This window comes from Lentzea sp. NPDC042327 (assembly GCF_040647275.1).
Lineage (GTDB): Bacteria > Actinomycetota > Actinomycetes > Mycobacteriales > Pseudonocardiaceae > Lentzea.
In genome coordinates, this window is the sequence record NZ_JBEZBX010000010.1 from 113990 (window position 1) to 171660 (window position 57671).

Here is a 57671-nt window from a genome sequence, read left to right on the forward strand (position 1 = left end):
CCGTTCGAGGGCTTCTCGTTCGACGACCGGTTCATCATCGCCGACGTGCGCGTCGACCTGGACTTCCCGGCACCGGAACGCCGCTTCTACTTCGACCCGCCGTGGAACCCAGGCCGCCAGGTGTTGCTGCACCCGCAACCGGACGGCGTGTGGCGGATCGACTGGCAGGTCGCCGAGTACGTCGAGCTCACCGACGACCACCTCCGCGCGATCGTCGGCGACAAGCCGTACGAGGTCGTCTGGCAGTCCACGTACCGCTTCCACCAGCGGCGAGCGGCGACGTTCCGCGTCGGCCGGGTCCTGCTCGCGGGCGACGCGGCGCACGTCATGAGCCCGTTCGGCGCGCGCGGCCTGAACTCGGGGATCTGCGACGCGGACAACGCGGCGTGGAAGATCGCCGCCGACCGCAACGGCGAGGCCGGGCCGGGTCTGTTGCGGTCCTACGACGTCGAGCGCGGTGCCGCCGCCGACGAGAACCTGCGCATCACCGGCGCCACCATGCGCTTCCTGGTGCCGGGCAACGACGACGAGCGCGCGCAACGGCAGCGTGCGCTGGAGTCCGGTGAGGGCATCGACTCGGGCAAGCTGTTCACCCCGTTCGCCTACACCGACTCCCCGCTGACCACGGATGGCGGCGAGCTGATCGCGGGATCTCGCGTGGCCGGGCCGGGGTTCCTGGTGCGGGACGGCCGCCTGATCAGGCCGGACGGTCACGTCGCCGGCACCGCGGCGAGCGATGAGGTGACGCGTCGCGCGCTGGGCTGGTGAACTGGACCACATGGGGATGAGCAGAAGGACTTTCTTACGGGGAACCGGGTTATCGGTCGCGGGCATGGGGATCGGTGGCACCGCCGCGGCGGACACGGACTGGGGGAGGCTGCGGCGCAGGCTGGGCGAGCGGCTCGTCCTGCCGCAGGACACCGGCTACGACGCGCTGCGGCTGCCGTTCAACACGGTCTACGCCCACCGCAGGCCGGCCGCCATCGCCCGGTGCGTGCGGACCGAGGACGTGCAGGCGTGCCTGGACTTCGCCTCGCACCAGGGCATCCCGGTCGCCGCCCGCAGCGGCAGGCACAGCTACGCGGGCTACTCGGTGCCGGAGAACGGCCTCGTCGTCGACGTGAGCGCGTTGAACGACGTGCGCTTCCGCGGCACCGACGTGCGGGTCGGCAGCGGCATCCGGCTCGGCGACCTCTACGAGACCATCGGCGCACGCGGCCGCGCGGTGCCGGGTGGCACCTGCAAGTCCGTCGGCATCAGCGGTCTCACGCTCGGCGGCGGCATCGGCGTGATCGGCCGCAAGTACGGTTTGACCTGTGACAACCTGCTCAGCGCGCGGATCGTCACGCCGGACGGCTGCGTGCGCACGGCGTCCGCGGACTCCGAGCCCGGCCTGTTCTGGGCGCTGCGCGGCGGTGGCGGCGGCAACTTCGGCATCGTCACGTCGTTCACGTTCCGCAGCGTGCCCGCGCCGGACATCACCCGCTTCCTGCTGCTGTACCCGGACGGCGCGACCGCCGACGTGGTCGACGCGTGGCAGGAGTGGTTCGCCGACGCCCCGGACGAGCTGTGGGCGATCTGCGAGACGCTCTCCGGCACGCCCACCAGCACCGCGGTCGGCGGCACCTACCTCGGTCCCGCGAAGGACCTGCACCCGTTGCTCGACCGGATGCCGAAGGGCACTCAGCGGGTCGTCGAGGAGCTGACCTACCTGGAGGCCATGCGGTTCTACGCGGGCGGCGACGAGACCGGTGCCGCGTTCGTGGCGTCGTCGCGGATGGCCTATGAGCACGTGCCCGGCTCCCGCGTCGACGAGCTGCTGCGGGGCGGCAGCCGGTACCGCATCCAGTTCGACTCGTTCGGCGGCGCGCTCGGCCGGGTCGCACCGGACGCGACCGCGTTCCCGCACCGGCGGGCCAAGGCCAGTGCCCAGTGCTACGTCAACGTCGTGGACGGCCGCACCGAGGCGGAGGGCCGGCGGATCCTGGCGTCGTTGCGCGACGGGCTCGGCACCGGCACCACCGGGTACGTCAACTACGTGGACCCGGAGATGCCGGACTGGGCGAGGGCCTACTACGGCCGCAACCTCCCGCGGTTGCGGGAGGTGCGCCGCCGCTACGACCCCGACCGGGTGCTCGCGTTCGCCCAGGGGCTGTAGCGCGATCCCGTGCCTAGATCTGAACTCCGGTCAGGACGGTCACCCGTTCCTCGGTGAAGTCCTCCATCGCCGACCGGACGCCCTCGCGCCCGGTGCCCGAGCCCTTCACGCCGCCGTAGGGCATCTGGTCGGCGCGGTAGGACGGCACGTCACCGATGATCACGCCGCCGACCTCCAGCTCGGCCGCCGCCTCGAACGCGACCTGCACGTCACGGGTGAACACCCCGGCCTGCAACCCGTACTTCGAGTCGTTGACCTGCGCGAACGCCTCCTCGACGCCGTCGACCACGGACACCACGAGCACCGGCCCGAAGACCTCTTCGCGCCACACCTTCGCGTCCATCGGCACGTCGGTCAGCACGGTCGGCTCGACCGTCGCGCCGGTGCGCTTGCCGCCGGTGAGCACCTTGGCGCCCGCGTCGGCGGCCATCAGCACCCACTCCTCGACGCGGCGCGCGTTGTCCTCGTCGATCAGCGGCCCGACCTCGACCTCGGGGTCGTGCGGGTCGCCGGTCCGCAGCGCGGCGACCTTCTCGACGAGCTTCGGCACGAACTCCCCGGCCACCGACCGGTCCACGACCACCCGCTGCACCGCGATGCACGACTGCCCGGCCTGGTAGTTGCCGAACGTCGCGATCCGCTGCGCCGCGAAGTCCAGGTCCGTCCAATCAGGACAGACGACGGCGGCGGCGTTGCTGCCCAGCTCCATCACGACGTGCTTGCGCGGCGCGGAGTCCATCAGCGACCAGCCGACCTTCGTCGACCCGGTGAAGGAGATGACGGGCAGCCGTTCGTCGGTGACGAGCTTCTCCATGTCCTTGCCCCGCACCGGGAGCACGGAGAACGCGCCCTCCGGCAGGTCGGTCTGGGCGAGGACCTCGCCCAGCAGCAACGCGCTCAGCGGCGTGGCCGAGGCGGGTTTCACAACCACCGGCGCACCCACCGCGAGCGCCGGCGCGACCTTGTGCGCCACCAGGTTGAGCGGGAAGTTGAACGGTGCCACCGCCAGCACGGGACCGCGCGGCACGTGGCGCACGATCGCCATCCGGCCCTCGCCGCCCGCGTCGGTGTCCAGCCGCTGCACCTCGCCGCTGAACCGGCGGGCCTCCTCGGCGGCGAACCGGAACGTGTTCACCGCGCGCTGGACCTCGACCTCGGCCCACTTGAGCGGTTTGCCGTTCTCGGCGGTGATCGTCTCGGCGATCTCCTCCGCGCGGTCGGTCAGGGCCTGCGCGACCTGCTGCAACGCGGTCGCGCGCACGTGCGCCGGTGTTCTGCGGAACTCGCGGGCCACGGCGTGGGCAGCGGCGACGGCACGTTCCACCTGGTCAGGGCTCGGCACGGCGACCGAGGCCACCTCGGTGCCGTCGAACGGGTGGAACACACCCAGCGCCTGCTCGCCCTGTTCGGGACGGCCGGCGATCCAGCACGGCCTCGGTTGTGGCGTGAACGCGTCCATGGGCTCACGGTAGGCCCTGACCGCCGGTTGGCACCCGCTGAGCGCGCGACTGCCTTCGGGGTCCGCCCGCGTGGCCAACCTCACCGGGGACCGCAACCCGTTCCCACGTCTGGTGGTCCGGTCTCGAACACCTGGTCAACCCGGCCACCGGTAGGCGCCCGACCTGCGGCGCATGACATCCTTAGGCCGTGTCCGACACCAGCAACCGCCCTGTTCTCGTCGTCGACTTCGGCGCCCAGTACGCGCAGCTGATCGCCCGCCGCGTCCGCGAGGCCCAGGTCTACTCCGAGGTGGTCCCGCACACCGCGACGGTGAGCGAGATCCTCGACAAGAACCCGTTGGCCATCGTGCTGTCCGGTGGCCCGTCGAGCGTCTACGAAGAGGGCGCGCCGCAGGTCGACGCCAAGCTGTTCGAGACCGGTGTCCCGGTCTTCGGCATCTGCTACGGCTTCCAGGCGATGGCCCGCGCCCTCGGCGGCGAGGTCGCGCACACCGGCACCCGCGAGTACGGCCGCACCGACCTCGGCGTCACCGCGGAGGCGGGCGCGCTGCACACGGAGCTGCCCGCGAGCCACCCGGTGTGGATGAGCCACGGCGACGCCGTCACCAAGGCCCCCGAGGGCTTCACGGTCACCGCGACCAGCGAGGGCGCCCCGGTCGCCGCGTTCGAGGACACCGAACGCCGGTTCGCCGGTGTGCAGTACCACCCGGAGGTGCACCACTCGCCGCACGGCCAGGAGGTGCTGCGCCGGTTCCTGCACGACATCGCCGGCCTGCGCCCGCAGTGGACCACCTCGTCCATCGTGGACGAGCAGGTCGCCCGCATCCGCGAGCAGATCGGTGACGGCAAGGCCATCTGCGGCCTGTCCGGCGGCGTCGACTCCGCCGTGGCCGCCGCCCTGGTCCAGCGCGCCATCGGCGACCGCCTCACCTGCGTCTTCGTCGACCACGGCCTGCTGCGCTCCGGCGAGCGCGCCCAGGTCGAGCGCGACTACGTGGCCGCGACGGGCATCAACCTGGTGACCGTCGACGCCCGCGAGCGGTTCCTGACCGCCCTGGCCGGCGTCACGGACCCGGAGGAGAAGCGCAAGATCATCGGCCGCGAGTTCATCCGCGTGTTCGAACAGGCCGAGCGCGACCTCAAGGCCGAGGGCGACTACCGCTTCCTCGTCCAGGGCACCCTCTACCCCGACGTCGTCGAGTCCGGCGGCGGCGCGGGCACCGCGAACATCAAGTCGCACCACAACGTCGGCGGCCTGCCGGACGACCTGCAGTTCGAGCTGGTCGAACCGCTGCGCGCGCTGTTCAAGGACGAGGTCCGCCGCGTCGGCACCGAGCTCGGCCTGCCCGAGACCATCGTGCAGCGCCAGCCGTTCCCCGGCCCCGGCCTCGGCATCCGCATCATCGGCGAGGTCACCCAGGACCGCCTCGACACCCTGCGCCAGGCCGACGCCATCGCCCGCGAGGAACTCACCGCGGCAGGCCTCGACCGGCAGATCTGGCAGTGCCCGGTCGTGCTGCTCGCGGACGTCCGCAGCGTCGGCGTCCAGGGCGACGGCCGCACCTACGGCCACCCGGTCGTGCTGCGCCCGGTGTCGTCCGAGGACGCCATGACCGCCGACTGGACCCGCCTGCCCTACGAGGTGCTGGAGCGGATCTCGACCCGGATCACCAACGAGGTGGCGGAGGTCAACCGCGTGGTGCTCGACGTGACGTCGAAGCCGCCGGGCACCATCGAGTGGGAGTGACCACGTGACGAGGCCCCCGGCAGGACGCCGGGGGCCTCGTCCGTTCGATCAGCGCTGCCGGTGCCGGAGAAAACTGGAGTCGACCGCGACCGGTCCGGTCAACCGCCACGCGCCGCGCTCGAAAGCGAGGTTGCCGGTCACCGTGAACGGCAGTCCGTTGGTGTGGGTGAAGATCGCCCAGCCGTAGTCGTCCCCGCTCAACGGGATGTGGATCTTTCGTGTGCGCCCCCGGACCTCGGCGCTCAGCACGATCGTCGTTTCCTCCTGGTCGTCGCCGCTCGACTCCTCCCTCGTCAGCGAGCGGACCTGGCCGACGAGTGTCTCGGTGCTCGGCGGTTCCTCACGGCGCACCAGATGTTCCCGAACACGCGGCAGCCCCGCGATCGCATCGCGGTTGATCACGATGCGGGAGGAGGGGACCTCCGGCGGCGGCGCGCTCGCCGCCCAGTCGAACGAGAGGTCCAGTTCGCGCAGGGTGTCCGACTCCGTCAGATCTTGGAGCGACTCCACGAGGTTGGCGCTGAGTCCCTGTTCCGCGGCACGTTCGACCGCACCGGGGTTCCAGCTCAGCGAGAGGTCCCTGGCCGCGTGCAGACCCGTGGCGAGCGTTTCCATCACGCGGCGCTGGAAGGGGCCCTCCGGGCCGTCCTCGTGATCGGGCAGCGGATCTCCGAGCCGGGTGACGACCGTGAAGACGAAACTGCCGCGCTTGGTGTGCCCGAGCCGGATGTCGTCGTCCAGGAAGTCGTTCACCGTGCTGGAGCGGCGGCCTCGGTGGGAATGCGTCGGATCGTCGGCCGAGGTGGCAGCGGCCTTCATCATCTTGAACAGGCCGTCAAGGGTTCTCTCCGCCTGTTTGAACGGCAGCGTTCCGTCGATCATGATCTGGTCGAACCGGACGAAGAACAGGTCGGCACGGGTCACCGTGATCCGCTCGGCCAGCCGCTGCGGATCCCAGTCGTACACGGTGGCCAACGACCGGAGGGTGTCGCGGAAGCGCTGGGCGAAGTCGACGAAGTCCGTTGCCAGGGGGAGCATCACCCGTGCTCGGTCGTGGAGGCGCCAGATCTGCCGGACGTCGGGAACCTGTGCTTCGAGTTGCCAGTCGTTGGCAGCGAGGTACTGCTGCACCGCCAGCGGGTGGAGGCTTTCGGCGAGTTCGCGGTAGTCGTCGAGTGACGGGCTGCTCACCAGGTCGTCCATGTGGAGTGTGTGTCGCGAAGCCGGTCGTGCTGCGTGGTGCACTTGAGCTGGAGCTCGAACTCCGGGCAGTAGTACTTCACGTACTCGGTCGACGACGAGATGGTGATGTCGACGCCGTCGTAGTCGGTTGCGTGCCACTTGATCGAACAGTCGGCCGCAGCAGCGATCATCTTCACGAAAGCGAGACCGAACTGCTCCTGACGAGCTGTGAACGGCAAGCCTTCGTCAAGTGGTGCTTCCGCGCTGCCGCTTCCGTCGGCCATGGGCTCCCTCCTCGTGGCGGCGAACTGGCAGCACCATAGGGAGCGGCCGGTCCGACGCAGGGAGGAATCGATCTTCGTCACCCGGAAGCGTGACGAGGCCCCCGGCAGGACGCCGGGGGCCTCGTCCGTTCGGTCAGCGCTGCCGCCGGCGCAGTGAGTTGGTCAGCAGGACCACACCCACCAGGATCGCCGTCCCTCCCAGCGCCCACCGGAAGTCGAACCAGAACCGCCCGTCGCTCAGCACGTAGGCCGCTGTCAGCAGCCCGCCGATGCCGAACACCAGGCCCACCACGTCGATCCGGCGGCGCACGGCCTGTCCGGAAGTCTGCTCAGCCACGGAGCACCCTCACCTCTCCGACGCTCGTGCGAACGTCCAGGTCGATCTTCAAGCCGCCTTCGCCGTCGTCGCCGAGGTCCTTGCCCTCGACCTGCACGGCGCCGCCCTCCGCCTTGCGGTCGAGGCAGTCGAGCTCGCCGATGGACGTGGCGTCGCAGGTGAACGTGACGTCGGCGGTCTTCGGCACGTGCACGACGACCTCGCCCAGGTCGGCGTTCACGGCGGTCTGCACCGAACCGGAGTCCGGCAGTTCGCGCAGGTCCAGCAGCACGCTGCCGACGCCGATCGAGTACTTCGCCTGCACCTCGTCGAGCGTCTTGGGCGTGGGGGAGATGCTGCTGACCGTGGTGGGGCCGTCGAAGTCGACGGCGGTCACGCCGAAGCCGACCACCGCCAGCGGGACCAGCAGCCACACCAGGCCGCGACCGCCGCCGGTGAAGGCACCGACCAGCAGGCCGGCCGCCAGCACGGCGATCGCCAGGCCGATGACGTGCGGCGCGGTGAACCACGGCACGACCGGGGCCGCGATGGCGGAGCCGGCGACCACCAGCATCATCACGCCCAGGGTCGCCAGGCCGATCCGCGGCTTGCGCGGGCGCGGTGCGGGGGGCGGGGCCGGGGCGGGTGCTGGTTCGGGCAGGTCCCACGCGAACGGGGCGGCGCCCAGCGGGTCCCAGGCCGGTGCCCCCGGCACCGGTGGCACCGGCGGTGGTTCGGCCAGCGTCGTCGCCGGCTGCAGGTGTCCCCGGTTCTTCTGCAGCAGGTACACGCCACCGACCGCCGCCGCCAGCGTCACGACGACCTGGAAGCCGCCGCTGCCGAACGTGAAGGCGAGCGCCGGGAACATGAGGATGCCGAGGAACAGCGTCTTGGCCGGCGGCATCTCGCTCTGTCCCTTGTGGACCAGCGCCTCCAGCGGCGACACCGCGTCGCCCTCCTCCGGCAGCACCAGCCAGCCCGCGAGGTACAGCGGCAGGCCGACGCCGCCCGACAACGCGAGCGCGACGAAGGCGATCCGCACGATCACCGGGTCGATCTGGTAGCGCAGGGCGATGCCGGTGGCGACGCCGCCGAGCTTCCGCCCTGCACGGGGCCGCACCGGCCGGTGGGCCCAGAACTCCCTGAGCGTGTCCGCCACGCCCTGCATTGCCTTCTCAGTCCCGCTCACGACGACAAGGTTGCGCTGCCGGAGCGCGAACCACATCAGGGAGCAGCCCTGATTCCGCGAACCGGGGTCATCCCTGATGAACAACCCGCCGGGACGTGTGACGATCAGGTGGTGAGTGCAGGGATCGAGCCGATGCGCCGCCGCCGCACCGGCCGGGTGATCGCGGGCGTCGCGAGCGGGCTGGCGAACCACCTGGGCGCACCCGTCTTCTGGGTGCGCCTGGTGTTCGCCGTCTTCGCCGCGTTCAGCGGTGTGGGGATCATCGCCTACGCGCTGCTGTGGATGTTCGTCCCGCAGTCGCCGGTGGCGGAGCCCGAGACCGAGCAGGACCGCAAGGAGTGGCAGCAGGCAGTGGGGCTCGCGGCCGTCGGCATCGGCGTCGCGGTCTTCACCGGCCTGATCAACGGCGGTGCGAGCGGCTGGAGCGGCTGGATCACCGGCCCGATCGCCGTGGCGCTCGTGGGGGCCGCCGTCGTGTGGCGGGAGGCCGACGAGGCCCAGCGGCGCCGGTGGCGTGACGGGGCGATGGCCCAGGGGAAGACGGGGATCGTGCGGACGCTGGCGGGTGGTGCCCTGGTCGTGGCGGGGGTCGCCGCGTTCCTGGTCGCCAACGACTCCCTCCAGAACCTCTCCACGGTCGTGCTCTCCGTGCTCGCGACCCTGATCGGCGTCGCCGTGCTCACCGTGCCGCTGTGGATGCGGCTGGTGCGCGACCTGGACTCCGAGCGCCGGGCCCGCATCCGCACCGAGGAACGCGCCGAGATCGCCGCCCACCTGCACGACTCCGTGCTGCAAACGCTTGCGCTCATCCAGAAGCAGGCCGAGTCGTCACGCGAGGTCAAGCGCCTGGCCCGCAGCCAGGAACGGGAGCTGCGCAGCTGGCTCTACGGCCGTGAGGTGGGCGAACAGCCGCAGACGGTCAGCGTGGCCATCGCCCAGGCCTGCGCCGAGGTGGAGGACGACTTCGCCATCGCCGTGCAGCAGGTCGTGGTCGGCGACTGCGAGCTGGAGGACGGGCTGATCCCGCTGGTGCAGGCGGCGCGGGAGGCGATCGTCAACGCGGCCAAGCACGCGGGCGTGGCCGAGGTCAGCGTGTACGCGGAGGTGGAACCCGAAAAGGTGACGGTGTTCGTGCGCGACCGGGGCAAGGGCTTCGACCCCGACACCGTGCCGGAGGACCGGCATGGCCTCGCCGGCAGCATCCGGGGGAGGATGAGCAGGCACGGTGGCGAGGCGCGGCTGCGGACCGCGCCCGGTGAGGGGACCGAGGTGCAGCTCGAGATGCCGAGGAAGACGGAGGCCAGGACATGAGCGTCAGGGTGTTCCTGGTGGACGACCACGCGTTGTTCCGCGCGGGGGTGCGTGCCGAGCTCGACACGATCACCGACGAGGTCGAGGTGGTCGGCGAGGCGGGCGGCGTCGGCGAGGCGGTCGCGGGCATCGCCCACCTCAAGCCGGACGTCGTGCTGCTCGACGTGCACATGCCCGACGGCGGCGGCGCCGAGGTGCTGCGGCAGATCCGGACCAAGATCCCCGAGGTCACGTTCCTCGCGCTGTCGGTCTCGGACGCCGCCGAGGACGTCATCAACGTCATCCGCGCCGGTGCGCGCGGGTACGTGACCAAGACGATCTCCAGCCAGGAGCTGGTCAAGGCGGTCGTGCGGGTCAGCGAGGGCGACGCGGTGTTCTCCCCGCGCCTCGCCGGGTTCGTCCTGGACGCGTTCGCCGACCGGCCGGGTGCCGCGCCGATCAGCGACCCCGAGCTCGACCTGCTGACCCCCAGGGAACGCGACGTCCTGCGGCTGCTGGCCCGTGGCTACGCTTACAAGGAAATCGCGTCCGAGCTGTTCATCAGCGTGAAGACGGTGGAGACGCACGTGTCGAGCGTCCTGCGGAAGACCCAGCTCTCCAACCGGTACGAGCTCTCCCGCTGGGCCACCGACCGCCGACTGGTCTGAAGGGTTCCCGGGGGCTTTGGTCACGAAGGTCGCCCGCGCTGCCACCGAGGTGCTGGCGCCGTGGGTCTGGATCGTCCTGCTGCCGTTCATCGTCGCCGCGGCCTCCGACGGGCTGTGGAAGACGGTGCTGTGGGGTCTCGTCGTCGCCGTGACGGCGTCCGTCATCCCCATGGCCGTCATCGTGCGCGGCGCGCGCAAGGGCAAGTGGGACGGCCACCACGTCACGAACCGCGAGGGCCGGCTGGTCCCGCTGCTCACGGCGGGTGCGTCGCTCGCGGCCGGCACCGTGGTCATGCTGCTGGGCGACGCCCCGGCCAGCATGCTCGCGCTGGCCGGGAGCATGTTCGCCTCGCTGCTCGTCAGCATGGCGATCACGTTCGGGCTGAAGTGGAAGATCTCGCTGCACGCCGGCGTGGCGTGGGCCGCCGTCGTGACGCTGGCGATCGTCTACGGCCCGTGGCCGCTGCTGATCGCACTGCCCGCCGCGCTGGTGTCGTGGTCGCGCGTCCAGCTCGGCGACCACACGCTCGGGCAGGTGCTCGGCGGCACGGCGATGGGCCTGGTCGTGGGCGGCGGCACGTTCTGGCTGCTGCTCACCTCGTTTGGATGATGCTGACGATCTTCATCTCGTTGTTGACCGCGGCGACCACGACCTCGTAGGTGCCAGCCTGCAGCTGGCCGCCGGTGGTCTGGAGGTTCAGGTCGACCGTGACCACCCAGTTCGGCCCGTCCGAGCGGATGGGCGTGCTGGAGGGGTTGCACTTGACCGACCGGTAGCCCGACCAGCGCGACAGGTACACGTCCACGGGCTCGCTGGCCTTGCCGTGCAGGTTGCGCCACGCCACCTCGGCCCTGGCCGGGAGCTCGGCGTAGTGGTTCTGCACGAAGGACTCCGCCTCCGCGGCGGAGAAGTAGCGGGCGCCGGTGTCCCTGGGGAAGCTGCTCTGGTTGACCGGGGTGTCGTTGCCCGTGCCGTTCCAGTAGGCGGCCGCCGCACCACCGCCGATCGCCAGCAGCCCGATGAGCGACAGCACGGTCAGGATCCGCCGGTTCGGCGGCTTGCGCCGGGGCAGCTCGGGCGGCAGCACCAGCGGCTGCGACGGCTGCGGTGAGGCGGCCAGCAGGTCGGCGGCCTCCTGCGCGGTCGGCCGGTCCTTCGGGTCGGCGGCGAGCAGCCGGTTCAGCAACGGCGTGAGCTCACCCGCGTTCTTGGCGTCCCGCAGCTGCCCGCTCGCGGCCCGGTAGATGAGGCCGAAGCTGTTGTCGCTGGGCCCGTAGACGGACTCGCCCTCGATCGCCGTGTAGATCGTGGCGCCGAGCGAGAACACGTCGGAGGCCTCGTCGGGGTGCTCACCGCGCGCCACCTCGGGTGCGAGGTAGGCGGGGGTGCCCGAGATCATGCCGGTGTCGGTCAGCGTGCCGTCACCGCTGGACTTGGAGATGCCGAAGTCGGTGATCTTGACCGTGCCGTCGTGGCCGATCAGGACGTTGCCCGGCTTGATGTCGCGGTGCACCAGCCCCGCGGTGTGCGCCGCGGACAGCGCCGAGGCGATGAACCCGCCGATCCGCGCGGCCTGGGCCGGCTTGAGCGGCCCCTTGTCGGCGAGCAACGCCGAGAGGCTCTGCGACGGCAGGTACTCCATGACGATCCACGGCTGCTCCTCGTCGTCCCCGACGACGTCGAACACCGCGATCGCGTGCGGGTGGTGCAGTCTCGCCGCGTTGCGCGCTTCCCGCATGGCGCGCTGGTGGTCGCCGGTGACGAGCTGCTTGACAGCGACCTCGCGCGCCAGAACCTGGTCCCGCGCCCGCCAGACCACCCCCATCGCTCCGCTGCCGACGCGCTCCAGCAGCGTGTAGCGGCCCCCGACGGTTGTCACACCGCCAGAGTAGTCAAGGTCGGGTCCGCGCTTTGCGGGGTTCCCGTCGAAGCCGTTCGCGTGGTGCCGCGGTGGGGACCGTGCCTGGTGCGTCGTCGCTGCCCACGACGTCGGGCACCATGCCGTCGGTGGTCTCGGGTGACGAGCTGGTTGGCCACCTCGTCCCGCGCCCCTGCCACCGTCCGACCGGCACGCGCAGGCGCACTAGTCGAGCGTCGAGACCAGCTTCTGCAGCTCCCGGTCGAAGTCGATCCACAGGTCCTCTTCGCCCGGCTGGACGACGTCGTAGGAGCTGTCGAGGAACGTCGCCACGTCTTCGGCGACGGCGCTCAGGATCGCGAACCCGGTCGGCGCGTTCAGCTCGACCAGCACCCGCTCCGGGTCGTCGGAGGCCGGGCGGACCAGGATGTCGCCCTCGCCGCACGGCGTCAGCAGGCCGTCGGCCAGCAGGTCGCGGGCGAACATCCACTCGACCCGGCCGGAGCCCGTGTGGAACACGATGGCGACGGCGTAGGGGTCTTCTGGGTCGTAGACCAGCTCCGCCTCCACCGGTGCGGGGGCCGCGCCGGGGGCGAGGAGGTGAAAAGTGGTGCGGGTGACGACCTTCAGGTTTTCGTTGTTCATGTCGATGTCCTTCTCAGGCGGTTGTCCATCTCCTTCAACAATGAGGAGACGGCTCAGCAGCTCGATAAGGACGCGATTCGTCTCGGAACCATCCTATTGGGGGAGACGCACGTCTCACACCTCAGCGTTTGACCAGGTCGTGCGTCTCGTTTGGTGAGACGCCCTGACCTGCCGAGACGGGCTTCCGGCGGGTCAGCGCGACGCCCATCAGGACCACCAGCATCCCGATCACGACCCTTGCGTTCAGTTGCTCCCCGAGGAAGACCGCTCCGAGGAGTACCGACACGACCGGGAGCAGGTAACCGACCGTAGTCGCCGTGGTGGCGCCCTCGTCGGCGATGACGCGGTAGTTGAGGATGAACGCGACACCGGTGCCGGCGACGCCGAGGACGATGACGGCGACCACGCCGATCCAGTGCAGGTGCAGCGGCTGCAGGCCGCCGAACGGCAGCGCCAGCAGCAGCATGCCCATCGCGGTGGTCAGCTGCATCGCCGCCAGCTGCGTCGAGGTGGCGCCCGTGTTGACCAGGTAGCGGCCCGCGTACGAGTAACCGATGGCGTAGCTCGCGGCGCCGGCCAGGCACAGGACCGCGCCCCAGCTCGCGATGCTGTTGGCCTGCTGCCACGGCGCGAAGATCAGCAGGACGCCCGCGAAGCCCAGCCCCAGCCCGAGCATGCGAACCAGGTCGCTGATCTTCTCCGTGCCCAGCACGAGCCCGATGGCCAGCGCGAACAGCGGCGTCGTGGAGTTGAGCACCCCGGACACGCCGGAGTCGACGGTCTGGCCGCCGATGGCGAAGAGCGTGAACGGGACCGCGCTGCCGAAGAACGCGACGAACGTCATGTGCGCCCAGATCCGCCGGTTCCGCGGCAGGGTCATCCGCGCGGTGGCGAGCACCACGAACAGCACGAGCGCCCCGAAGAACGTCCGCACGATCGAGATCTGCAGGGGCGACAGGCTCCCCAGCGCGAGCTTCATCCACAGGAAGCTGGATCCCCACAGCAGGGCGAGCACGCCCATCCTGATCAACGTTCCGCGTTGGTTCACGCGGACAACGATGCGCCGCACAACCCGTAAAGACAATTTAATTGTTGTGTATAACCTTTAAGCACCGCTGTATGGTCGGGGCATGCTCGACGTGCGCCGCATGCAGGTCCTCAGGGCCGTCGTGACCACGGGTTCCATCACCGCGGCCGCCACGAACCTCGGCTACACCCCGTCCGCGATCTCCCAGCAGGTGGCGGGCCTGGAGAAGCAGGCGGGCCTCCCGCTGCTGGAACGCGTGGGCCGCGGCGTCCGCCCCACCGCCGCCGGCCGCCTGCTCACCGAGCACGCAGCCCGCCTCACCGAACAGCTGGCCGAGGCCGAGAGCGCCCTCACCGCGTTGCGCAACGGCTGCGCGGGCACCCTGCGCGTCCGCTACTTCGCCACCGCCGGCGCCGCCCTCGTGCCACCCGCCGTGGCCCAGTTCCGCGCCGAACGCTCCGGTGTCGAGCTCGACCTGAAGCTCACCGAGCCGGCCGACCCCTTCGAGGAGCTCGCCGCCGGCCGCGCGGACGTCGCCATCACGGTCATGGAACCCGACGAGCCCGCCCCTGCCGGCATGGTCGCCCGCCACCTGCTCACCGACCCGTTCTACGCCGTCTTGCCCCGCGGCCACGCCCTGGCCCGCAAACGCGTCCTGGACCTCGGCGAGCTGGCCGACGAGTCGTGGATCTACGCCGACTGCGGCGCCTCCGGACCGTGCAAGGACCTCGTGCCGAACGCGTGCGCGGGCGCCGGCTTCGCACCGCAGGTCGTGGTGGAGAGCGACGACTACGCGACCGCGCAGGGCTTCGTGGCGGCCGGGCTCGGCGTCACGATCATCCCGCGGCTCGGGCTGGGCTACGCGCATCCGGGCGTGGTGCTGCGCAAGGTGCGCAACCCCGAACCGGTGCGGCACATCCACGTCGTCTACCGCGAGGAGGCCGCGTGGAACCCCGCGGTGCTCGCGCTGGCCGAGGCGCTGGAGAAAGCCGCGCGGGCCTCCTGACTACGCCCCGCCGAACGGCTTGTCGTAGCTCAGCAAGAAGTTGCTGTTGCGCCACCACAGCGAGATCTGCCGCTGCATGGTCGCCTTCGTGCCGTCCTTCTTCGTGACCTCGACGTCCACGACGTAGTAGAACTCCTGCCGCTGGTCGGCGTTCACCAGCTTGGCCTGCTTGTAGGGCGACCAGAAGGTCTTGAAGCCGGCCATGCCACCGGGGTAGTTGGCCTGGAAGTCGGCGTTGCCCATCTTCCACGCCTCTTCCGGTGAACTGGTGGCCAGCTGCAGGTAGGCCTCCAGCAGCGCCTGCCGCTCTTCCACCGAAGGGCTGGCGCTCCACGCGCCTGCCTTTTCGAGGATCTTCGGCTTCTCCGTGTTCGTCGGGTCCGCGTTGTTGCCCGTCGTCTGCTGCGTGGAGGTGTTGCCGCCGGCGTTGTTGTTGCCGTTGCCGTTGTTCCCGCCGCCACCGTTCGAGATCATGCTCGCGAACATGATGCCGACGACCGCGGCCGCCACGATCGCGATCGCGGTGTAGACGGTCGACTTCTTGCTCTTCGACGACGACGACGGCGCCGGGCGGGAGGGCTTGGGGCGCTGCGAGTACTGCGGTGCCGCAGCCGGGCGGTGGTGCTGCTGCTGTGACTGGTGCTGCTGGGGCTGGTGCTGCTGCGCCGGCATCGCGCGGGGCGGCGTGTGCGGCGCGTGCGAGTGCATGTCGACCCGCGTCGCGTTGGGTGGCGGCGGGGGCGGGAGCGCGCGGGTCGCGGCCGACTGGGGCTGCTGGACCGGGGCACCGCGCCACGACGGCGGGTGCGTCGGGGCGACCACGGAGGGCGTGAAGGCGGGGGTGGCCTGGCCGTTGGCGACCGCGGCGAGCGCGTCGCGGGCCTCGACCATCGTCGGGCGCTCCTCCGGCTCCGACCGGAGCAGGCGCATGAGCAGCGCGGTCAGCGGGCCGGCGTTGCGCGGCGGGTTGACCTTGCCGGAGGCGACCTTGTGCAGCAGGGCGATGGTGTTCTCGCTCAGGCCGAACGGCGGCTCGCCCTCGATCGCGGCGTACAGCGTGGAGCCGAGGGAGAACACGTCGGACGGGCTGCCGGGGTCGTAGCCCTTGGCGACCTCGGGGGCGAGGTAGGCGGGGGTGCCGGCGAGCATGCCCGTGGCGGTGACGGTGACGTCGCCGGTCGCGCGGGAGATGCCGAAGTCGGTGATCTTCACGGTGCCGTCGTCGCCGAGCAGCACGTTGCCGGGCTTGATGTCGCGGTGCACGATGCCCGCGTTGTGCGCGGCGGCCAGCGCGGAGGCGACCTGCATGCCGATCGAGGCCACGTCGCGCGGCGGGAGCGTGCCGCGTTCGGACAGGACGCCGGACAGGCTCTTCGACGGCAGGTACTCCATCACGAGCCACGGCTGGCCGTCGTCCTCGGCCACGTCGTACACGGCGACGGCGTGCGGGTGCTGCAGGCGCGCGGCGATGCGGCCCTCGCGCATGGCACGTCTCTTCGCCTCGTCCACGTCGCCGTCGGCGAGCCCTGGCTGCAGGAGCAGCTGCTTGACCGCGACGGTCCGGTGCAGGCGCTCGTCGTGTGCTGTCCAGACGACGCCCATGGCACCACTACCGATGCGCTGGCTCAATCGGTAGCGACCAGCGACCAATCGGCCATCGTCGGTCACAGTTGCTCCCCGCTGTGCGGTCACTTGCTCTCTGTTCAACGGCTCATCACACGTCTGAGTTCACATCACCCATCGGTGCGGTTACCCACCTTACGAGATAACTACGGCCGAACCGTGCCTAACCCTGTTGGGCGTTCGTCGTGGTCGTCGTGACAGGCGGCACCGTCGTGGTGGTCTGCACGACCGAAGAAGGCTTCGACGGCGGAGGCGGCGTCGTGGTCGTAGTCGTCGTCGTGGTGGTCGTAGTTGTGGTCGTCGTAGTGCTGGGCGCTGTTTCGCGCGTCGTCGTTGCCTCGGGCGTGGTGGTCGTCACCTCGGGCACCGTCGTGGTCGTCGGCACCACGGAGGACGAGCTCGCCGGCGGCGCGGACGGCGTCTGCTGCTCCTTGGTGAACACGCCCAGCGCGACCAGGAGACCACCGATGACCAGCAACAACGCCAGCACGACCGCCGCGATCACCAGCGGGCGGTTGTCCTGCGGCCTGGCCGCGGGCGCCATCGGTGGAGCGGTCCGCGGCGGCGACGTGCGCGGAGCCGCCCGGACGATGCGCGTCCGCTCGGGTTCCACGATCGCCGTGGGGTCGGGTCCGGCCACCGCAGCGAGGCCCGTGAACGACGGCGCACGGCCGTTCGCGACCGCCGCCAGCAGCTCCCGCGCCTGCGACATCGTCGGCCGGTCGTCGGCCTCGAAGTTCAGCAGGTACAGCAGCGTGTCGGCGAGCGGGTGGTCGACCGTCGGCGGGTTGATCCGGCCGGCCGCGACGGCGTGCAGAACACCGAGCGTGTTCTCGCTCACCCCGTAGGGCGGTTCGCCCTCCATCGCGGCGAACAGCGTCGAGCCGAGCGAGTAGACGTCGGAGGCCGGCGTCGGGTCCTGGCCCCGCGCGATCTCCGGTGCCAGGTAGGCGGGCGTGCCGGCGATCAGGCCGGTCTTGGTGACCGTGATGTCGTCGCTGGCCCGCGAGATGCCGAAGTCGGTGATCTTGACGATGCCGTTCTCGGCGATCAGCACGTTGCCGGGCTTCACGTCCCGGTGCACGATGCCGGCCGCGTGCGCCGCCGCCAGAGCCGCCGCGCACTGGGCGCCGATGCTGGCGACCTCGACCGGGTCCATCGGCCCGCCCTCGGCCAGCGCGTCGGCGAGGCTGTAGGACGGCAGGTACTCCATGACCAGGCACGGGACGCCGTCCTCCTCGACCACGTCGTACACCGCGATGGCGTTCGGGTGGTGGAGCTTGGCGGCGATGCGGCCCTCGCGCATGGCGCGCTGGATCGCCTCGTCCTGCTCGGCCTCGTCCAGGCCGGGTGCGAGGAGCAGCTGCTTGATCGCGACCTCGCGGCCGAGGCGTTCGTCGTGGGCGCGCCAGACGATGCCCATCGCGCCGGAGCCGATCCGGTCGAGGAAGCGGTAGCGGTCGGCGACCAGCCGCCCGTCAGTGGCGTCGGACGTCGTCACGTGACCACCCCGGCGCGCAGCGAAGGGGAGACCGCGGTGGCAGCAGGTCCCACGCTCGTGCTCCTCGTGCGGTAGTCAGCGGTCGTCCGGAGTGCCCGCACAGGGTACCCCTGTCGTGTACGACCGGTGTGCTACCGGGTTGATGCGTTACTCAGCCGGTGCGAAGAAGTCGAAGACGCCGACGGTCTGCTCGGCCGTGCCGCCGACGGTGTTGAGCACCGGGTCGAGCACGCCGAGGTCGACGCTCACGTCCACCGGGTTCGACGGCGTGGGCAGCGGGGTCTGCGACGAGCTGGGCGGCGGGGGCGTGGTGCTGCTGCTCGGCGGGGTCGTGCTGGACGAGCTCGGCGGCGGAGGAGGCGTCTCGCTCGACGGCGGCGTGCTCGGTGTGGTGGGGGTGGTCTGCGTCTCCGACGACGGCGTGCTCGCGGTCGGGGGCTGCGCGGGCTGCTGCTGCGTCGGCTGCTGGACCTGCGGCTGCTGCGCCGGGCGCTGCTGGGTCGGCTGCTGCGTGTACGGCGCGACCCGCACCTGCTCGGTGGTCGGGTCGGCGGCGGCTGTCTCGGTCTGGTCGGCCTGCTGCGTCTTGTTCGACGGCAGCTTCACGACGCCCTCGGTGCCGGCGCTCGCGCCACGGGCCTGGGCCCGCTCGTCGAACCGCACCTGGGCGAGCGGGCGCTCGTCGGGGGAGGACAGCCAGGAGGAGGCGGCGAACGCGACGGTGCCGCACAGCACGACGCCACCACTGGCGGCCGCGGCCAGCTTGCCGACGGTGAAGCCGCTGCTCTGCGCGTCGTCACCGCGGCCTTCGCGGCGCAGCAGCTCGGTGATGTGCAGCTCCTTGGCGGGCTGCTTGCGCGGCTTGCTGCCGGGGTGCTTGGCGTCCGGGGTCCGCACCGACCTGAACTTGATCGTCGGCTCGAACGCTTCGGGGGTGATGTCGTCGGTGATCACCGGGATCGGCATGGTCTCCGCCTCGCGGCGGGCGATCAGCTCGGCAACCGACAGCTGTCCGGTCGACTCGGCAGAGCCGGTCAACCGCCGACGATGGTCCTCAATCGACACCGCTCGTTCACCCTTCCAGGCTTGCTTTGCGCACTGGCGGAAACATGGATACCGAATCGTGACCCGAGATGTAACCCCTTTGGGGGAATTTTCACGATCGAACCTCATCTTCGCGACGAGCGGTCACCGTTCGACTGCGAACGGCGAATGGGGTTGAGCGCGGCCCGACTCGGCGGGCTAGCTCCGTTGCGCCGAAAGGACCTCGGTGCCGATGATCCGCGGCTGAGTGGTGTCGGTGAGCCAGAAGAGCTGCTCGATGCGCAGCCAGCTCCCGTTCCACTCCTGCATCGAGACGACGGCGAGCACGCTGCCGTTCGGGCGCAGCGAGGTCTGGTCGACGTTGACCGTGCGGATCGTGCCCCACGACTCGACGAACTCCCGCGGGTTCGTGCCCACCAGGTCGGGCGAGAGCAGCTTGGCCGCGGCACCCGGCTTGGTCGTGAGCAGCTCGTAGAACCGCTTCACCACGTCCACCTGCGGCTGCGGGCCGGTCGACACCAGCGGCGTGGCGGGCTCTCCCGACGGCTCCGCCGACGGCCCGGCCGACGGGTCCGCCGACCGCGTGGGCGAGGTCAGCAGCAGCGCGGACGGTTGCGGCATGGGGACCTCGGGAGCGGTCCGCGGCGGTGTGTACTCGCTCGGCAGCTGGGCGGACAGCAGGTCAGGGCGCAGCGCCTGCGCACCGGACAGCGCGACGGGGCGCTCGGTGAACGGGACGCCGGAGTTCGGCGGGCGGCTGCCCGCGAGGATCGCCGCGCCCGCGATCGACGAGACGAGGACGATCGCGCCGGTGAGCACGCCCGCGACCTGGGCGGCGCGGCTGTCGCCCGCACGGCGCCGGCGGCCGGGTCCGGCCGGTGGCGCGGGCTCGGTGGGGCCGAGCAACGACGTGACGAGCGCGTCGGTCGCGGCTTCCTCGGCGGACGGGATGCGCATCGGGCCCGGCTGCTGCCTGATCAGCTCGGCCACGCTGATCGACCCGGCACGGGTGTGACGTCGTCCGGTCGTCGCGGGACGCTGCACTGTCCTGGTCCTCCGTACTGTCCGTGGTCACCTGAAGACGTACCGTGGCCTCACGCGGCAACGCCAGTTTCTCGACGGACTTCAGCCGTTTGTGGCGTCCAGCGGAGCCGTGGATTCGCTCGAAGGTGTTACCTACTACGGTCGGTAGCTCGGGGCCGGACCTTGAGTGCCGGTCACCCGCCGGCTTTCAACCGTTCACCGCTGATCAGCGGCAGCTCGCCGAGCGTGAAGCTGAGCTCGCGCTTCTCCTGGCTGACCGAGCCGTCCTTCTTGGTGAGCCGCAGCAGGCTCACGGTGAGGCCCTTGCCGGGGTCGACCACGATCTCCTCCACCTCTATCAGCGAGATGTCGGCGAGCCGGCCCTCCAGCAGCGAACCGGCGTTCGCGCGCACGGTGTCGGTGGTCAGGGCGAGCGCGGTGTCCGCGTTCGCCGTCATCTCCCGGTAGAAGTCCTCGGTCCGCTGGGCGATCTCGGTGCCGTCGACCGCCGGCGCCTGCGAGAGCGGCACGGTGGTGATGACGGGCGCTGCGGTGCCGGGCGGCTTGGTGCCGCTGCCGGTCGGGGCGCCCTGGCCGCTGCTGCGGGGCGCCGCGGAGCCGGGTGTGGCGCCGCCCGTGCCGGGGACGGGGTTGCCGCGGCCGGTGTTCGCAGGGGACGTCCGCGTGCCGGCGGTGGTCGCGGACGTCGGGCTGACCGCCGTCGGCAGGGCCGAGATCAGCGGCACGTCCGACGGGTAGCCGGGCAGGCCGATCCGCTCGACCTGGCCGCCGCCGCTGACCAGCTTGGCCGCGGCGACGCTCAGGCCGACCAGCACGAGCACCGAGGACACGACGGCGAACCACGCCGCCCGCTTCCAGGTGCGCGGGGGCGTGACCGACGCGGGAACCATGCCGATGTTGAACTTGCGCAGCCCGTCGGTGTCCGCGATCGGGTCGATCGGGCGGCTGCGGGGCAGTGGGATGCGGTCGCCCCCGACGACGGGTCGTTCGTGTGCGACCCAGTCGTCGAGACGATGTTTGCCCGGTTGTTCGTCCATCCCGACACCCCTCTGCGACGCAACCAGGGTAGGGCCGTTCGGACGTGCGGAAGCGACCTGAAGGGGTAATTCAGGACGAGTGACACCCGGAGGTGTGAACTTCTACCGCGGAGGCAGCTGAGCTTGGCCGCTCTTCAACTGCTTCTGCGTGCGCTGCACGCCGTTCAGGGCCGCGAGACCGCTGCCGCCGGCGATCAGCGCACCGATGACGTCGGCGCCCAGGGTGTCACCGCCGGTGATCAACAAGCCGATCACGGCACCCGCGGTGGTGATGATCGCCGCCTTCCAGCGGCTGCGGACGAACTGCGCGACAGGTGCTCCGGCCGCGCCCTTCTTGCCGGCGGCAGAGCCAAGCATGCCCAGGTATGCGTCGTGCGCCAAGGCGGCGAGCAGGCCGGCGATGGCGATCAGTGCGGCGATGAGGCCCATGCCTCCAGTGTGCCCCCGGATTTTTCCGGTGGACCATCCGTGATCGCCCTGATATCCGATTCGGGTGGACATGTTCTGGCACGACGACTGCCTTGAGCACGACGCCGGCGAGGGGCTGTGGGAGCTGCCGGGCTCCTGGCCGTGGCTGGACGTGCCGGAGCCGCACCCGGAGAACGCGGCGCGGCTGCGGACGTTCCGGCACGCGCTGATGCACGGCCCGGTGGCCGGGCACCTCCGGTGGCACGAGGGGCGCCATGCGTCCGTGGACGAGCTTCTGCGCGTGCACTCGGCTTCGTACCTGGACTCGTTGCGGGTGTCCGAGCGTGTGCCGCTGGAGGTGAACACGGTCGTCGGACCCGAGACGTGGAACGCGGTCCGTGCGGCGGCGGGCACCTCACTGGCCGCGCTGGAGTCCGGCGCACCCCTGGCCTACGCGCTCGTGCGACCGCCCGGCCACCACGCGCAGCCGGCGGTGGCGGACGGCTACTGCTTCGTGAACAACGCCGCGCTGGTGGCGGAGACCGCGCGGCGCCAGGGCCTGCGGGTCGCGGTGCTGGACTGGGACGTGCACCACGGCAACGGCACCCAGGAGGTGTTCTACGACCGGTCCGACGTGCTGACCGTCTCCGTGCACATGCGGCACGGGGCGTGGGGCGCGAACCACCCGCAGACGGGCGCCCCCTCAGAGGTGGGCGCGCAGGGGCGGAACGTGAACATCGAGCTGTCCCTGGGTGCGGGCGACACGGCGTACCTGCGCGCGTTGGACGAGATCGCGTTCCCGTTGCTGCGGTCGTTCGAACCGGACCTGCTGGTGTGCGCGTCGGGGTTCGACGGGTCGGCGTTCGACCCGAACGGCCGGCACAACCTGACCGCCGCCGGGTACCGCGAGATCGGGCGGCGGGTGGCGGCGTTCGGCACGCGCGTCGTGCTCACGCAGGAGGGCGGCTACCTGCGCGGGTACGGCGCGTTGTGCCTGCACGCGCTGGTGGAGGGCCTGCTGCGGCTGCCGGAGCCGTTGCTGGAGGACCCGCTGGCCTACGTGCCGGACGACGACCAGCTCGTGGACGCGGACTTCGAACGGGTGCTCGCGGCGCTGCGGCCTTTTTGGCCCGGCGTCCTGTGACGCCGGGCCGGTGGGCGACTACCTGCCGAGCGGGCCGCGACCCATCTTGAGCAGGACCAGTGCGAGGTCCTTGCCCTCGGGGCCCAGCGGCTTGTAGCGGTTGAGCACGTCGATCTCGCGGTTGTGCACGATCTTCGTGCCGCCCGCCGCCATCCGCGCGGCGCCGATGATCTTGGAGATCTCGACCCTGCGCTGGACCAGCCGCAGTATCTCGGCGTCCAGGTGGTCGATCTCCTCGCGCAGTTCGGTGATGTCGGACGCGGCGGTGGTGGTGGATTCCATCGTGGTGACCTTTCGACTCTTCTTGAGTCCCGGCCCGGAAGCGACGAAGCCCCGGGGTCCGAGGACTCCGGGGCTTCGTGGTGGCTTCGTCAGCGCTGGACGACCACGGGAGCCGGAGTCCGGGTCCCGTAGAAAAACTCGAAGAACGTCGCGCGCATGGACGTAGTGTGCCACATGTCGCGCCGTTCACGCTTCGGCGTCTCACACAGTGACCTGGGGGTCTTCATGAAGTACGTGCTCGGGGTGGCTGCTGCCCTCGTGCTGTCCGCCTTCACCGTTCCCGCCGCTCAGGCGGAGACCGGCTTCGCGTCGGTCGCGCTCACGCCCACCTCCGGCTGGCTGGTCGGGCCGGACGGCACCTGGAAGGTCAGGGGCGGGTACGCGGGCGGCTTCGCGATCGACATCACGAACCGGTCGGCGGTCGACGTCGACGACCTGTACGTCCGCGTCTCGTTCCCGACTGACGAGCTGGAGGTCACCGGCTACGAGGGTGACCACTGGACGTGCTGGGACGTCGCGGGTGGTCCCGGCGTCGAGGGCGTCCACTGCCAGGCCGACTTCCTCGCGGTGCCGGACGAGGCGTTCCCGACGCTGACGCTGGGCACCAAGGGGCTCCAGCACCACACGGACAGCATCGACGTCTACGCCGAGAGCGCGGGCCACGACGACGTCCATGCCGGGGTCGCCTACGAGGTCGACACGAGCACCTGATCGAACCTGCTCGTCGAACACATGGTCGGGCGGTACCGGATTTGTCGGTGCCGCCCGGTACCGTGGATGGACGATGAGCGCCTTGTTCGACTTGCCCTCAAGTCCCCCCGTTTCCCGCGCTGGCCACCTGCTCGACGACCTGAACCCCGCGCAGCGCCGTGCCGTGGAGCACGCCGGCACGCCCCTGCTCGTGGTGGCGGGCGCCGGCTCCGGCAAGACGCGCGTCCTCACCCGGCGGATCGCGTACCTGCTGGCGGAGCGCGACGTGCACCCCGGCGAGATCATGGCCATCACGTTCACGAACAAGGCCGCCGCGGAGATGAAGGAGCGCGTCGCCGACATGGTGGGCGCGCGCGCCCGTTCGATGTGGGTGTCGACGTTCCACTCGATGTGCGTGCGGGTCATGCGCCGCGAGGCGAAGACGCTGGGCATGTCGTCGAACTTCTCGATCTACGACAGCGACGACACGCGCCGGCTCATCACGCTCGTCGCCCGCGACCTGGACCTCGACCCGAAGAAGTACGCGGCGCGCACGCTGGCCGTGCACGTCTCGAACCTCAAGAACGAGCTGGTCGACCCGGAGACGGCGACCGCGCAGGCGACGAACGACCTGGAGCGCCGCGTCGCCGAGGTCTACACCGTCTACCAGCGGCGGCTGACCGAGTCGAACTCGCTCGACTTCGACGACCTGATCATGAAGACGGTCGAGCTGCTGCAGACGTTCCCGGACGTGGCCGAGCACTACCGCCGCCGCTTCCGGCACGTGCTGGTCGACGAGTACCAGGACACGAACCACGCGCAGTACACGCTGGTGCGCGAGCTCGTCGGCAAGGCGGGCGGCGAGCTCCCGCCGGCCGAGCTGTGCGTGGTGGGCGACGCCGACCAGTCGATCTACGCGTTCCGCGGCGCGACGATCCGCAACATCGTGGAGTTCGAGCGGGACTACCCGGACGCCACGACGATCCTGCTCGAGCAGAACTACCGCTCCACGCAGAACATCCTGACCGCGGCGAACGCGGTGATCTCGCGCAACGCGAACCGCCGCGACAAGACGTTGTGGAGCGACCTCGGCGAGGGCGAGAAGATCGTCGGCTACGTCGCGGACAACGAGCACGACGAGGCCGCGTTCGTGGCCAACGAGATCGACCGGCTGGTCGACGGCGGCGAGGTCAACAACTCCGAGATCGCCGTCTTCTACCGCACGAACAACCAGTCGCGCGTGTTCGAGGAGATCTTCATCCGCCTCGGCCTGCCGTACCGGGTCGTCGGCGGTGTCCGCTTCTACGAGCGGCGCGAGGTCCGCGACGCGCTGGCCTACCTGCGCACGCTGGCCAACCCCGAGGACACGGTGTCGTTGCGCCGCATCCTCAACGTGCCCAAGCGCGGCATCGGCGACCGGGCGGAGGCCTGCGTCTCCGCCTACGCCGAACGCGAGCGGATCAGCTTCGCCGCGGCCCTGCGCGAGGCCGTCCACGACCGCGTCCCGATGCTGAACCCGCGCTCCCGCAACGCGATCGCCGGTTTCGTCGAGATGATGGACGCGCTCGGTGAGATGGTCGCCCGCGAGGACGACGTGGCCGACATCCTCGAAGCGGTGCTGGAGCAGACCGGCTACCGCACCGAGCTGGAGGCCAGCGAGGACCCGCAGGACCACACCCGCGTGGAGAACCTGAACGAGCTCGTCACGGTGGCCCGCGAGTTCACCGAGCTGGAGCTCCCCGAGGGTGCGGAGCCGGTGCCGTCGCTGCCCGCGTTCCTGGAGCGCGTGTCGCTGGTCGCGGACGCCGACTCGATCCCCGACGCCGAGTCCGACGGCGTGGTCACCCTGATGACCATCCACACCGCCAAGGGCCTGGAGTACCCGGTCGTCTTCTCGACGGGCTGGGAGGACGGCGTCTTCCCGCACATGCGCGCCCTGGGCGACCCGGCCGAGCTGGCCGAGGAACGCCGCCTCGCCTACGTGGGCATCACCCGCGCCCAGCGCCGCCTGTACCTCTCCCGCGCACTGGTCCGCTCCGCCTGGGGCCAGCCCTCGGCGAACCCGGCCTCCCGCTTCCTCGGCGAGATCCCCCAGGACCTCATCGACTGGCGCCGCGTGGAACCCTCCCGCTCCGCCCCCGCCGCGGCCACGACCTGGGGCCGTTCGGCGGCCTCCAGCGGCGGCATCGCCTCCCGCGGCCTCACCCGCCCCGCCCCCGGCAAGGCGGGCTGGAAGGACGCCCCGGCGATGAAGCTGGAGGTGGGGGACCGCGTCACCCACGACAAGTACGGCCTGGGCCGCGTCGTGGCCGTCGACGGCGCGGGTCTGCGCGCCACCGCCACGATCGACTTCGGCGGCTCGGGCACGGTCCGCCTGATGCTCATCGGCAGCGTGCCGATGACGAAGCTCTGACCGCACGAGCCAGCACACCCGCGCCGCCAACGCCGTCGTTGGCGGCGCGTGCTGTTTCGGCGCCGTGCACCCGCGCGCTCGGCGGGGCGTTCCGCTGACTTCACCTGTCCGGGTGACAGCCGGGACACCGGTCGCACCCCGTCTGACCTGCGACTTGAGTTGCGCTTGACCAAATTCACAGCAATTCGGAAAACCTGCGCAACGACCCGCAACCCCGTGCGTCTATGTGGGTGTCGCAAGCAGCACGGCCATCGGAACGTTCGGGGCGGTCCGGGGCAAGCAGGAGCAGCTCGCGCACGAAGGGGAGCGAAGGGACGGCGGGGGCCCAACTTCGCGGCGAAGGTGCGGCCGGACCGAACGGGAGAGCGGTCCGGCCGCATCGTTTTCGCAGGTGGGGCGCGGTGCGCCGAAATTGTCAGACCCCCTGAGCACAATCGACCGCATGAGGAACTCGACTCGGCGGGAGTGCTCGCGGTGGATCACGTACTTGCTCAGGTTCTGCGCGAACGTGTGTTCGGCGATCTCGCGCGGCTCGAAGCCGGCGCGAGTGGGAACCCAGAGCACGCGGTCATGCTCGTGGAGGCCTGGCGGGCGCTCCTGCGCCTCCACGAGACGACGGAGAGCGGGGCCTGCCGGGGGTGCGGGCGGCGGTGGCGCAGGCGGATGTGCTCGGTCTGGCGGGTGGCGGTCGCTCACTTCGTCCGGCACGAGCGCGGCTGCGGTGGCGCTTGAGGCTCCTGAGGCCCCAGGGACGCCTGGAGCGACCCGTACCACCACAGCACCTGGCTCAAACCCGGAAAGCCCCTCAGGAGGCCGCTGGGCCGTAGTTCACCGCCGGACGAACCTGCGGAACCGGTCAGACCGTGACGCCGCGCTGGTTCAGCCAGGTCAGCGGGTTGATCTTCTGACCGCCCGGCTCCCAGACCTCGAAGTGCAGGTGGGGCCCGGTGGAGAAGCCGCGGTTGCCCATGCGGGCGATCTGCTGGCCCGCCTTGACGCGCTGGCCCTCGCTCACGTTGTAGTCGTTCACGTGGCCGTAGACGGTGATGGTGCCGTCGGCGTGCTGCACGCGGACCCAGAGGCCGAAGCCGGAGGCGGGACCCGCCTCGATCACGACACCGTCGGCGGCGGAGAGGATCGGGGTGCCGATCGGGCCGGCGATGTCGATGCCGAGGTGCATGGTGCCCCAGCGGCCGCCGTAGCCGGAGGTGAACTCGCCGGCGGCGGGGCGGACGAACTTCGGGCGCTTCTTCTCGGCCTCAGCGGCTTCGCGCTGGACGGTGAGCTGCTGGCTGCGCAGGAGCTTCGCGGCTTCCGCGGAGCCTTCCGACGTCGTCTTGGAGACCGCGAGGATCTGCGGCGCGGAGGCGGTGTCACCGCCCATGCCGTCGAAGGTGGCGGCGCCGCCGGTGTGGTTGGCGAGCTGGACGTCCTTGCCCTCGTCCGCGGCTGCCTGGCCGATCTGGCCGGCGCCGGCTGCGGCGAAGGCGCCCACTGCGACGGCGGCGACGACGATGCGTCCGCGCAGCGCCGACGGCGGCGGGGGGAGCCGGTGCGAGCTGACGGTGCGCGTGGAAGCGCGGTCGACTGCCTCTTCAAGCGCAGTGCGTTCAAAGCCGCCGGGGGAGCGGTGGTGACTCAAAGCTTGCCCTTCCGCCTTCGGGGAGCCTGGTCGGGTGGACTGCCGGGCGGGGGATTCCCGGTGAGTCAGATTTCGGGGTTCTGACTCGGTGTCCTTCTGTGACCAGACCGTGACAACGGACCGGGGGACAGTAACGGCGGCGAGCGCCGGAGGGCAAACCCCAGTTCGTTATGTCGACCGAATGGGCGGCGACCAGCAAGTTTCAACTGTCAACTGTGACGGTCGGTCAGCCCGGGCGCGTGACACGCCTCCCCACCGGCGGCGATGGGGTGAGTTGACGAGTCATCCATACGGGTGATGGCGGTAACAACGACGTGAAGCGTTCTCGTGTCAACCGGGAGGGAAAGGTGACCTGAATCACGTATCTGGTGCTCTTCGACGAGCAACGACGGGTGCTCCAGTCGGGCGTTGCGCTGCGGGACGATGACCTGGTCCATCTCCGACCAGACCACGACGAACCGGGTGCGGCACGGCCGGCAGGGCTCGGCGAGCTCGGAGAGGAGCTCCGAACCGGGGCGCAGCTGCCTGGTCAGCGAGGTCGGCATCAGATAGGCGGTGAGAGTGCCGTTGTGCGGAGTCCCCAAGGTCACGAGCGTGCGCACTCGTGAGTCGCCGTGCAGCCGTTGTACGTAATACCTGGCGATGAGACCGCCGAGTGAATGGCCGACGACGTGCACCTGGTCGGAACCGGTCTGCTCGCAGATCCGCTCGATCTGCTCCCCGAGCAGGGCGGCCGACCGCCGGACGTCGCCGGTCAGCGCGGTCAGCACGCTGTAGTTGACGGCGTGCACCACCCCGAAGCCCCGCCTCCGCAGCGCCCCCGACAGCACCGCGAAGGCGGAGCGGTTGTCCCCGATGCCGTGCACCAACACGATCGGGGTGCCCGCCGCGTCCATCGCCGAAACCACCAGCCCCCGCTGGCGGGGCGGCAGGCCGTCGGTGCGGTAGTGCCGGAAGTGGCCGTCCGGGCGCAGCTGCTCGGTGACGGCACCCCAGGGGTAGAGCACGGCGTGGGCGGTCAGCCAGACCGCCTCCATCGCCGCCCCGCGCACGCCGCCGGGCGTGGCCAGCGCACGCAGCGCGACCTTGGCTTCTTCGGTGATGTCGCGGGCCGTGTGCACACCTCGGCCGGCGCGATCGAGAACGGCGTCGGCGAGACGCCCCGTCCACGACCGGCCGTTGTCGCTCATGGGGGCGACGGTAAGTGATGATCTCACCGGAAAGGAGTACCCAGCGGCCCTTTTCCACAAGCGAACGCGTCCCGTCTCAACGGGCTTCGTTCACCTGCGTGAACAGGTGCGTCCGTTCGTCCGCCCACCTGGGGGACCACCGCCTTCCGCCAGGGCGTCGGCGTGGCGGCGGGGTGTGGTCTTGCTAGGTTCGCCCGCGATGACTCGAACCGAGCTCGAGAACCAGACACCGGCGGTCACCCGGCTGCGCGTCGCGTGGGGCCTCGCCGCGGCAGGAGCCCTCCTCGCGACGATCGGGCCGTTGCTCGGCGTCGTGGACGGCAGTGCGCCGGCGTACACGTCATGGCCGCTGCTGGCCGTGCTCGCGCTGCTGCCTCCCGCGCTCGCGGGGGCGTTGTGGCTGCGCGGCCGCCCGTTCGTCGCGGCCGCGGTGCTCGCGGCGGTCGGTGCGTTCGCGCCCGGACGGCTGCTCGGCGACCTGCAGATCATCGGTCACACGATGACGGTGAGCAGGCCTGAGCTGTTCCGGCCGTCGGGGCTCGTGGCGCCGCCGACCGGTGCCGGGCTCTGGGTCCTCGTCCTCGGTCACGCGCTGGTGCTCGCCGGCGGTCTGCTCGCGGCGGGCCGGCTCGGCGTGCCCGCCGACGAGGAGGAAGACGCGCCGCGCCAGCTCGCGGTCCTGCTGCCGGTCACCGCGCTCGCCGCCATCGCGCTGCTGGGCGAGCCGTTCAGCTCCTCCGACGTCTACCTGCTGCCGCGCAGCCCGTGGGACCTACCGGTGCTCGGGCTGGTCGGCGGGCTGCTGCTGGCCGTGGCCGCACCGCTGGTCGCCGCGCTCACCGGCAGCTCGTCCGACCCCGACACGCGCCGCGGCGGCATGCTCGGCGTGGCGCTCGGCCTGGCCGCGGTGGCCGTGCCGTCGCTGGCCGCCGGCCTGTTCGCGGACGGCCTCGGCGTCACCTGGGGCCCGGTCGTGGCGGTGCTGGTCGCCGTCGTGCTGGTGCTCCTGTCGTTCCGCGGTGCGCGCGCGGACAGGAGTGAGAAGGACGGGGCGGCGGAGCAGGTCGCCCTGCCCGCCCTGCACCGGCTGCACGCGGCCACGGGCGTGTTCGCCCTCCTGGCCGCCGTCGCCGCCGTCGTGGGCGCCCTCTCCCCGCTGATCGTGGTCGACGGCGAGGCACCGGTGGCCTACGCGGCCCGGCTGCTGTGGCCGACCGGCCTGGTGCTCGCGGTGCTGGGGCTGCTGATGTTCGTGCGCGCCGCCGCCGGCCGGGTCCGCCCGGCACTGGTCTTCACGGTCTACGCGACCCTGCTCGCGTCCGTGTTCTCCGTGCAGACGGTGAGCCTGGCCAGCCAGTCCGGCCTGGCCGAGCCGGCGCCGGGCTTCTGGCTCATGTCCGCGGTCTACCCGTTCGGGTTGATCGCGCTGGTGTGCGCGGCCGTCGCGGGCGGTGCCGAACGCGAGAGCGCCGAGCAGCACAAGGCCGAGCAGGTGCCGGTCGCAGAGCTGGGTGCGGTGCTGCTGGCCGGGCTGTTCGCCGTGGGCGCGTTCGCGTTGCCGACGATGAAGGCCGCCGGCTACACCCCGCCGGACCTGCTCGGCAACTACGACCCGATCGTCTCCACGACGCTCGTCGCCGCGTTGCTGCTGGTCGTCACCGGCCTGGTCCTCGCGCTGCGGTCCCGCCCGGAACGCGGTGCGGCGGTGCTGGCCGGTGCGGCCGTGCTCGTCGGCGTCCGCGCGCTGGAGCTGCCGCTGACCGGTGACCGGGTCGAGGGGGTGACCGCGGCACCGGGCACGTGGCTGGCGCTCGCGTCCGTGGTCGCGCTCCTGGTCGCGGCGGGCTCGATGGCGGCTCGCGCGAGCAGGTGAGAAGGCTCGCACCCGGCTTCCGCAGGGGCGCTGGAACGCACGTACGCATGCACGCGTGATCGACCTCACCGCCGTTGAGACCGACCTCACCGGGAGTGGCGTGCGAGCAGTAGGCGCAGGTCGATAGTGTCTGGGCCCAGCCGCGTCAAGTGGGTTCTGACGGCCCCTTGAGGACCACCCAGGCGCGGTGTTCCGACACCGACGTCGCAGGAGACCCGAGTGGACCTGTACGAGTACCAGGCGAAGGACCTCTTCGCCGCCCACGGCGTCCCGGTACTGCCGGGCGATGTGGCCACCAACCCCGCCGACGCCAAGGCCATCGCCGCGAAGTTCGGCCAGCCCGTCGTCGTCAAGGCCCAGGTCAAGACCGGTGGCCGCGGCAAGGCCGGCGGCGTGAAGCTGGCCAAGGACGCCGACGAGACCGAGGAGAAGGCGACCGCCATCCTCGGCCTCGACATCAAGGGGCACATCGTTCACCGCGTGCTGGTGACGCCCGCCTCCGACATCGCGGAGGAGTACTACTTCTCCTTCCTGCTCGACCGCGCCAACCGCACCTTCCTCGCCATGGCGAGCGTCGAGGGCGGCATGGACATCGAGGAGGTCGCGGCCACCAAGCCCGAGGCCCTCGCGAAGATCCACATCGACGCCATCCAGGGTGTCGACCAGGCCAAGGCGACCGAGATCGCCGACGCGGCGAACTTCCCGGCCGAGGTCAAGGACCAGGTCGTGGACGTCATCGTCAAGCTGTGGGAGACCTTCGTCGCGGAGGACGCCACGCTCGTCGAGGTCAACCCGCTGGTCCGCGACCCCGAGGGCAAGGTCATCGCCCTCGACGGCAAGGTCACGCTGGACGAGAACGCCGGCTTCCGCCACCCGGCCCACGCCGAGCTGGTCGACAAGCAGGCGGAGAACCCCCTCGAGGCCAAGGCCAAGGAGAAGGGGCTCAACTACGTCAAGCTCGACGGCGAGGTCGGCATCATCGGCAACGGTGCCGGTCTCGTGATGTCCACCCTGGACGTCGTCGCGTACGCCGGTGAGCAGTACGGCGTGAAGCCCGCGAACTTCCTCGACATCGGCGGCGGCGCGTCCGCCGAGGTCATGGCGAACGGCCTGGACGTCATCCTCGGCGACGAGGCCGTCCGCTCGGTCTTCGTGAACGTCTTCGGCGGCATCACCGCGTGCGACGCCGTGGCCAACGGCATCGTGAAGGCGCTGGAGATCCTCGGCGACTCGGCCACCAAGCCGCTCGTCGTCCGCCTGGACGGCAACAACGTGGAGGAGGGCCGCGCGATCCTCGCCGAGGCCAACCACCCGCTGGTGACCGTTGTCGACACGATGGACAACGCGGCCGCCAAGGCCGCCGAGCTCGCGGCTGCGGGGGTCTGAGTCAGATGGCTATCTTCCTCAACGAGAACAGCAAGGTCATCGTCCAGGGCATGACCGGTGCCGAGGGCACCAAGCACACCAAGCGCATGCTCGCGTCCGGCACGAACATCGTCGGTGGCGTGAACCCGCGCAAGGCGGGCGAGAAGGTCGACTTCGACGGCACCGTCCTCCCGGTCTTCGGCACCGTCAAGGAGGCCATGGAGGCCACCGGCGCGAACGTGACCGTGATCTTCGTCCCGCCGGCCTTCTCGAAGGCCGCCGTGGTCGAGGCGATCGACGCCGAGATCGAGCTGGCCGTCGTCATCACCGAGGGCATCCCGGTGCACGACACCGCCTACTTCTGGGCGCACGCCGTCGCGACGGGCAACAAGACCCGCATCATCGGCCCGAACTGCCCCGGCATCATCAGCCCCGGCAAGTCGAACGCCGGCATCATCCCCGCGAACATCGCGGGCAGCGGCAAGATCGGCCTCGTGTCGAAGTCGGGCACGCTGACCTACCAGATGATGCACGAGCTGCGGGACTTCGGTTTCTCCACCGCGATCGGCATCGGTGGCGACCCGATCATCGGCACCACGCACATCGACGCCTTGGAGGCCTTCGAGGCCGACGAGGAGACCGTCGCGATCGTGATGATCGGTGAGATCGGTGGTGACGCCGAGGAGCGCGCCGCGGCGTACATCAAGGAGAACGTGACCAAGCCGGTCGTCGGCTACGTCGCGGGCTTCACCGCTCCGGAGGGCAAGACCATGGGCCACGCCGGCGCCATCGTCTCGGGCTCCGCGGGCACCGCGCAGGCGAAGAAGGAGGCCCTCGAGGCCGCCGGCGTCAAGGTCGGCAAGACGCCGTCCGAGACCGCCGCCCTCATGCGCGAGATCATGAACGCCCTCTGACCCGAGCCGGTCTGAGCTGAACCGCACGCGGGGACCTTTCGTACCGTCATTGAGTACGAAAGGTCCCCGCGTGCGTTTGCGGCAGGGGTAATTTCGGGTCGGACGGGTTCGTGTGGCGGAACCGGCGTGATCCGGTCATCGTCTGAGCACACGCATCGACTAGCGTTTGGGATTCACCCAGCTGGAGGAGGAGACCTCGACATGTCCGTGCCTTACGGCGCACCCCAACAGCAGCCGCCGGGTCCGGCACCGCAGCAGCCCAGCGCCGCTCCCGGCGCGAGCAACCTCAACCTGGGCATGATCCTCCCGATGGTGGGCGCCGGTCTCGGCCTGGTCGCCTACCTGCTCGCCTTCTCCGACAGCGTCGGCGGCGTGACGTGGATCCTGGCGGCCGCCGCGCTCGCCGCTCTCACGCTCCTGCCGAACGCCCCGAGGTTCCTGCCGGTCGCCGCCGCGCTCGCCGCGGTGCAGACGCTGGAACTGCTCCAGGGCATCATCAAGGCCTCGTCGGTCGACGGCCTCGCGATCGTGCTGCTGATCGTCTCGCTGCTGCAGACCGCCGCGCTCGTGCTGGCGTTGCTGCTCGGCGAGGGCATCGTGAAGTTCGACCCGAAGCCGGCGAACCCGTACGCGGGCCAGCCCGGTGGCTGGAACCCGCAGTCGGGCGCGTTCCCGCAGCAGGGCCACCAGCACCAGCAGCAGCACGCCGCTCCGCAGCAGCAGTTCGGCCAGCAGCCGCAGCAGCAGGCACCGCAGCAGCAACAGCAGTTCGGTCAGCAGCCGCAGCAGCCCCAGCAGCCGGGTCAGCCGCCGCAGCAGACGAGCTTCATGCCGCAGCCGGGCCAGTTCGGTTCGCCGGGCACGCCGCCCGGTGGCTTCGGCGGCCCGCAGCAGTAAGCAGTTGGGGCGTCTGCAAGTACCACCGACTTCGTGTTGGTAGTACTTGCAGACGCCGCACGCAGGAGGGGCGGTACCGGACCACGGTGCCGCCCCTCCTGCGTGCGGCGAGCCTCATCCGGATGGACCAGCCGGCCTGACACAGTGGGGAAATGCCCGTGCTGCAACGCGACGTGACCCGCGAGGTGACGGCGGTGCGCCCGCCGGAGTTCTCGCGTGCCGAACGCATGCGCGTCCTCGCCGCGGCCGCCGTCGGTTCGGTGGTGGTCGGCTACGCCGCCGTCGCCGCTCTGCTCGCGCTGATCACGGCCACCGCCACGTACGCCGACTTCGACACCGCCGGCGTGCTCACGGGCGCCGCGCCCGCCTGGCTCGCCGCGCACCACGTGCCGCTGCGCTTCGAGGCGGGCCAGCTCGGCGTGCTGCCGCTGCTGCCGACGGCGCTGCTGATGCTGCTGGTCGGCAGGACCGCCGCGGGCACCGCCGACCGGCTCGGCCTCTACGAACCGCTGCAGGCCCGTTCCGTGGTCCTGAGCATCTCCGGCGCCCACGCGGTGGTGGGCGGCATGATCGCGCTGCTGATGGGCGACGACGGGCTCGTGCGCGCGACGCCGGCCGTCGCGTTCTTCGGCTGCGCCGCGGTCTCCGGTGTCGCTGCCACGGTCGGCGTGGCCCGCCGCTGCGGCCTGGTGGAGCTGGTGTTCGACAAGCTCGACCCGGTGGCGTTCCAGGGGCTGCGGTCCGGCTTCATGGCGTTGTTCGCGCTCTTCAGCGCCGGTGCGCTGGCGGTGGCGGCCGGGCTCGCGATCTCGTGGCCCAAGACCGCGGAGCTGTTCGCCGACGCGGGTCCGTCGGTCGGTGTCGGGCTCGGCGTGTGGCTGCTGTGCCTGGGCTACCTGCCGAACGCCGTCGTCGCCGGCCTGTCCTACGTCGCGGGCTCCGGTTTCTCGATGGGCCTGGTCGAGGTCACGCCGCTGACGTTCACCGGTGGTCAGGTGCCCGGTGTGCCGCTGCTCGCGGCGATGCCGGAGGGTGAGCACCTGCTCAGCCCGGCCGTGCTCGTCGTGCCCCCGCTGATCGGCGCGTTCGTCGGGTGGACCTGCCGCAAGGTGTCCGACCGGCCCACGTCGCGGCTGCGGGCGGTGCTGGTCGCCGCGATCACCGCGGCCGTCGGCAGCCTGGTGCTCGCCGCGACGGCGGGCGGGCGGCTCGCCGGTGGTGCGTTCGACCCGGTCACCATCCCCGCCGGCCTGCTCGGGCTGCTCGTGGCGCTGTGGGTGCTGGTGCCGGGAGCGCTCGTCGCGTGGCTCGCCGGGGCGCGGGTGAAGCCGGTCGTGGCCGCGGACGCCGAGTTCGTCGAGCCGGACTTCGTCGAGGACGCCGAGGCCGTGGACGAGGAGGTCGTCTTCGAGGACGACGAGCTCACCGACCAGCTCCAAGTCGTGGCGGCCGACGAGTTCGAGGTCGAGGAGGACCTCGACGACGACTACTACGACGACGACGAGGCCGAGTACGACGAAGCCGAGTACGACGACGACGCTGACGCCGAGTACGACGAGGACGACGAGGCCGTCGCCGACGAAGCTGTCGCCGACGAGGACGAGGACGAGTACGAGGACGACGTCGCCGAGGACGAGCCCGTCGACGAGGACAAGAGCTCCGAACCCGAAGTGGTGGAAGAGGAAGACTTCGACGCGGAGTTCGACGAGATGCTCGGCATGGGTCCGGAGGAGGACCTGGACGACAAGCCGCGGCGGTGACGACCTAAACTGCCCCTGAGCTGCTGCAACACCGCTGCAAGACCAGGAGTAGACGCTGAGCACCGAACTTCGGCTTCCCACACCGGCGCGCGTCGTCGTGCTCGTCTCCGGTTCCGGAACCCTCATGCAGGCGTTGCTGGACGCCACCGACCTCCCGATCGAGGTGGTCGCCGTCGGCGCGGACCGCGAGGACATCGAGGGCCTCAAGCGCGCCGAACGGGCGGGCGTCCCGCACTTCGCCGTCAAGCTGCGCGACCACGCCGACCGGGCCGCGTGGGACGTCGCGCTGACCGAGGCGGTCGCCGCGCACGAGCCAGACCTGGTCGTGTCCGCCGGCTTCATGAAGATCATCGGGCCGGAGTTCCTGGCCCGCTTCGGCGGCCGGATGATCAACACCCACCCCGCGCTGCTGCCGGCGTTCCCCGGCGCGCACGGCGTCCGCGACGCGCTGGACTACGGCGTGCGCGTGACCGGGTCGACCGTGCACCTCGTCGACGCGGGCGTGGACACCGGGCCGATCCTGGCGCAGGAGGCCGTTGTCGTCGAACCCGGCGACACCGAGGAGACCCTGCACGAACGCATCAAGGTCGTCGAACGCCGGCTGCTCGTCGAGACGGTCGGCAGGCTGGCCCGCGAGGGCTGCACCGTGAACGGACGAAAGGTGAGCATTCCGTGAGCACTCCCGCCGAGAGGCGACCGGTCCGTCGGGCACTGGTCGGTGTCTCCGACAAGGCCGGCCTGCTGGAACTGGCCACCGGCCTGCACGCGGCCGGAGTCGAGATCGTGTCGACCGGCGGCACCGCGAAGGTGCTGGCCGCCGCCGGTGTGCCGGTCACGCCGGTCGAGGAGGTCACCGGGTTCCCCGAGTGCCTCGACGGCCGCGTGAAGACGCTGCACCCGCGCGTGCACGCCGGTCTGCTCGCGGACCTGCGCAAGGAGACGCACGCGCAGCAGTTGCGCGACATGGACATCGCGCCGTTCGACCTGCTGGTCGTGAACCTGTACCCGTTCACCCAGACCGTGGCGTCCGGTGCTTCGCCGGACGAGTGCGTCGAGCAGATCGACATCGGCGGCCCGGCGATGGTGCGCGCGTCGGCGAAGAACCACGCGAACGTGGCCGTGGTCGTCGACCCCGCGCGCTACGACTGGGTGCTGGAGAACGTGCGCGAGGGCGGCTTCACCCTGGCCGACCGCCAGCGCCTGGCCGCGGACGCGTTCCGGCACACCGCGACCTACGACGTGGCCGTGGCGTCCTGGATGGGCAACGCCCTGGCGCCCGACGACGAGGGTTCGGGCTTCCCCGGCTGGGTCGGCGCGACCTGGAACCGCTCGAACGTGCTGCGCTACGGCGAGAACCCGCACCAGCACGCCGCGATCTACGCGCAGGGTGACGGCCGTGTGGGTCTCGCGTCGGCGAAGCAGTTGCACGGCAAGGAGATGTCGTACAACAACTACCTCGACGGCGATGCCGCGTGGCGCGCCGCGTGGGACCACGAGCGCCCCTGCGTCGCGATCATCAAGCACGCCAACCCGTGCGGCATCGCGGTGTCCGACGTGAGCATCGCGGACGCGCACCGCAAGGCGCACGAGTGCGACCCGGTCAGCGCGTTCGGCGGCATCATCGCGGCCAACCGCGAGGTCACCGTGGAGATGGCCGAGTTCGTCTCGGAGATCTTCACCGAGGTGGTCATCGCTCCGTCCTATGCGGACGGTGCGGTGGAGGTGTTGCAGCGCAAGAAGAACGTGCGCATCCTGGTCGCCGAGGCACCCGCCCGCGGTGGTGCGGAGATGCGCCCGGTGTCCGGCGGCCTGCTGCTGCAGCAGCGCGACGCCATCGACGCCGACGGCGACTCGCCCGCCAACTGGACGCTGGCGTGCGGCAAGCCCGCCGACGAGCAGACGCTGGCGGACCTGGAGTTCGCGTGGCGCGCGATCCGCGCGGTCAAGTCGAACGCGATCCTGCTGGCGGACAACGGTGCCACGGTCGGCGTCGGCATGGGCCAGGTCAACCGGGTCGACTCGTCGCACCTCGCGGTGAAGCGCGCGGGTGAGCGGGCCAAGGGCGCGGTGGCGGCCTCGGACGCGTTCTTCCCGTTCCCGGACGGCCTCGAGGTGCTGCTGAACGCGGGTGTGCGCGCGGTCGTGCAGCCCGGCGGTTCGGTCCGCGACCCCGAGGTGATCGCGAAGGCCGAGGCGGCGGGCGTGACGCTGTACCTGACCGGAACGCGCCACTTCGCGCACTGATCGGTGCTGTGAGGAGGGGCCGCTTCCCTTGGGGAGCGGCCCCTTCGCGTTTCAGAGCTTGGCGAGCATCTCCTCGGCGATGCCCTTGGCCGCGGCCTCGAACTCGGCGGTGTCCCCGCGCTTCGGGCTGAACAGCCCGACGTCCCAGCCGGTGTGGTCGACCTCGACCACGTGGTCGCCCTTGCGCGCGATGATCGAGATGTCGGTGAACGCCGACGTGCCGTCCATCAGCACGGCGGTGGCCTCGTCACCGAGACCGTCGATCGGCTTCTGCCGCGGCGTGCCCCGGGTGTTGGCCATGGCCATCTGCACGGCCTCCTGGTAGGCCCTGTCCTCTTCCTTCGCGTCCTGCGTGACGTACACGTCGGTGTTGCGCAGGCCTTCGCCGTCGACACCCTCGGTCTGGTTCCACGAGCAGATCGTGCGCTTGCCCCTGCCCAGGTCGGTCTCCGACGAGCCGAGCCTGTTCGGGTTGGTCGTGCGCGCCTTCTTCAACGCCGCCTCGGAGACGTTCGAACAAGCCGCGGGCAGTTGGTCGGCACGCTTGGGAGAGCCGCCGTCCTCGTGGGCGCCGAGGTACAGGACCGCGGCGGTGATGCCGCCGCCGAGGACCAGCAGCGCGACGATCGACAGGGCGATGATGACCGGCGCCTTGCTCTTACCGGGTGGTTGCGGCGGACCCCAGCCGGGCTGCTGCGGGTGACCCCGGTACTGCTGCTGCGGTGGTTGCCGGTGCCAGCCGTGCGGAGGTGGTTGGTTCACTGTTTCCCCAGATAGCGGTGCTGTTCGAGCCACCGTAGAGGACCGTCCGGACCCGTGTGCGCATGTCCACCGAAAGGGTGACACCCCAGCATTGACACAGGGGTGCTTGGACGCGCTACGATCATGACGTTCGTTCGAACAAGAGTTCGAATAAGCAAGTCGCCGAACTTCCCGCGGCGATCGTGCACAGGGGTGCGCACGATCAGGACGGGAGGTGGGTGGAGTGTCGAGGTCGGCAACGGCGTCGTTGGCCGCGCTCGGGGTGAACCCGGCCAGCGAGCTGACCCGCTCTTCCACCGACCAGACCACGGGGCGGGTGCTGCCGGTTCGCGGGGAACTGGCGGACCTGCTGCCGTGGGGCGGCTTGCGGCGTGGCAGCACGGTGTCGGTGGGCGGATCGACATCGTTGCTGCTCGCCCTGCTGGCGGGTGCGACCGCGGACGGCTGTTGGGCCGCCGTGGTCGGCCTGCCGCAGGTGGGGGTGCTGGCCGCGGCCGAGCTCGGGGTCTCGGTGCAGCGGCTGGCACTCGTCCCACACCCCGGCACCGATCCCGGCCCGGTGATCGCCGCCCTGCTGGACGGCCTCGACCTCGTCGCCGTCGGCTGCCCCCTGCCCCCTTCGCTGGCCCGCCGCCTCACCGCCCGCGCCCGGCAACGCCGCGCCGTGCTGATCGCGTTCGGCACCTGGCCCTCTCCCGACGTGGAGCTGACGGCGGAGTCCGTGCGCTGGAACCGGCTCGACGACGGCGCCGGCACCCTGCGCCGCCAGCAGATCGACGTCCGCAGCGGCGGCCGCGGCTCCGCAGGCCGCCCGCGCACCGCGGTGCTGACGTTCGGCGAGGAAGAAATCGAGCTCCCGCTGGTGACCGGTGACCCGGTCCGGCCCGACGAGCCGGCTGATGCCGGTCCGGGCCGGTCTGACGAGCCGGTCACCAGGCGGGTGAACGCGTTGGGGGACAAGCGCTCTGCCGCCGAACGCGCGGCCGCGGTCGTGGCCAGGTGGGCGGCGGCCGAGAGGGATGAGCTGGCTGCGCGGCGGGGGCGGCAGGGGGAGCGGGTGCGGCGGGCGGAAGGGACGCGGCAGGGGGAGCAGGAGCTGCGGGCCCAGCGGGCGCGGCAGGCGGAGGGGGCTGAGCGGGCGTGGGAGGCGGAGCGGGCCCAGCAGGCGGAGCGGGTTGAGCGGGCGTCGCCGGCGGAGCGGGCGCCGCGGACCCAGCGGACGCGGCAGGTGGAGCGGGCTGAGGAGACGCGGCAGGCACAGCGGATCCAACCGGCGGAACGGACGCAGCAGGTGGGGCGGGCCCGGCGGGCGGAGCAGGCGCCGCGGGCTCAGCGGACCCAGCGGGCGGAGCGAACCCAGCACGCAGAGCGAACGCGCACGCTCGCGCAGGGGTCCCCTTCGGCCTGGGATCCCCCACATTCCATTCTCCCAGGCATCACCGACAGTTCCGGCGCAGCGGAGCCGCGGTGAAGGACACCCGGCTGCTCGTCGTCTGGTGCCCCGACTGGCCCGTGATCGCCGCCTGCGCCGCCACGGGCACCAGTCCGCACGTCCCGGTGGTCGTGGTCGACGGCAACGAGGTCGTGGCCACCTCGGCCGTGGCGCGGGCCGAGGGGATCCGCAGGACCATGCGCCGGCGGATGGCCGAGGCGATGTGTCCCGAGCTCGTCACGTTCGAGCACGAGCCGCAGCGGGATGCGCGGTTCTTCGAGCCGGTCGCGGAGGCGGTCGAGGAGCTCGCTCCCGGTGTCGAGGTGGTGGAGCCGGGGGTGGTGGCGGTGCAGGCGCGGGGGCCGATCACGTACTTCGGCGGTGCCGAGCGGGCGGCTGAGCGGCTGGTCGACCACGTCGCGGCCAGGACCGGCACGGAGGCGCAGGTCGGGGTGGCCGACAGCCTGTTCGCCGCCACGAAGGCCGCGCACCGCAACGTGATCGTGCCGCCACACCGGACCGCGGAGTTCCTCCGGCCGCTCGGTGTGCACGAGCTGGCGGAGCCGGGGCTCGTTGACCTGCTCAGGAGGCTCGGGTTGAAGACGCTCGGCGCGTTCGCGGACGTGCCGGAGAACGCGGTGGCGTCCCGGTTCGGCGGCTCGGCCACGAGGCAGCACCGGTTGGCGCGCGGGTTGTCGGAGCGGCCGCTCGACAAGCGCAGGCCGGCGCCGGAGCTGGCGGTCGCGGAGACGTTCGACGAACCGGTCGACCGGGTCGACTCGGCCGCGTTCGCCGCGCGGACGCTGGCGGCGAGGCTGCACGCCAACCTCGCTGACCGCGGGCTCGCGTGCACCCGGCTCGGCATCCACGCCCGCACCGAGCGCGACGAGGAGCTGCACCGGGTGTGGCGGGCCGCGGAACCGTTGACACCGCGGGGGATCGCGGACCGGGTGCGGTGGCAGCTGGACGGCTGGCTCACCCGCGAACAGCTCACGTCGGGCATCCGGACGCTCACCCTCGAACCCGCCGAGGTCGTCGACGGCACCGCGTTGCAGCTCGGGTTGTGGGGGCAGGACGACGAACGCGCGGTCAGGGCGTTGCTGCACGTGCAGGGGTTGCTGGGGCCGGACGCGGTGCTGGTGCCGGTGCTCGACGGCGGACGCGGGCCGCGGGAGCGGGTCAGGCTCGTGCCGTGGGGGGACGAGCGGACGCCGGCGCTCAACCCGGACCACCCGTGGCCCGGCCGCCTCACCCGCGCTCCCGCCACGCTCAGGGACGAACCCGCCGCGCTGAGGGACGCGAACGGCGGCGAGGTCGGTGTGACCGGACGGCTTGAGCTCACGGCACGGCCGCGGCAGGTCACCGCGAACGGCAGAACGCGGGACGTGGTCGCGTGGGCGGGCCCGTGGCCGGTGGACGAGCGGTGGTGGGCACCGGACGCGCACCGGGCGGCACGGGTGCAGGTGCAGACCGAGGACCAGGCGTTCCTGTTGATCCGCAGGGACCAGAGGTGGTTTCTGGAAGGGGTGTACGACTGATGTTCGACGACTACGACTACGAGGTCCCCGAGGGCCTGGAGCAGCTGATCCCGTCGCCGCGCAGGGCACCGGATGGGCTGGAATGACCCGCCGGTCCGCTGGAAGGACCTGGAACGCGCGCTCTCCGGCAAGCCGCACGAGCAGAAGCCCGACGGCGGTGACGGTCCCGCCTGGTCACGGCGGCGCGACCGGTACTCGGCGCCGCCGGGGTTCCAGCTGCGCGCCGACGAGCGGGTCACCCGCATGCGCGTGCCGTACGCGGAGCTGCACTGCCACTCGAACTTCAGCTGGCTCGACGGCGCGAGCCACCCGGAGGAGCTCGTCGAGGCCGCGCAGCGGCTGGAGCTCGACGCGCTCGCGCTGACCGACCACGACGGCATGTACGGAGTGGTGCGGTTCGCCGAGGCGGCGAAGGAACTGGGCGTGCACACGGTGTTCGGCGCGGAGCTGAGCGTCGGCCTGAGCAGGCCCGCCGGCGGCGAACCGGACCCCGAGGGCGACCACCTGCTGTTGCTGGCGTGCCGGCAGGAGGGCTACCACCGGCTGTGCCGCACGCTCACCACCGGCCACCTCCACGACGACGCGGAGAAGGGAAAACCCGTCTACGACCTCGATCAGCTGCTGGCCGACACCAGGGGCGAGGTCGTGGCGTTGACGGGCTGCCGCAAGGGAACCGTGCGCCGCGCGCTCACCAGGGAGGGTCCGGAGGCGGCGTTCCGCGAACTGGTCCGGCTCACCGACCTCTTCGGTGCGGAACGCGTCTACGTCGAGCTCACCGACCACGGCCTGCCGGAGGACAGCCGCCGCAACGACCTGCTGCACGCGATGGCCAAGCACCTCAAACTCCCGGTCGTGGCAACGAACGCCGTGCACTACGCGACACCGGACCGCGGCCGGCTGGCCGCCGCGATGGCCGCGGTCAGGGCGCGCAGCAGCCTCGACGAGATGGCCGGCTGGCTGCCGCCGTCACCCGCGGCGTTCCTGCGCAGCGGCGAGGAGATGATGCACCGGTTCCGCCGTTTCCCCGGCGCCGTGCACAACGCGGCGCTGCTCGGCATGCAGCTCGCGTTCGACCTGAGGCTGGTCGCGCCGCGGCTGCCGCCGTTCGACGTGCCTGCCGGTCACGACGAGATCAGCTGGCTGCGCCGGCTCACCCACGAGGGCGCGCACCGCCGGTACGCCGACTCCGAGCACCGGGAACGGGCGTTCGCGCAGATCGAGCACGAGCTGAAGGTCATCGAGCAGCTCGGCTTCCCCGGCTACTTCCTCGTCGTGCACGACATCGTGAGCTTCTGCAGGGAGAACGACATCCTCTGCCAGGGCCGGGGCAGCGCCGCGAACTCCGCGGTGTGCTTCGCGCTCGGCATCACCAACGTCGACGCGGTCCGCTTCGACCTGCTCTTCGAACGCTTCCTCGCCCCCGCCCGCGACGGCCCTCCCGACATCGACGTCGACATCGAGTCCGACCGCAGGGAAGAGGTCATCCAGCACGTCTACCGCAAGTACGGCCGCCGGCACGCCGCGCAGGTCGCCAACGTCATCACCTACCGGGCCCGTTCCGCCGTGCGCGACATGGCCCGCGCGCTCGGCCACTCACCCGGCCAGCAGGACGCGTGGAGCAAGCAGATAGAGCGCTGGGGCCCGCTGCGGACCACCACCGACGACTGCGACATCCCCGTCCCGGTGCTGGAGCTCTCCGCGCAGCTGGAGAACTTCCCGCGCCACCTGGGCATCCACTCCGGCGGCATGGTGATCTGCGACCGCGCGGTCAGCGAGGTGTGCCCGGTGGAGAAGGCGCGCATGGCCGGCCGCACGGTGCTGCAGTGGGACAAGGACGACTGCGCGTCCATCGGCCTGGTGAAGTTCGACCTGCTCGGCCTGGGCATGCTCTCCGCGCTGCACCACGCGATCGACCTCGTGCGCGACCACGAGGGCGTCGAGGTCGACATCGGCCACCTGGACCTGGATGACCAGCGCGTCTACGAAATGTTGCAGAAAGCCGACTCCGTGGGCGTCTTCCAGGTGGAGAGCCGCGCGCAGATGGCGACGCTGCCGCGCCTGAAACCGCGCGAGTTCTACGACCTGGTCGTCGAGGTGGCGCTGATCCGGCCGGGCCCGATCCAGGGCGGCTCGGTGCACCCGTACATCCGGCGCCGCAACGGGCAGGAGAAGTGGGACTTCGACCACCCGTTGCTGGAGAACGCACTCCGCAAGACCTACGGCGTGCCGTTGTTCCAGGAACAGCTCATGCAGATCGCCGTGGACGCCGCCGGTTTCACCGCCGCGGAGGCCGACGAGCTGCGCCGCGCGATGGGTGCCAAGCGCTCGACAGCGCGGATGGAACGCCTGCGCGACCGCTTCCACGAGGGCTGCGCGGCGAACGGCATCGGGGAGGAGTTGGCGGGCCGCATCTACGCGAAGCTGCTGGCGTTCGCCAACTTCGGCTTCCCCGAGTCGCACGCGCTGTCCTTCGCGCACCTGGTGTTCGTGAGCGCGTGGTTCAAGCTCTACTACCCGGCCGCCTTCTGCGCCGCACTGCTGCGCGCTCAGCCGATGGGCTTCTACTCACCGCAGTCGCTGGTGGTCGACGCCCGCCGGCACGGCGTGACCGTGCACGGCCCGTGCGTCAACGCCTCCCTGCCGCACGCGACGCTGGAACCCTTCGAGGGCGGCGTGAACGCCGTCCGCACCGGTCTGGCCTCGGTCCGCGGCGTCGGCCAGTCGGACGCCGAACGCATCGTCGCCGCACAACCGTTCCGCGACATGGAGGACTTCGGCTCCCGCGTGCAGCTCACCACCGCCCAGGTGGAGGCCCTCGCCACCGCGGGCGCGTTCGCGTGCTTCGGCCTGGAACGCCGCGAGGCCCTGTGGGCAGCCGGAGCGGTGGCCGCGATCCGCCCCGACCGCCTGCCGGGAACCACGACCGGTGTCGACGCACCCGCGTTGCCCGGCATGGACGAGGTGGAGCTGGCCGTGGCCGACGTCTGGGCCACCGGCCTGTCCCCGGACAGCTTCCCGACCCAGTTCGTCCGGTCCACCCTGGACGCGATGGGCGCCCTGCCCACCGCCGCGCTCGCCGGCGTCGAGTCCGGCACCCGCGTCCTGATCGGCGGCGCGGTCACCCACCGCCAACGCCCCGCGACCGCGGGCGGCGTCACGTTCCTCAACATCGAGGACGAGACCGGCATGGTGAACGTGGTGTGCTCGCCGGGCCTGTGGGCCCGCTACCGCCGGATCGCGCGCAGCAGCGGGGCGATGCTGGTGCGGGGGACCGTCGAGTCGGCGGAGGGGGTGGTCAGCCTGCTGGCCGACCGGCTCCAGCACCTCGACCTGCGCATCCCCTCGCGGTCGCGGGACTTCCGCTGATCAGGCCTGGCCGGCGCGCCGCTGTTCCCAGCGCTCGACGATCTGATCGGCGGTGGCCTTGTCGATGGGGTCCAGCCGCCCGTCCCGGCGTCCCCGGTCCAGCTCCTCGCGAACGCGGCTGCGCATCCAGCCGGACTCGGTGATGTACCGCTCCTCCAGGTCGTAACCCTGCGGGCTCGTCCAGGTCCGGATGACCGCGTCGGGCTCGGCGGACGAAGACCCCCAGTCCACCCAGGCGAGGTAGGAGTACTGCCCGTCCTCAGGTTCCATGTCGCACAGCTCGTTTCGTCAGAGGGAACGCGCCCCTCGCGGGTGCGAGGGGCGCGTCGTCATCACCTCAGCAGTTTGAAGTTCGGGATGATGAGCGCACTCGGTGGGATGTCGACCTCGTTGAAGATCGCATCGGACTTGACCTTCTCGGCCGCGGTGTCCGCCTCAAGCTCGTTGATCTTCAGCTTCTCCTTTTCCGTGAGGGGGCGCTTCTCCGCCGCCGCCCTGCCCTGGATCGCCGCGACCTGGGCGTCGTTGGTCCGGCGCTTCTCGTAGTGCGTGGTCTCGTCGCTCTTCGCCTTGAAGCTCTTGTCCGTGTGGAACTGGAGCTCGAACAGCTGACCGTCCGCGGACCTGAAGGTCGTGTTGATGCCGGGGTAGCCGTTCATCTTCGCCCAGAAGTTCTTGACCTCCACGAGGGTGTAGCCCTTGGCCTCGAACGCGACGAGGGCCTCGTAGAACTTGTTGGTGTACGTCGCGTCCGGGAACACGTAGGTGTACCGGACCGCGTCGTTCATCTTGTGCTGGATGTCCCGCGGATCGCGCTTGACACCACCGTCGTTCATCTCGTCGAAGAGCTTGCGGAGGTACGACTCCGCGCTCTTGAGCTCGGTCCGCTTCTTGCCGGGCTCCACGATCCGGTACTTGCGGTCGGCCCCGATCGCGTCCGCGATGCCGTCGACGTCCGGGGTGATGCGCTTCTCCGCGTCGGCGGCCTTCTTCAGCTGGGCGTCGGCCCACTGGTAGTCGGCCGCGCTGATCCGGACCCTGAGCGCGCCGATGTCGTGCCAGTAGTCGCCGTTCACGAACGTCGGCTCTTTGTACACCGGTGCGTCGGGATCGGGGGTGGGGCTCGTGCAGTCCGCGGCCGCGGCCATCAGGCCGTGCGCGCAGACCTTGGGCTGCTCCACCTTGAACTTCGCGTCGTCGAGCTTGGCCAGGCCGTTCTCGATCCGCAGCGTGCCGCCCTCGATGCGGATGTCCGCACCGTCCAGCTTGGACAGGTCGCCCTCCAGCCGGCTGGAGTACGACTCCAGGCGGTAGAGCCTGCCGTCGATCGCGACGACCGCGTTGTCGATCTTGCCGACGCCGTTCTCGATGTGGACCTTGGCGCTGAAGATCTCACCGAGCGAACCGGGGAGCCGGTGCGGCACGGTGTCGTCCAGCTTGACGATGACGCCGCGGAGCTCCGCGAGGTTGTCGAGGATCTTGCCGGTGCCCTTGCCGAGCACGTTCTTCATCACGCTGAGCGTCTTGGTCAACGCTCCGGCGCCGCCGCTCGCGACCGTGCTCACCGCACCGAACGACAGGTCCCACAGGGTCAGGCCGAGCGCCTTCGCCGGGTTGTCGTGCCATTCCTCCAGGTGGATGAGCGTGTACGGGTTTTGGACCGTGTAGACGAGCCCGTCCCAGATCTGCTTGCACGAGTGGAAGTCGCCGAAGACCGAGCCGCCGACGCAGTCGAGACCGGTGAGCAGGCCGTCCAGGGTGCCCTTGGCGCCCTCGACGATGCCCGAGCCGATCTGCTTGTAGAGCAGGGTCAGCTTGTCCTTGCCCTCGCGCAGCAGCTGGCAGGCCGCCTGGTCACCGGCGGCGCACCGGGCGCCCGTCTGCAACGACTCGACCGCGGCCTCGCCGTAGGCCTTGAGACCGCTCTTCGCGACCTCCTCGACCTTGTTCGCGGCGCGTTTGCAGTCCTCGAAGTAGAAGACCGGGTTGTCCAGGCACCGGTCGATGGTCAGGATGCCCTTGATGAGCTGCCCGTTGAGCTCGTCGGCCTTCTTCTGGGCCTCCTCCCGCGCGATCTGCTCGGCCATCTCGAGCCGCACGCGGTACTCGTGGACGTCGTCGATGTGGTCGACGACGGACTGGATGAACTCCTGCACCTTGTCGGCGCTGGCCCTGGCCATCGCGTAGATCTGCTCGGTCGCGGCTGCCGCGCGGTCAGCGCTCGCAGCCGATGCGCTCGCCGCCGCGGCGGCGTTGCCCGCGGCCACCGCGTCCTGCTGGGCGGTGTTCGACCAGCGACCCGCGGTGCCGGCGGCGCCGTGGGCCGCCTGGGCGTGCTGCACGGCCTGGTTGGCCGCGTCGTTCGCGACCTGGGCGTACTGCGCCGCCTGGTTCGCGGAGTCGGCGGCACGGGAGGCCGCCTCGTACGCGGGTTTCACGTCCGCGGTGGCGTCGTCGGCCGCCTTGGCCGCCCTGACCGCCGCCTGCGCGGCCTCGTCGGCCTTCTCCCTGGCCAGGCGGGACTGCTCCTCGCTGATGAGCAGGGCGTCGGAGAGGGTCTGCAACGCCCTGCGCGCGTCGGCGTTGAGCGCCGCGTACGGCTTGAGGATCAGCTCGGCCGCTCGTGCCGAGTCGACCACCAGCGCCGCGGACGCCGCCGCCGCCGAGGCCGCGCGGTCGGCGACCACGGACTGGAAGACGGCCTGGTTCGCCTCGCGGACCGCGGCCTCCGCCTCCTGCTGGGTCATCTCGGCGGACGCCTTGGCGCCCAGCGCCACGTTCACCGCTTCCAGCGTGATCCGGTGCGCCTCGTCGGCGGCCCGGCGTGCGGTCACGGCCTCCCTGGTCGCGTTGTTCGCCGCGGTGCGGGCGGCCTGCGCCGCTGCCGCAGCCTGCTGGGCCGATGCCCGTGCCGCCGCGGCCGACGACGCCGCTGCCGAGGCCCAGCCTGCCGTCTCGTTCGCGGCGCCGCGGGCCACGTCGACCTGGCCCCGGATCTCCCTGGTGACCTCCTCGACGTTCTCGCCACGTTCCCTGGCGACCTGCTCGCGATCACGGAGCCGCAGCTCCATGTTCTCCAGGCTGATCAGGCGCGCGTTGTGCATGCGCCCGATGACGTCGACCTGGGTCTGGATCGAGCGGACCTTGTCCACCGCGGCGTCGTGCTCGCCGGCCAGGCGAGCGGCCTCGGCGTTCGCGGCGTAGGCCGCGTTCGCCGTGACGGCCGCGTTGCGTGCGGCGGCCTGCGCGTTGATGCGGTGGTTGCGGGCGTTCGTGGCGTGGCGCTGCGCGTCGGCGGCCTTCGCGCTCGCGATGTTCTTCTGCTGCTCCGCGCGGTTGCGCGCGGCGATCGCGATGTCCTGCTGCTTCTTCGCCGCCTCGGCGAGCTCGGCCGCCTTGGCCGCCTGCCGTTCCGCCTCCGCGCGGTACTTCGCCGCGTTGTCCGCGTGTTCCTGGGCGTTGCGGTCGGCGTCGAGCGCGCGGCTGTCGGCCAGCGTGGCGGTGGCCGCGTGCATCGACGTCTCGGCGGCCAGCGCCGCGGCGTCCACCGCGTTGCCGATGCCGATGGTGACCTTGGCCCAGTCCAGGCCGTCGGTCATGCCGCTGTCGACCAGGCGCTGCGCCGCGTTGCGCGCACGCGTGTTCGCCTCGACGGACGCCAGCGCGATGCGGTCGGCGGCCTCGGACTCGCGCGCCGCGTTGGCGCGTTCGGCGTCCAGCAGGTCGTTGCGGCCGAGCTGGCCGTGGGCACGGCCGGGCTTGTCGTCGCGGAAGATCCGGTCCGCCCTGTGAGCCGCTTCCACGGCCCGCTTCATGGCGTACGTGACGTCTTCCAGGTGCTTGACCGCGTCGATGTTGGCGCGCAGGATCTCGGCGCGCGCACTCGCCGCGGCTTCGGCGCGACGGGCGATCTGGTCGAGCTCGGTGATCGCCTTGTTGCGGTCCTCCAGGGCTTTCTGGATGACCGCGCGCATGTCGTGGTCGCGCTGGTTCGCCTCGTGGTAGTCGACGAGGTAGAACTGGCGGATCCGCGCGTAGTCGCCGCTGAGGAGCGCCGCCTCGCCCTCGATCTTCACCTGCGGGCCGCCCATGGCCACCATGTCGCGGACGCGGGCGATGATGCGGTCCTGCTCGGCCTTGTCGTCCTCGGCCTGCTGCTTGTCCCGCTTCAGCGCGATCTCGTAGCCATAGGCCACGAAGTCCCTGATGGCCTGGTCACCGGCCGTCAGCGCGGCCTGCGCCCCCGCGCGGACGTTCGGGCCACCGGTGGCTGCCCAGTTCTCGACCTTGCGGCGGTGTTCGGCCAGTTCGGCGCGCTTGCGCACGTCGGCACGGCCCTGCGCCTCCGCCTGACCGTGGTCGAGGAACCAGATCAGCCGCTCTTTGGTGCCGACCGCCAGCGCGGCCTTGGCCGCGTCGCGGACCTCGACGTCCTCCGCGTGCTCGGAGATGTCGGTGACGAGCATCTTGTAGAACTCGAACTCCTCGTCCACTTCCTGCGGAGGAGGGTCGTTCGCCGCTGCCTGCTGGAGCACCGGAACGGGTGTCGGCGCGGCGGCTGCCTGCACTGTCCCACCGAACAGGGTGAGGACCAGCGCTGCGGAAATGGGCACGACTGATCTGCGCCACACCGAGGTGGCGCCTGATGATCTTCTTTTCATGGTGTCAGCGATCCCCCAGATCGCGGTCGGCGGCGTCCTTCGCCGCCTTGCGTGCTTGTTCGGCGACGGCCTGCCAGTGGGCGGCGGAGTCGCGGGCCTTGCCGGCGGCTTCCTCCCACGTGATGCGGCCGCTGTTAGCCTGCGCCAGGATCGCGAGCCAGTCCTGCTCCGACTGGGCGCCACGGGCGTACTCGGCGACCTCGGCCCACATCGCCGCCTGCCTGTCCGCCTTGGCCTTCTCCGCCAGCCAGTCCACAGAGGACTCGCCTGCCTCGCGGTCGACCTGCTCCCAGAGCTGCTCGGCCTCCAGCCGGTGCTTGCGCGCCAGCTCCCCGCTGGCCTCCCGCTCGGCCGCCTCCGCCGCGAGCGCGGACGCGGTCAGCCGTGCGATCTGGTCGTGCCAGACCTGGTTCTGCTCGGTCGTGGTCCGCACGAACCGCTCGGTGTCGAGCTCGGCGCCGATCTTCCACTCGTAGGCGAAGAACAGGCCGATCGACCGGTCGTCACCACCGCTCAGCGCACGTTGCGCCGCGGCCCGCACCTGGACGCCGGGGTCGGTGGCGGCGAGGTGGGCGACGTAGGCGCGGTCCTCTCCGGACAGCCGGGCCAGCCGTTCCTGGCGCTTGTTGTCGTGGACGCGGTCGAGCTCCACGGCCCGGTCGTATCCACTGTGGACGTACAGCTCCTGGGCGTTGAACGAGGAACCCAGCGCGCTCAGGGACGAGCCCTGCACCTCGCTGCCGGGGATGGCGGTCCGGTTGATCTCCCGGATGATGTCGGTGTTGAGTCTTTCTCGTTGCGTGGCACGGGTTTTCGCCTTGCCGTAGCCGACGAGCACGAACTCGCGGATCTTCGCCTCGTCGTTGGAGGCCATGGCCACGTAGGCGGCGTCGCGCACCTCGGACTGCAGCGCGGCGTTGAACGACATCTGGAACACCGTCTCGCGCATGGACGCGGCCAGTGCGGTGGCGGTCGTGCTGATGGCCACCGATTCCGCGAACGCGGGAGTGGCGTGGACGGTTCCGACGGCGCCGGCCGCGAGTGCGGCGGCGAGAAACGCAGGCATGAGCGCATGACGCCCCATGTGTTCCCCCCAGAACTTCACGTGGTGGGCTGATCGCCCTAAAAGTTCCTAGCACTTCGAGTGCCCGCGGGGACACCGATAGTGAAGTGACCCAGCTCACACCGCATTGCGGACAAGGCGGGCGCCGTGCGAAGTTCCCCACGGCATCCGACGACTGGGGAGTCGAGCGGCCGGGCCTGGGGGGTTCACGCCGCGCTTGGAGCAGATGCCGTTACGACGAATCTTGGGGGATTCACCTTGTCCAGACGCAGTCTGGGTGACCGTGGCCTGCGCGCAGTCGCCGCGCTCACGGTCTCCATCACGCTGGCCGGCGGCCTGTTCGCCACTCCGGCACTCGCCGCACCGCCGGGGGTCGACCCCTCGGCACCGGCCGACGTGTCGACGGTCAGCTTCTCCGCCGCCCTGGTGTCGGACTTCGACCAGAAACTGGCCGCTGCCAGCACGATCAGCGCGTCGGTGACGTCCAGGGAAGCCCGGATGGCCGACCTGAACTTCGTCATCTGGATCTACAACAACGCTCCGCGCGACAGCGCCGTCAAGCGCGAGGCGTTGAAGGCGCTCACGAACGAGACCGACGAGAACGCCTGCTACGACTTCATCGTCACCGGCATCCACCTCGCCTTCCGCGAGGACGTGCGGGCCATCCCGATCATGGACGAGCGGCACCGGCAGCGGCTCAAGGCCACCGACCTCATCGGCTGGATGAACGTCGACCGGTACTACCTCGACTCGAACCTGAGCGAGTTCGTCACCAAGCTGTTCATCAACACCAACGGCACCGAGAACCCCGAGATCAAGGCGCAGGCCTCGGCCGTGCTGACCAACACCTCGACCGACGAGCAGCGCCAGAAGTTCGTCACCGAGGGCATCTTCACCGCCTACAACCTCGACGTGCAGCGCCGCCGCGAGGCGGCCGAGCGCGAGCGGACCGCGATCGAGGAGCGGGACGCGATGCTCAAGGCGCGCGGTGACGCGTGGCGCGTCGCGGCCCAGGCGGAGCTGACCACCTCGCTCAAGGTCATGACCGACAGCGAGTTCACCTGGGAGGTCTACCGGGCTCCGCTGGCGCGCAAGTTCGTGAAGGCCGCCGCCCAGGGCGCGCTGGACACCCACGACGCGGCGCAGATCAAGGCCTTCATCTTCACCGGCATCCACACGGCGCACCAGAGGGACGTCGCCGAGGAGGACGCGGCCCGCGCCGTGGAGACCGAGAAGCAGATCAAGGAGATCCTCGACCGCGCCAAGCGCGACGGGTACCTGCCGAACGTGGTCGCGGCCGCCACCGCCGCACTCGCCGGCGATCTCAAGGCGCGCAACGAGTTCATCAACCTCGGCCGGTACGAGGCCGCCAAGCGCGACCAGATCAAGCCCGCCCACGAGCTGGTGGTCGAGCTGCAGGGCCAGGCCTCCGGGCGGTGCGCCCAGATCGCCGGCGTCGACGCGCAGGCCATCGAACAGGGCCAGTACAACGAGCTGTGGGACTGCATCCGCCCCGCCCCCAAGCAGGTCTGGGCGCTGAAGCAGGTCGCCACCAACGAGTACCTGCTCATGAACGGCAACTCGCGCCAGTGCATGGACGGCCACAGCGACCTGCTGCGCCAGTACCCGTGCGACGCGAACAACGGCTACCACCGCTGGAGCTTCCTGGAGAACGCCGACGGCACGTACCAGATCAAGAACGTCGGCACCGGCAAGTTCGTGACGGTCAGGGACGGCCAGACGCCGAACGCCAGCCCGGTCACCACCTACGTCGGCACCAACGACGGCCACCAGCGCTGGCGCCTGCTGAACCTGGTGCACCGCTCGGACGTCGCCACGATCGCCGTCGGCCGCTACCAGCTCAAGGGCGTCCAGTCCGGCCGCTGCCTGCAGACCGCCGGTCTGTGGGACACGCCGAACCAGGGTGCGCTCGCGAACCTCGCCGGCCAGGAGCTGTGGGACTGCGTCGGCGGCGGCAAGATGGCGTGGGACCTCGTGGACCTGGGCGGCAAGCGGTACGCGCTCAAGAACGTGATGTCCGGCAAGTGCCTCGACGTCAAGAACGGCGTGCAGCTCAACGGCTCGCAGCTCATCCAGTACGACTGCCACTACGGCGACACGGAGCAGTTCGCGTTCTCCAGCCAGCCCGACGGCAGCTACGTGCTGGAGAGCGTCCTGGCCGGCAAGGCCGCCGACGCGATCGGCAACGCCGTGCAGAACGGTGCCGCGGTCGGCATCTGGGACGTCAACGGTCTGACGAACCAGCGGTGGACGCTCCACGCCACCGCCTGATCCCGGTGTGAGGACGAAGGGCTCCTCCCGCTGCGCAGCGGGAGGAGCCCTTCGCCGTACCCGCACGGTCGGCGGGATCAAGAACTGCGTTCGTAGGTCATGAAGGAGACCCCGCTTTCGAACAGCCGCGCGTCGGTGCGCGTGAACTTCGTGATGTCGGCCTTCCCGTCGAACAGCGGGATGCCGCGGCCGAACACGACCGGGTGAATCTTGAGCAGCAGCACGTCGATCTCCGGCAGCAGGGTCGCGGCCAGCTTGCCGCCGCCGCACAGCCAGATGTCCTGGCCGTTCTCTTCCTTGAGCGCGCGCACCCGGCCGACGACGTCCTCGCGGATCACCTCAACGTCGGGCGGCGTGCCGGTGATCTGGGTCGAGACCACGAACTGGCGCAGGTGCGCGTACGGCGACGCGAGCCCGCCCGGCACCTGGTAGGTGCTGCGGCCCATCAGGACCGTGTCGAAGTGCTTGTTCGGCGCGTCCAGCAGCCCCAGCGCCTCGCGGAACTGCGTGGGCAGCGTGTCCGGGTACTCGGCGTTGATGCCCTCCATGTGGTCGCCTTCGAAGACGAACCCGTCGTAGGTCCCGTCCTCGGCCGCGATGAAACCGTCGAGCGTGGTGGCGACGTAGTACACGAGCTTTCGCATCCCCAGAACCTCCTGTAGCTCCAACCACGACAACCGTAGTACTATGTGTGTAGTGGTTGCAAGGAGGAAATCGTGGTGAGGAACGAAGCGAGGCGAACGGCGCTGCTCGACGCGGCGGTCGACGTCCTGGCCGAAGAGGGCGCGCGCGGGCTGACCTACCGGGCGATCGACGCCAGGGCGGAGGTGCCGGCGGGCACGGCGTCCAACTACTTCGCGAGCCGCGAAGACCTGATGTCCGAGGTGATGACCCGCGTGTTCCAGCGGTTGCAACCGTCGGACTCCTCGGTCGCGGAGTCGCTCGCACTGCCGCGCGACCGGGCGCTGACCGTGAAGTTCATGCACGACATCATCAAGCGGGCGGACGCCGACAAGGCCTGCTGGCTCGCGATGATGGAGCTGCGGCTGGAGTCGACGCGGCGGCCGGACCTGCGCACCGCGATCACGAAGACGGTCGCCGAGGGCCTCGACTTCAACGTGCGCTTCAACGAGGAGGCGGGGCTGCCCGGCGACCGGACGGCGGTCGTGCTGCTGTACCTGGCGATGACGGGGTTGGTCCACGAGCGGCTGACGCTGCCGGACGTGCTGGCCGACGAGGACCTCGACCGGCTCGTCGAAGACCTCGTCGACCGCGTGATCGGTCCGGCCTAGCGGCTCAGCGGGCCGCCGGTGATCGTCAGCGCCACGGCGATCACCACGACGCCGAGCGTGCTGTAGAGGAACGCGTCCATGCCGCGGCCGCGGATCTTGATCAGGCCGGCCTGCTCGTCGGTCACCAGGACCCGCAGCACGGCCGCGACCAGCAGCGACACCCCGAGCAGGACGGCGCCCTGCCGCCAGTGGTACTGGAAGATCCGCACCAGTCCGAGCACCCCGACGCCCAGGACCAGCGCGAACGGCAGGTGCTTGCCCGCACCCGACCGCCAGCGCTGTTCCGGCATGAGCGCTTCTGCGTCAGACCGCTGCATGGGCGCGCTCGGCGGCTTCGACGGTGTTCGTCAGCAGCATCGCGACGGTCATCGGGCCGGACCCGCCGGGGATCGGCGCCAGGTGGCCGGCGACCTCGGCCACGTTCGGTGCCACGTCGCCGACCAGGCCGTTCTCCGTGCGGGTGATGCCGACGTCGACCACGGCCGCGCCCGGCTTGACCATGTCCTTCGTGATCAGGCCGGGGGAGCCGGCGCCCGCGATCACGATGTCCGCGCGGCGCACCTCCGCGGCCAGGTCCTTGGTGCCGGTGTGGCACAGCGTCACGGTGGCGTTCTCGCTGCGGCGGGTCAGCAGCAGGCCGATCGGGCGGCCCACGGTCACGCCGCGGCCGACCACGGTGACGTTCGCGCCGGCGATCGGCACCTCGTAGCGGCGCAGCAGTTCGAGGATGCCGCGCGGGGTCGCGGGCAGCGGGGCGGTCTCGCCGAGCACCAGCTTGCCCAGGTTCACCGGGTGCAGGCCGTCGCCGTCCTTGCGCGGGTCGATGCGCTCCAGGACCGCGTTCGCGTCGAGGTGCTTCGGCAGCGGCAGCTGGACGATGTAGGCGGTGACCTCGGGGTTCGCGTTCAGCTCGTCGATGACGGCCTCCAGCTCCTCCTGGGTGGTCTCGGCGGGCAGGTCGCGGCGGATCGACGCGATGCCGACCTTCGCGCACGCGGTGTGCTTGCCCTTCACGTACGAGTGCGAACCGGGGTCGTCGCCGACCAGCACGGTCGCCAGACCCACCGGCGCCGGCAGTGCGGCGACCCTCGCCTTCAGGTCCTCGAACAGCGCGTCTCGGGTTTCCCGGCCGTTGAGCAGCGTCGCAGTCACCGCACCATCCTCCCACTGGGCAACGCCGCCACGCCGACCGACACCAGGGTCAGCGCCACGCCCACCACCGTCGCCGTGGCGAGGTGCCCGCTGACCACGTCGAGCAGCACGGCGCCGACGAGCTGACCGCTCACGCCGCACAGCCCGACCATCAGCACGCCGATGAACCGCACGGACACGATCGCGCCGCCCACGCCGACGATGCCCAGCAACCCGCCGAGGTACAGCCACCACTGCGACGGGAACGCACCGGGCACACCGCGCGGCACGGCCAGGTTGACCAGCGTCAACGCGATCGTGCCCACGCTGAAGTTCACCAGGATCGTCGCCATCGAGTGCTGGGCGGCCTCGCGCACCAGCCCGTTCACCGCCTGCTGCCAGCCCATCATCAGCCCGGCGACCAGCGGCAGCACCGCGAGCCACAACGTGCCCGGCGACGTGAACTGGTGCGACACCGCCACCGCGACCGCCACGACACCGAGCCCGGCACCGGCGACGCGGGTCTTCGTCAGCGCCTTCGGCACACCCGGCCCGAGGCCCGCCCGGTCCACCACGAGGCTGCTCACGAGCTGGCCGACGACCACCGCGACCGTGAACACCGCCACACCGATGGTCGCGACCGCGATGCCCTGCGACCCGACCAGGAAGGCGCCGCTGATCCCGCCGATGCATTCCCACCAGCGGATTCGGCGGTGCCGCAGCGCGTCGGCCAGCCGCCGCAGCCCCGCGCGTGCCGACGACCGGGACAACACGGCCGCGAGCAGCACGATCAGCCCGCCGCCGAACGAGACCAACGCGGCCAGGGGACCGTTCTGCAGCGCTTGGGCCAGCGAGCCGTTGACCCGTCCCTGGACCGCGATCGCCACTCCACTGAGTGCCGCGACGAGACCGCCGGACACCTGTGCGGACCGTGACAAGGGGCCTCCTGCTCCGACGGGGGTGTTCTTGATCAGCTTTAACGTGGACGCCACCCGCGTTATGGTCGGGCCTCCACCGTTCGGCGCAGCGGCGGGGGACGTGTGCGATCCGGCGAGTTGCGGGGGAAGATGTTGGCGTGTCCGAGCCGAAGCCGTTGAACCCTACCGAGCAGGACGCTCTGGTGAAGCAGATCGGCCTGACCCTCATGCGGGCCGCCCCGGAGGACTGGCGCAGGGTGGTCGCCGAGTACCGCGCCACCGGCCGGTACTTCGAGCTGGCCGCCGAGTTGCACGTCGCGGACGGTACTTCGCGGCCGTGGGCGCCGCCGCAGGAGGTCGCGCAGCTCTTCGCGCGGCTGAGGGCCGGCATGCACCGCGAGGGCAGGGGCAGCTGGTCGAACGCCCGCTACCAGCTCGACCACCCGTCGAGCTACAACCTCGACTTCGACCGCGCGGAGCCGAAGTGGCAGACGCCGCCGCCTCCGCAGGCGTACGTCGACGAGATGCGGTTCTTCCCGCGTGCCGACGAGAACGTCCCCGACTGGCTGCGCCGCAGGCTGAACCCGCCGACGCCGGTGTTCCGCAGCGTCCGGGTGTTCGACGGCGCCGGTCCGAACGGCCGCCCGTCGGTCAACCGCCCGCCGGTGCCGGAGCCCGAGGTCGCGCCGCTGCTCGCCTACCTGTCGAACGCGCCGGTCGCCGTGGCCGGCCGCGGGTTCGACGCCGACCTGCTGGCCGCGGACTCCCCGCCGGTCGTGCCCGCGGGGTTCCAGACCGACGGCGTGTGGATCTGGCCCGCCGGCGTGTCCTACTACCTGCGCAAGTACGGCGTGCCGCCCGAGCCGGAGCTGGTCGAGCGGGCCCGCGGCAGGGGCTTCGCGCTGCCCGAGGTGTCCGAGGAGACCCGGCTCGCCGCCGCCGCGAACATCGGCGCGCCCGCGGCTCCTCCCGGCACGGTGCTGCCGCCGCCCCCGCCGGTCGAGGCCCGCCCGGCCCCCGAGCAGGAACCCGAACCCGAGGCCACCCGCGAACCGGAGCCGGACGCGACGCAGTTCGTCGAGGCACCGAAGTTCGACGACGAGCCCGACTTCGAGCCGCCGCAGGAGTCGACCCGGTTCATGCCGGCCCCCGACTTCGACGACGAGCCGGAACCTCAGCACGCCGCCGAGCAGGAGCCGGTCGAGGTGACCGCCGAGCGCGCCCCGCTCGACGACGACCCCGAACCGCTGGGCCGCCCGGTCTCCGTCGCGGCACCGCTGGCGGACGACGGCCCGCCCTACCGGGTGATCTTCGA

The 57671-nt window shown here is 71.0% G+C and carries 48 protein-coding genes (2 of these 48 running past the window's edge); 23 read left to right on the forward strand and 25 right to left on the reverse strand.

Going from position 1 to position 57671, the window contains the following annotated elements; translation table 11 throughout:
• Both AB0A63_RS25590 and AB0A63_RS25595 read left to right on the forward strand, forming a co-directional pair.
• Positions 1 to 768 carry the 3' portion of an FAD-dependent monooxygenase gene (locus AB0A63_RS25590; protein ID WP_360395826.1) on the forward strand. Its footprint begins 486 nt before the window's first position, so 768 of the gene's 1254 nt are visible here — the last part of the coding sequence; its start codon lies beyond the left edge, outside the window; its stop codon occupies positions 766 to 768.
• A 64-nt stretch (positions 769 to 832) separates the two neighbouring features.
• Positions 833 to 2158: an FAD-binding oxidoreductase gene (locus tag AB0A63_RS25595; protein WP_360395828.1), complete on the forward strand. Its 1326-nt coding sequence runs from the start codon at positions 833 to 835 to the stop codon at positions 2156 to 2158.
• Positions 2159 to 2171: 13 nt separating this feature from the next.
• Here the strand turns inward: AB0A63_RS25595 and AB0A63_RS25600 are convergent, their stop codons facing one another.
• Positions 2172 to 3617: an aldehyde dehydrogenase family protein gene (locus tag AB0A63_RS25600; RefSeq protein WP_360395830.1), complete on the reverse strand. Its 1446-nt coding sequence runs from the start codon at positions 3615 to 3617 to the stop codon at positions 2172 to 2174.
• Between the two features lie 188 nt (positions 3618 to 3805).
• On the opposite strand from AB0A63_RS25600, the gene guaA reads away from it, so the two are divergent.
• Positions 3806 to 5365 (forward strand): glutamine-hydrolyzing GMP synthase, encoded by a 1560-nt coding sequence (gene guaA, locus AB0A63_RS25605; RefSeq protein ID WP_360395832.1) that lies wholly within the window; start codon positions 3806 to 3808, stop codon positions 5363 to 5365.
• 48 nt (positions 5366 to 5413) lie between these two features.
• On the opposite strand, the gene AB0A63_RS25610 is transcribed toward guaA, so the two are convergent.
• The 4 genes from AB0A63_RS25610 to AB0A63_RS25625 form a co-directional block, all read right to left on the reverse strand.
• Entirely contained in the window at positions 5414 to 6568 is a 1155-nt protein-coding gene (locus tag AB0A63_RS25610) for a hypothetical protein (RefSeq protein WP_360395834.1), read from the reverse strand.
• Positions 6553 to 6831, reverse strand: coding sequence for a DUF4365 domain-containing protein (locus AB0A63_RS25615; RefSeq protein WP_360395836.1), 279 nt, complete (start codon positions 6829 to 6831; stop codon positions 6553 to 6555). The genes AB0A63_RS25610 and AB0A63_RS25615 overlap by 16 nt, the downstream gene beginning before the upstream one ends.
• Before the next feature lie 133 nt (positions 6832 to 6964).
• Positions 6965 to 7168: a hypothetical protein gene (locus AB0A63_RS25620; protein ID WP_360395838.1), complete on the reverse strand. Its 204-nt coding sequence runs from the start codon at positions 7166 to 7168 to the stop codon at positions 6965 to 6967.
• Complete coding sequence (locus AB0A63_RS25625; RefSeq protein WP_360395839.1) at positions 7161 to 8336, reverse strand: PspC domain-containing protein; 1176 nt, start codon at positions 8334 to 8336, stop codon at positions 7161 to 7163. Before AB0A63_RS25625 ends, AB0A63_RS25620 begins: the two co-directional genes overlap by 8 nt.
• Positions 8337 to 8468: 132 nt before the next feature.
• Between AB0A63_RS25625 and AB0A63_RS25630 the strand changes: the two genes are divergently transcribed.
• From AB0A63_RS25630 to AB0A63_RS25640, 3 genes are read left to right on the forward strand one after another with little or no spacing between them, the layout of a single operon-like run.
• Entirely contained in the window at positions 8469 to 9647 is a 1179-nt protein-coding gene (locus AB0A63_RS25630) for a PspC domain-containing protein (RefSeq protein WP_360396065.1), read from the forward strand.
• Positions 9644 to 10294: a response regulator transcription factor gene (locus tag AB0A63_RS25635; RefSeq protein WP_360395841.1), complete on the forward strand. Its 651-nt coding sequence runs from the start codon at positions 9644 to 9646 to the stop codon at positions 10292 to 10294. Before AB0A63_RS25630 ends, AB0A63_RS25635 begins: the two co-directional genes overlap by 4 nt.
• A 16-nt stretch (positions 10295 to 10310) precedes the next feature.
• Positions 10311 to 10904 carry a hypothetical protein gene (locus tag AB0A63_RS25640; protein ID WP_360395843.1) on the forward strand — a complete coding sequence of 198 codons (594 nt, stop codon included), beginning with the start codon at positions 10311 to 10313 and terminating at the stop codon, positions 10902 to 10904.
• On the opposite strand, the gene AB0A63_RS25645 is transcribed toward AB0A63_RS25640, so the two are convergent.
• The 3 genes from AB0A63_RS25645 to AB0A63_RS25655 form a co-directional block, all read right to left on the reverse strand.
• On the reverse strand, positions 10888 to 12174 hold the full coding sequence (locus AB0A63_RS25645; protein ID WP_360395845.1) for a serine/threonine-protein kinase: 1287 nt from the start codon (positions 12172 to 12174) through the stop codon (positions 10888 to 10890). The two genes, AB0A63_RS25640 and AB0A63_RS25645, sit on opposite strands and share 17 nt — an antisense overlap.
• A 204-nt stretch (positions 12175 to 12378) precedes the next feature.
• Positions 12379 to 12798 carry an SsgA family sporulation/cell division regulator gene (locus AB0A63_RS25650; protein WP_360395847.1) on the reverse strand — a complete coding sequence of 140 codons (420 nt, stop codon included), beginning with the start codon at positions 12796 to 12798 and terminating at the stop codon, positions 12379 to 12381.
• A gap of 121 nt (positions 12799 to 12919) precedes the next feature.
• On the reverse strand, positions 12920 to 13846 hold the full coding sequence (locus AB0A63_RS25655; protein WP_360395849.1) for a DMT family transporter: 927 nt from the start codon (positions 13844 to 13846) through the stop codon (positions 12920 to 12922).
• Between the two features lie 82 nt (positions 13847 to 13928).
• On the opposite strand from AB0A63_RS25655, the gene AB0A63_RS25660 reads away from it, so the two are divergent.
• On the forward strand, positions 13929 to 14831 hold the full coding sequence (locus AB0A63_RS25660; protein WP_360395851.1) for a LysR family transcriptional regulator: 903 nt from the start codon (positions 13929 to 13931) through the stop codon (positions 14829 to 14831).
• Here AB0A63_RS25660 and AB0A63_RS25665 read toward each other — a convergent pair whose 3' ends face one another.
• From AB0A63_RS25665 to AB0A63_RS25690, 6 genes are all read right to left on the reverse strand, one after another.
• Positions 14832 to 16499, reverse strand: a complete 1668-nt coding sequence (locus AB0A63_RS25665) for a serine/threonine-protein kinase (protein WP_360395854.1) — start codon at positions 16497 to 16499, stop codon at positions 14832 to 14834.
• Between the two features lie 118 nt (positions 16500 to 16617).
• Positions 16618 to 17955, reverse strand: a complete 1338-nt coding sequence (locus AB0A63_RS25670; protein WP_360395856.1) for a serine/threonine-protein kinase — start codon at positions 17953 to 17955, stop codon at positions 16618 to 16620.
• A gap of 147 nt (positions 17956 to 18102) precedes the next feature.
• Positions 18103 to 18993 carry a hypothetical protein gene (locus AB0A63_RS25675; RefSeq protein ID WP_360395858.1) on the reverse strand — a complete coding sequence of 297 codons (891 nt, stop codon included), beginning with the start codon at positions 18991 to 18993 and terminating at the stop codon, positions 18103 to 18105.
• A 204-nt stretch (positions 18994 to 19197) separates the two neighbouring features.
• Positions 19198 to 20043 (reverse strand): hypothetical protein, encoded by an 846-nt coding sequence (locus tag AB0A63_RS25680; RefSeq protein WP_360395860.1) that lies wholly within the window; start codon positions 20041 to 20043, stop codon positions 19198 to 19200.
• A 173-nt stretch (positions 20044 to 20216) separates the two neighbouring features.
• Entirely contained in the window at positions 20217 to 21080 is an 864-nt protein-coding gene (locus AB0A63_RS25685) for a hypothetical protein (protein WP_360395862.1), read from the reverse strand.
• A 102-nt stretch (positions 21081 to 21182) separates the two neighbouring features.
• A complete protein-coding gene (locus AB0A63_RS25690; protein ID WP_065916047.1) occupies positions 21183 to 21509 on the reverse strand; it encodes a hypothetical protein in 327 nt (108 codons plus the stop codon).
• Positions 21510 to 21579: 70 nt separating this feature from the next.
• Between AB0A63_RS25690 and AB0A63_RS25695 the strand changes: the two genes are divergently transcribed.
• A complete protein-coding gene (locus AB0A63_RS25695) occupies positions 21580 to 22632 on the forward strand; it encodes a histone deacetylase (protein WP_360396067.1) in 1053 nt (350 codons plus the stop codon).
• An 18-nt stretch (positions 22633 to 22650) separates the two neighbouring features.
• Here AB0A63_RS25695 and AB0A63_RS25700 read toward each other — a convergent pair whose 3' ends face one another.
• Positions 22651 to 22914 (reverse strand): chorismate mutase, encoded by a 264-nt coding sequence (locus AB0A63_RS25700; protein ID WP_360395863.1) that lies wholly within the window; start codon positions 22912 to 22914, stop codon positions 22651 to 22653.
• Between the two features lie 225 nt (positions 22915 to 23139).
• Between AB0A63_RS25700 and AB0A63_RS25705 the strand changes: the two genes are divergently transcribed.
• Both AB0A63_RS25705 and pcrA read left to right on the forward strand, forming a co-directional pair.
• Positions 23140 to 23625 (forward strand): hypothetical protein, encoded by a 486-nt coding sequence (locus AB0A63_RS25705; RefSeq protein ID WP_360395864.1) that lies wholly within the window; start codon positions 23140 to 23142, stop codon positions 23623 to 23625.
• 73 nt (positions 23626 to 23698) lie between these two features.
• A complete protein-coding gene (gene pcrA / locus AB0A63_RS25710; RefSeq protein ID WP_360395865.1) occupies positions 23699 to 26017 on the forward strand; it encodes a DNA helicase PcrA in 2319 nt (772 codons plus the stop codon).
• A gap of 856 nt (positions 26018 to 26873) precedes the next feature.
• Here pcrA and AB0A63_RS25715 read toward each other — a convergent pair.
• Positions 26874 to 27512 (reverse strand): M23 family metallopeptidase, encoded by a 639-nt coding sequence (locus tag AB0A63_RS25715; protein ID WP_360395867.1) that lies wholly within the window; start codon positions 27510 to 27512, stop codon positions 26874 to 26876.
• Positions 27513 to 27868: 356 nt separating this feature from the next.
• Positions 27869 to 28849, reverse strand: a complete 981-nt coding sequence (locus tag AB0A63_RS25720) for an alpha/beta fold hydrolase (RefSeq protein ID WP_360395869.1) — start codon at positions 28847 to 28849, stop codon at positions 27869 to 27871.
• A 199-nt stretch (positions 28850 to 29048) separates the two neighbouring features.
• On the opposite strand from AB0A63_RS25720, the gene AB0A63_RS25725 reads away from it, so the two are divergent.
• The 7 genes from AB0A63_RS25725 (at position 29049) to purH (ending at position 37902) form a co-directional block, all read left to right on the forward strand.
• Positions 29049 to 30722, forward strand: coding sequence for a hypothetical protein (locus tag AB0A63_RS25725; RefSeq protein WP_360395870.1), 1674 nt, complete (start codon positions 29049 to 29051; stop codon positions 30720 to 30722).
• Between the two features lie 219 nt (positions 30723 to 30941).
• Positions 30942 to 32108 (forward strand): ADP-forming succinate--CoA ligase subunit beta, encoded by a 1167-nt coding sequence (gene sucC / locus AB0A63_RS25730; protein WP_360395872.1) that lies wholly within the window; start codon positions 30942 to 30944, stop codon positions 32106 to 32108.
• Between the two features lie 5 nt (positions 32109 to 32113).
• The gene (sucD, locus tag AB0A63_RS25735) at positions 32114 to 33001 is read left to right on the forward strand and encodes a succinate--CoA ligase subunit alpha (RefSeq protein WP_236215987.1); all 888 of its coding nucleotides are present in this window, start codon (positions 32114 to 32116) and stop codon (positions 32999 to 33001) included.
• A gap of 201 nt (positions 33002 to 33202) precedes the next feature.
• Positions 33203 to 33898, forward strand: coding sequence for a DUF5336 domain-containing protein (locus AB0A63_RS25740; protein WP_360395873.1), 696 nt, complete (start codon positions 33203 to 33205; stop codon positions 33896 to 33898).
• A 152-nt stretch (positions 33899 to 34050) separates the two neighbouring features.
• The gene (locus tag AB0A63_RS25745; protein ID WP_360395875.1) at positions 34051 to 35658 is read left to right on the forward strand and encodes a DUF6350 family protein; all 1608 of its coding nucleotides are present in this window, start codon (positions 34051 to 34053) and stop codon (positions 35656 to 35658) included.
• A gap of 55 nt (positions 35659 to 35713) precedes the next feature.
• Positions 35714 to 36334, forward strand: coding sequence for a phosphoribosylglycinamide formyltransferase (purN, locus tag AB0A63_RS25750; protein ID WP_360396069.1), 621 nt, complete (start codon positions 35714 to 35716; stop codon positions 36332 to 36334).
• Positions 36331 to 37902 carry a bifunctional phosphoribosylaminoimidazolecarboxamide formyltransferase/IMP cyclohydrolase gene (gene purH, locus AB0A63_RS25755; protein ID WP_360395876.1) on the forward strand — a complete coding sequence of 524 codons (1572 nt, stop codon included), beginning with the start codon at positions 36331 to 36333 and terminating at the stop codon, positions 37900 to 37902. Before purN ends, purH begins: the two co-directional genes overlap by 4 nt.
• A 51-nt stretch (positions 37903 to 37953) precedes the next feature.
• Here purH and AB0A63_RS25760 read toward each other — a convergent pair whose 3' ends face one another.
• Complete coding sequence (locus AB0A63_RS25760; RefSeq protein ID WP_360395878.1) at positions 37954 to 38664, reverse strand: hypothetical protein; 711 nt, start codon at positions 38662 to 38664, stop codon at positions 37954 to 37956.
• Positions 38665 to 38887: 223 nt separating this feature from the next.
• Here AB0A63_RS25760 and AB0A63_RS25765 point away from each other — a divergent pair, with 223 nt between their 5' ends.
• The 3 genes from AB0A63_RS25765 to AB0A63_RS25775 all read left to right on the forward strand — a co-directional run bounded on the left by AB0A63_RS25765 (position 38888) and on the right by AB0A63_RS25775 (position 45000).
• Complete coding sequence (locus tag AB0A63_RS25765) at positions 38888 to 40135, forward strand: hypothetical protein (RefSeq protein WP_360395880.1); 1248 nt, start codon at positions 38888 to 38890, stop codon at positions 40133 to 40135.
• Complete coding sequence (locus tag AB0A63_RS25770; protein ID WP_360395881.1) at positions 40132 to 41634, forward strand: DNA polymerase Y family protein; 1503 nt, start codon at positions 40132 to 40134, stop codon at positions 41632 to 41634. The genes AB0A63_RS25765 and AB0A63_RS25770 overlap by 4 nt, the downstream gene beginning before the upstream one ends.
• 72 nt (positions 41635 to 41706) lie before the next feature.
• Positions 41707 to 45000: an error-prone DNA polymerase gene (locus AB0A63_RS25775; protein WP_360395882.1), complete on the forward strand. Its 3294-nt coding sequence runs from the start codon at positions 41707 to 41709 to the stop codon at positions 44998 to 45000.
• Here the strand turns inward: AB0A63_RS25775 and AB0A63_RS25780 are convergent, their stop codons facing one another.
• The 3 genes from AB0A63_RS25780 to AB0A63_RS25790 all read right to left on the reverse strand — a co-directional run bounded on the left by AB0A63_RS25780 (position 45001) and on the right by AB0A63_RS25790 (position 50727).
• On the reverse strand, positions 45001 to 45270 hold the full coding sequence (locus AB0A63_RS25780; protein WP_360395884.1) for a hypothetical protein: 270 nt from the start codon (positions 45268 to 45270) through the stop codon (positions 45001 to 45003).
• A 62-nt stretch (positions 45271 to 45332) separates the two neighbouring features.
• Entirely contained in the window at positions 45333 to 49613 is a 4281-nt protein-coding gene (locus AB0A63_RS25785) for a hypothetical protein (RefSeq protein WP_360395885.1), read from the reverse strand.
• A 52-nt stretch (positions 49614 to 49665) separates the two neighbouring features.
• Positions 49666 to 50727 (reverse strand): hypothetical protein, encoded by a 1062-nt coding sequence (locus AB0A63_RS25790; protein WP_360395887.1) that lies wholly within the window; start codon positions 50725 to 50727, stop codon positions 49666 to 49668.
• 255 nt (positions 50728 to 50982) lie between these two features.
• Between AB0A63_RS25790 and AB0A63_RS25795 the strand changes: the two genes are divergently transcribed.
• Positions 50983 to 53016: an RICIN domain-containing protein gene (locus AB0A63_RS25795; RefSeq protein ID WP_360395889.1), complete on the forward strand. Its 2034-nt coding sequence runs from the start codon at positions 50983 to 50985 to the stop codon at positions 53014 to 53016.
• A gap of 77 nt (positions 53017 to 53093) precedes the next feature.
• Here AB0A63_RS25795 and AB0A63_RS25800 read toward each other — a convergent pair whose 3' ends face one another.
• On the reverse strand, positions 53094 to 53660 hold the full coding sequence (locus tag AB0A63_RS25800) for a dihydrofolate reductase family protein (RefSeq protein ID WP_360395891.1): 567 nt from the start codon (positions 53658 to 53660) through the stop codon (positions 53094 to 53096).
• 72 nt (positions 53661 to 53732) lie between these two features.
• Between AB0A63_RS25800 and AB0A63_RS25805 the strand changes: the two genes are divergently transcribed.
• Positions 53733 to 54308: a TetR family transcriptional regulator gene (locus tag AB0A63_RS25805; RefSeq protein ID WP_360395892.1), complete on the forward strand. Its 576-nt coding sequence runs from the start codon at positions 53733 to 53735 to the stop codon at positions 54306 to 54308.
• Here the strand turns inward: AB0A63_RS25805 and AB0A63_RS25810 are convergent.
• From AB0A63_RS25810 to AB0A63_RS25820, 3 genes are read right to left on the reverse strand one after another with little or no spacing between them, the layout of a single operon-like run.
• Positions 54305 to 54598: a DUF3017 domain-containing protein gene (locus tag AB0A63_RS25810; RefSeq protein ID WP_360395894.1), complete on the reverse strand. Its 294-nt coding sequence runs from the start codon at positions 54596 to 54598 to the stop codon at positions 54305 to 54307. The two genes, AB0A63_RS25805 and AB0A63_RS25810, sit on opposite strands and share 4 nt — an antisense overlap.
• 13 nt (positions 54599 to 54611) lie before the next feature.
• Entirely contained in the window at positions 54612 to 55460 is an 849-nt protein-coding gene (locus AB0A63_RS25815; protein WP_360395896.1) for a bifunctional methylenetetrahydrofolate dehydrogenase/methenyltetrahydrofolate cyclohydrolase, read from the reverse strand.
• A complete protein-coding gene (locus AB0A63_RS25820) occupies positions 55457 to 56377 on the reverse strand; it encodes a DMT family transporter (RefSeq protein ID WP_360395898.1) in 921 nt (306 codons plus the stop codon). Before AB0A63_RS25820 ends, AB0A63_RS25815 begins: the two co-directional genes overlap by 4 nt.
• A gap of 137 nt (positions 56378 to 56514) precedes the next feature.
• Here AB0A63_RS25820 and AB0A63_RS25825 point away from each other — a divergent pair, with 137 nt between their 5' ends.
• Positions 56515 to 57671 carry the start of a TNT domain-containing protein gene (locus tag AB0A63_RS25825; protein ID WP_360395899.1) on the forward strand. Its footprint extends 1486 nt past the window's final position, so 1157 of the gene's 2643 nt are visible here — the first part of the coding sequence; its start codon is at positions 56515 to 56517; its stop codon lies beyond the right edge, outside the window.

What these genes read in the sequence shown, in the direction of transcription:
- AB0A63_RS25650 (WP_360395847.1), bottom strand. Translation starts at nt 12,798, where the DNA reads ATGAACAACGAAAACCTGAAGGTCGTCACCCGCACCACTTTTCACCTC.
- AB0A63_RS25800 (WP_360395891.1), bottom strand. Translation starts at nt 53,660, where the DNA reads ATGCGAAAGCTCGTGTACTACGTCGCCACCACGCTCGACGGTTTCATC.
- AB0A63_RS25630 (WP_360396065.1), top strand. Translation starts at nt 8,469, where the DNA reads ATGCGCCGCCGCCGCACCGGCCGGGTGATCGCGGGCGTCGCGAGCGGG.
- AB0A63_RS25660 (WP_360395851.1), top strand. Translation starts at nt 13,929, where the DNA reads ATGCTCGACGTGCGCCGCATGCAGGTCCTCAGGGCCGTCGTGACCACG.
- AB0A63_RS25610 (WP_360395834.1), bottom strand. Translation starts at nt 6,568, where the DNA reads ATGGACGACCTGGTGAGCAGCCCGTCACTCGACGACTACCGCGAACTC.
- AB0A63_RS25685 (WP_360395862.1), bottom strand. Translation starts at nt 21,080, where the DNA reads ATGGACGAACAACCGGGCAAACATCGTCTCGACGACTGGGTCGCACAC.
- AB0A63_RS25810 (WP_360395894.1), bottom strand. Translation starts at nt 54,598, where the DNA reads ATGCCGGAACAGCGCTGGCGGTCGGGTGCGGGCAAGCACCTGCCGTTC.
- AB0A63_RS25725 (WP_360395870.1), top strand. Translation starts at nt 29,049, where the DNA reads ATGACTCGAACCGAGCTCGAGAACCAGACACCGGCGGTCACCCGGCTG.
- AB0A63_RS25695 (WP_360396067.1), top strand. Translation starts at nt 21,580, where the DNA reads ATGTTCTGGCACGACGACTGCCTTGAGCACGACGCCGGCGAGGGGCTG.
- sucD (WP_236215987.1), top strand. Translation starts at nt 32,114, where the DNA reads ATGGCTATCTTCCTCAACGAGAACAGCAAGGTCATCGTCCAGGGCATG.
- AB0A63_RS25615 (WP_360395836.1), bottom strand. Translation starts at nt 6,831, where the DNA reads ATGGCCGACGGAAGCGGCAGCGCGGAAGCACCACTTGACGAAGGCTTG.
- AB0A63_RS25600 (WP_360395830.1), bottom strand. Translation starts at nt 3,617, where the DNA reads ATGGACGCGTTCACGCCACAACCGAGGCCGTGCTGGATCGCCGGCCGT.
- AB0A63_RS25740 (WP_360395873.1), top strand. Translation starts at nt 33,203, where the DNA reads ATGTCCGTGCCTTACGGCGCACCCCAACAGCAGCCGCCGGGTCCGGCA.
- AB0A63_RS25790 (WP_360395887.1), bottom strand. Translation starts at nt 50,727, where the DNA reads ATGCCTGCGTTTCTCGCCGCCGCACTCGCGGCCGGCGCCGTCGGAACC.
- AB0A63_RS25780 (WP_360395884.1), bottom strand. Translation starts at nt 45,270, where the DNA reads ATGGAACCTGAGGACGGGCAGTACTCCTACCTCGCCTGGGTGGACTGG.
- pcrA (WP_360395865.1), top strand. Translation starts at nt 23,699, where the DNA reads ATGAGCGCCTTGTTCGACTTGCCCTCAAGTCCCCCCGTTTCCCGCGCT.
- AB0A63_RS25775 (WP_360395882.1), top strand. Translation starts at nt 41,707, where the DNA reads ATGGGCTGGAATGACCCGCCGGTCCGCTGGAAGGACCTGGAACGCGCG.
- AB0A63_RS25595 (WP_360395828.1), top strand. Translation starts at nt 833, where the DNA reads ATGGGGATCGGTGGCACCGCCGCGGCGGACACGGACTGGGGGAGGCTG.
- AB0A63_RS25705 (WP_360395864.1), top strand. Translation starts at nt 23,140, where the DNA reads ATGAAGTACGTGCTCGGGGTGGCTGCTGCCCTCGTGCTGTCCGCCTTC.
- AB0A63_RS25720 (WP_360395869.1), bottom strand. Translation starts at nt 28,849, where the DNA reads ATGAGCGACAACGGCCGGTCGTGGACGGGGCGTCTCGCCGACGCCGTT.
- AB0A63_RS25690 (WP_065916047.1), bottom strand. Translation starts at nt 21,509, where the DNA reads ATGGGCCTCATCGCCGCACTGATCGCCATCGCCGGCCTGCTCGCCGCC.
- AB0A63_RS25635 (WP_360395841.1), top strand. Translation starts at nt 9,644, where the DNA reads ATGAGCGTCAGGGTGTTCCTGGTGGACGACCACGCGTTGTTCCGCGCG.
- AB0A63_RS25745 (WP_360395875.1), top strand. Translation starts at nt 34,051, where the DNA reads ATGCCCGTGCTGCAACGCGACGTGACCCGCGAGGTGACGGCGGTGCGC.
- AB0A63_RS25700 (WP_360395863.1), bottom strand. Translation starts at nt 22,914, where the DNA reads ATGGAATCCACCACCACCGCCGCGTCCGACATCACCGAACTGCGCGAG.